We start from the raw sequence: 57,671 nt of genomic DNA on the forward strand, positions 1-57,671 counted from the left end.
GTACGGGCTTTCCGCTTACCAAGCACGGCATTGACCCCATCGACCTGTCGAATTATGTGTCGAAGACAGAGACGTGGACGCCCGCCCGCACCAACGGGCTTCGCACGATGTTCGGGGCCGAGGCCGAGCAGCACACGTTTTTGGTGATGCGTGTGAACGGCGCCATAACCCAGCAAGACTCCGTTGTCGTGGAGTACGTCCCCTACGCACTGGTTCGCAACGACGATGTGGCGCTCAACCCCTCGCTTCCGCGCCCAACTGACGGTACGACCACTCTCCCATGACGCTTGAGTAGACGCCTTCTCTAACGAGGACTGATCCGCATCCCCCTGTTTGTATTTGACTTGCCATGAACACGCTCCGCTCGTATCTAACGTTCGACTCTGCCGGATCGTGGAACCTGTGGCACAACCTGTTCGGGTTCGACGAGCAGGAAACGGCAGGCGATATTGTCTTTTTCTGGCTTTTTGAGCTGTTTATTGTAGGAAGCACCATGTCCTGGGCCTGGTATTGGGCGCAGTACATTCCACGCATTAGCGACATTGTGCTGCCGCTGGGCATCGCCAACTACCTCGATGTGTCGTTCATGTTTAACGGCACACTGCCATATGTCAACGCGGCGCTTATTTCGGGACTGGCTGTGCTGGGACTGCTGCGCGTGCATCGCTATGCGTACATGGCAGCGTTTCTGCTACTGCATCTTCAGTTTGCATCTCGCTACGTGCTCGGCGAGATTCCGCACAGCTCCAATGTGCTTGGCATGGCCGTGCTGGGCTTTGCCCTGGCGCTGATTGTCTTTCAGCGGGCCGCCCACCGGCGCAGGTTTGTGATCGGATACAACTACTTCTTTATCGGACTCGGCTACACGCTGGCGGGGTTCTGCAAGCTTATTGGCACCGGTATCTTCTGGTCGGATGGCCGCCACCTGTGGATGTGGATCCACGAGAAGGGCATCGATGCGTTTGCCAAGTTCGGGGTGCTGGAGTTCAACTGGCTGCAGGAGGCCGCGCTAAGCAGCTTCTCGGTGGCTACGCTCTTTCTTACGATTGGGCTGCTCTCGGAACTGGCTGCTGTGCTCATGTGGTGGCGCCCCTTGCGCACGCCGGTGGTCCTGGCTGTACTTGGGCTGCACGTTGGCATCTATCTGGTGATGGGAATCATGTTTAGCATCACGTTTGCCATTCTCGTTCTGCTTGCGCTGCCGTGGGCACGGTGGATCGACGCGGCCCTTCCGGATGCGTGGGCCCAGCGCATCCGCGAACGCGCCCATGCCGCTGCTCCTGCCAATGCGCGTGCAAGCCGTGCGCCTCAGGATGCCGGTGCCGAGCGCGCCTGAAACAGGTCGTACTTGAACGACACGCGCAGGTACTGCTCAAAGGCCTCTTGCATGGCAGGCGTAAGCTGAAACCGCGGATGGCCAAACATATCGCCTTTTACGTAGTGGTGCCAGGCGTACAGCAGCAGATCTTTGGGCGTGTTGCGCATGCGGCGAATGAAGTGATCCTTCTCCCACAGGTTGTCGCCATGAAAGTAGCGCAGGTACAGGTAGCTTTCTTCGCGCGGAAGAATGTGGTAGCGCTGCTCGCGCCAGTCGTTCACGTAGTCGGTGTCGCTGGTGCGGCGCAGATTGGGGTAGCGGATATCCGCATCGCGCCGATGCATAATGGTGGGCGGTACGCCATTCGGCAGCACACCAATGAACGGATGGTCGAAGAAGTCGGTGCTATCCACATGCATGAGCGTAGCCTGTAGCGTGCAGGCGTCGTACCCGTCGTTGAGCGCCGCCGCCTGGTGGGCCAGCCGGTCTGGATGCGACCAGTCATCGTCGTCCCACTGCGGCACCACATAATCACCGCTGGCCAGATCCAGGGCCTGGTTGCGCAGCGAGCCAATCCACATATCGGGCGTGCGCTCCACATATTCATAGACCACATCGCCCTCATCCCACTCAGCCACCAGGTCGTCAATCGGGTGCTCCAGGCCATTATCGAGCACCACCAGTTCCTTGTTCGGATACGTTTGCGCCCGGTAGCAATGCAGCGCGCGCTGCACGAGCGTGGGGCGATCTGCCGTTACCAGCAGACAGCTTACAAGTGGGTGGGCGGTAGAGGATGCATCAGGCACAGCCATGAGCACAAGGTACGCGTTAGACGAAAAAGCAGACAGCACGTACCGTGTTATATGGATGCCATAGCGCCCGGATTCCCCGTCAATCGGACTCGCACTACCGCTTTACCACCTCGATATTCACCGTATGTCCACAAGGCATAGGCCGCCTGTTCACGGCCCGCATTTCTATTTACCGCCATGTCAACTATCATACGTATTCGCGTTTCGTTTACTGATTGATGCCTGTTCCCTATGGCTCGCACGTACGACCAAATCGAAGTGGGCGACTCCTACTCCATTCAGCGGTTTATTTCGGCGGAGGATGTCGACACGTTTGCCGACATTACCGGAGACGATAACCCGGTGCATGTAGACCCTGACTATGCCAAAGAGCACTCGCGCTTCAGCAAGCCGGTGGTGCATGGGGTGTTTTTGCTTGGGCTTATCTCAAAAGTGCTGGGACGTGACTTTCCGGGCCACGGGAGCATTGCTGTCGGCATCTCATGCCGGTTTCTGCGCCCGGTGCCTGTTGGGTCGGAGGTTACCGTTGAGATCCAGGTAGCCAGCAAGAACGAGGAGCGCCAGCACGTCAAGGTGCGCACCTACATCTACCTGGATGGCAAGATGGCGCTCGGTGGCGAGGGCACCGTCATTCCGCCCTCCCCCGAAGACGTGGCCTGGGCCGAGGCGCACGAAAATGAACCTCACGAAGATGAGACCACGTAGTGGCTGGTCGGACGCAGGGGCATCCTCCATTCCATCGCACCGCACAGGGGCTCTGCCCAGTTCTTCTATCCGTTTGCATCCTACCGCGGTAGCTTAAGCATCTGCCCGGCTTCGATCGTCTCGTCAACGCCGACCTGATTCATGATGGCCAGGTCTTCGAGCGTCATGCTATCGGGCAGCGTGGACGAATCCACAAACGACCGGAACGGACCGCTCCGATCGGCTTCTTGCTGATAGAGACGCGTAGGCTGCCGGTTCAGCTTATCGGGTTGCGTGAGCGGAGCAAACCCTTCGATGGTGCGCACAAAAGCCGCGCGATAGGTGTCGTACTGGGCGCCGCTGGTCAGCGCCTGAAACATGAGGGGCGTGCCCTCATGCTCGAAAAAGTACGCCAGCACGCGCACCGTACTGCCATTCTGCTGCTGCCCCTCGACCAACGCACGCTGTGCCGTAACGCCGTTGAAGCGGCGCGTATCTTGCGAGACGACGGTAAGTCCCTGCTGGCTCACGAACGACTGCACCGCCGCTTCCGGCGTGTCTTCCTCCGCAAACGTGAGACCAATAAGCGCGTCCTCGTTGGGACTCACCATCACTACCTGCTGCGTCTGGTTGACCACCTGATACGACGTGGGCACCGGAAACTGAAAGCGCAGTTCAGGATGGTAGAACGTGTTGTTTTCGGTGAAGCCCTGTCGCGGGTCATTCCCGACCACGATGCCGTTGATGGCGCTTCGGTAGGCCGGTTCGTTGCGCTCTGTCATCGACGCACGGCTGCGCCACTCCTCCGCCATCTGGCGCACACGCACCTCGCGGTTTCCGGGATCAGGGTGCGACGACTGCCATGCAGGCAGCGCTTGCCCGCTCTGGTCGCGCTGTCGCTTCAACGCTGTAAAGAAGGCCGCCCCCTCGCTTGCTTCATATCCAGCCAGAGCCGAATACTCGACGCCCAGCGCATCGGACTCACGCTCGTGGTCGCGGCTGTAGCTGAGCGAGATGAGCTGTGCTGCAGTGCCGCCCAGGTTTAGAATCTGACTTCCTGCTTCGCCACCCAACACCGACTGCCCCACCACGGCTCCGCCCAGGAGCCCAATTTGGGTGAGCTGCTGCCGGGCGGCACGCTGCGAGGCATGGCGCGCGGCTACATGCCCGATTTCGTGGCCCAGCACCATAGCCAACTGCGCCTCGTTGTTGAGATGCGCCAGGAGCCCGCGCGATACGTAGATGTACCCAGCTGGCAGCGCAAACGCATTCACGATGGGACTGTCGAGCACGCGAAAGGTGAACTCGGTATCCCGAAACTGCTGTGGCGTGTCGGAGCGGCGCATGTGGCTCTCGGCCAGCACCCGGCGCGCGACCTCATCCACATAGGCGCTTACCTCTTCGTCATCGTAAACGCCGTATTGCTGCTGGATCTGCTGGTCGGCCTCGCGGCCCAGCTCAATCTCTTCCTCCCAGCTATATCCCAGCGCGCGGGTATTGCCCGTTACGGGGTTCATACCGCGCGTGCATCCACTGGCAATAAACACCAGCGCAAGCGCAAGGACCGGCATCCACGAATACAGACGTGCAGGATGCCTGCCCAACAAGCGTACAGAAAACGACATAAGACACAGGGGTTAGTACAAAAAGTGCAAAACGGAGCGAACAGCGCGCTATGCTGAAACGTCGGCGTGTGCAGGTGCAATGCGAACGCGGGCCGCGTCGTTCTTCGTATCCACCTGAAAAAGGCGGTGGTTCGCTTCGTCGAATGGCACCGTGGCAGCAAATGGCGCCGACCGCGTGGCCGTGATGAAGCTCTGCCCGATGTCGTTGGACTGCAAGAGCTGCATGAACACGTTGGTGCGCTCGGTGTCGAGTTTGCCGAAGGCGTCGTCGAGCAGCAGCAACGGGTGGCGCTCCAGCGTATCGCTCAGGTAGAAGTACTGGGCCAACTTCAGCGCCATCGCAAAGGTGCGGTGTTGCCCCTGCGAGGCATAGCGCCGCACCTCCAGGTCGTTCAGGCGGAAGACGAGTTCGTCGCGCTGCGGCCCGACGAGGGTGGTGCCGCGCTTGTACTCATGATCTTGCTTCTCAGCGAGCCGGGCGCGAAAGGCATCGGCAATAGCCTCGGCGTTGCCCTCTTCATCAGTCGACACATCGGCCAACGTATCATACGTAATGGTGGGCTCCTCGGCCACTGCCTCAATGCGCTCGTAGGCGTCTTGCAGGTAGTCGGTAAACGTGTGCAAGAACGTCTGGCGGCGCGCCACCACCTGGCTGCCCAACTGCACAAGCTTCTGCGTCCATGGCGCCAGCAGAGCCTCGGGCGGTGGCGCGGGCTTTTTGCGGTACTGCCGCAGCAGTTCGTTGCGCTGCTTGCGCGCGCGGCGGTACTTCATGAGCGTGTTCATGTACGCCGGATGCGCCTGACTCAAGATGTTGTTCAGGAACCGGCGGCGCTCGTCGGGGCCCTCGGCGGTGAGGGCGTGATCCTCGGGCGAGAACACGACCACCGGAAGCTGCCCCACAATGTCGGCCAGGCGGTCCAGCGGCGCATCATTTACAAACACCTGCTTGCCCTCGTGCGGCACGTACACCAGCTTCGCCGTCATCGGGCGGCTGCGTACGCCGCTGAACGTGCCTTCCAACTCAAAGTACGGCGCCTCTTGCCGCACTGCGTACGTGTCGTTCGAGGCCACAAAGCTTTTGGTGAGGCACAGGTAGTGGATGGCCTCCAGCGTGTTGGTTTTGCCCACACCGTTCGCCCCCACCAGCACGTTCACCTTGGGCGCAAATGCGACTTCGGTGTGCTTGTGGGCACGAAAGGAACGAATACGGAGCGAGTCGAGCGTCATGGGCGGACGAGAGCCGTGCAAGAAAACGAGACGTCTTAAACGACGCACGCAGCGTCCGGTTTTCGAGGAGATGCGGACGGCACGTCTTTCCTACACCATGGCAGGTTGCATCACTCAACTGGATTTTCAAGTGCCACTTTTGTACGTTTTCGTGCAATGTGTTCTCTTGAGGCGGCACTTCGCATCCACCAGCGAAGGCGCAATCCTACGCATTGCCCGATACTACGCTCTCCGGCCCGACGCAATCTCACCACCACGCCCACAACGAATGGGCGACGCATGGGGCGGCGTCAACTCCCGTCACTTTTTTCTTCATCGTCCTCTTTCTTGAGGGTGTCATCATCATCGTCATTATCTGGACCATTGGGATCCCTGTGCCCACCGTTGCCTCCTCCGTCCGCATATACGCATCCTCCCAGCGTGGTTGCTTTGTTATTCCAGATATCCATGATAACCCTCAAGGCATGAAATAATTGCTTTTTCTAATGTATGTATTATCAATGAACAAGCACTCATTGTTTCATGCACTGCGTCGTCTCTATGCCTATGCGCCGTTTTGGGGCATCCCCTTTATTGTGGGTGTCTGTCTTGCGGCATGCGTAGCAGCGCCTCTGTATGGACAGTCCCCCGATAGTGCCTCATGCGATAATTTATTGGAACGGAGCGATTCATTATCCACAAGGTCGTTCACCAGTGCGTGGTATGGCGATACCGATGCCATTGCGCCGCGATTGGATGCACGCTACGCTGTTCTCAAACGCGCAGAGCTGCAATGCAATGGGGACGCGAAGGCCGAAGCCATCGCGGAGAAGGCGTATGTGGAGGCGCAGCGGCGCGACTTTGCAGCGATGACCTCTACCTTCAGCACCTTCTTCGAACAATACGGGCAAACCCCTACCGATACGTCCACAATCACAAAAACGGGATTTAGAAGCGTCCACCACTACTACGCGTTTTTGCACTACCACACGGGCGACCTGGCCGAGGCGGCCCAAGGCTACATTCGAGCGCTTGAGGTCACCCCTGAAGAGAATATCACACAGCGCATCAATCTTACTGAAAGCCTGGCGCTGATGTACCAGCGGATGCGCGACCGCGATGCTGCGATGCGTGCCTATCAACGTGCCCTCAATTGGACCGAACAGCTGGATTCTGAAACCGACACGTATCGGCGGATGCGGGCTCTGCTTCTTTTCGGGCTCGCGGGCATGCAGGCCGAACTGGAGGCAGAAGACAACCCGGACGTCTGGCGGTCCGTTGCGGCCAATCTGCGCGAAAGTTTGGATCTTGTCTCCGACCCCGGCACGGTGTTTCAAGCCAACCGCTTGAGTGCCTTGGGAGAAGCACACGCCAATCTGGGTGATATCGACACGGCGCTTTCATTGAGCACAAAGGCTCTTGCCGAAGCCCGGGTGGCGGAATCGGATCGCACCCTGGCGTTTTTGCAGCATGTGCATGGCAGCATTTTAATGATGGATGGGCAGTTTGATGCGGCAGAGCCGTACCTGCGGCGCGCCGTTGAGGCCCAGCCCGAACGCCGCTACGAAGACCGCCGCCGCGTTTTACAACGCATCGGGATCCTGTACGAACGACGTGGCGATCTCTCTGCAGCAGCATCCTACTACCAGCAGGCCATTGAAACCGTTGAAGACTACCGCTCGGGACTCCGGGCCACCGAGTGGGCGGCGGCTGCGTTCGGCGGCTGGCAGACTGCGTATCGCGGACTGGCGCGTGTGCAACTGCTCCAAAATAATCCCGAAGACGCGCTGCAGACGTTGGAGCGCACCCGGGCGCGTCATCTTGCCGATCTGCGCCTGGAAGCCGACGTGGCTCACGCCATGGCCCCTGAGCAGCGCGTGCGTTACGACAGCCTTACCCAGGTGCTGCAGGCTGTGCGTTCTGAACGGAGCCGCACCGATAGTCCGGTGCGTGCCATTCAGCTCCGCCGCCGCGAAACTGAGGTGATCGCTACGCGCCAGGGGCTGCTCAACTTGCCCGAAGCGACGACCGCCCCACTCTCTACTATCCAAGACACCCTGGCGGCGCAAAACCGCGTGGCCGTGTCGTATATGCTCGATGAGGGTGAGGAGCGGTTTGGGCGTGCAGCACAATCCCACGCCTTCGTAATCACCCCCGACACCGTCCACGCCGTGCCGCTCGATATCGACGAATCGACCCTGAACGAGAAAATGGCTGCGGTCTCCCCCTGGCTTGCGAGCGGGCAGGAAGACGCGCGTCCATCCACCGGGGGCATCGGCAGCACCCAGGTCGACCTGCATGCGCTGCACGACGTGTATCAGGCCGTCATTGCCCCCGTGGCGCCCCACCTGCCCAAGGACGCCTCGCTCACCGTCATCCCCGACGGAGCGCTCTTTCGGCTTCCCATCGCCATGCTCGTTTCCGAGGCCCCGCAAAGCCGCTACGACTACGCATCGGCCCGTTTTCTGGTTGAAGACTATCCGCTGTCCAGGCAGCTCTCGCTGTCGTCCCTTACCGACGGATCCGAGACGCAGCGCCGCCCGCTCGACATTGCTGCGTTAGGGCGCTCCGAGTTCGGCGAGGTGATGCTCGGCTCGCTCCTGGCCGAGGCCGTACGCCCGCGCTCAATACAGGGAACTCGAGGACGCGTAGGCTACCACTTGCCGCCGCTGCCAGGGGTGGAACGCGAGCTTCGGAGCGTCGCTGATCTCTTCCGGAACGGACGCATGCTGCTCAACGACGAGGCTACACCCAAGGCACTGAATGACCTGATGGGCGAGGCCACCATTCTGCATCTGTCGTCCCATGCGCTCGCAAGCCCCCAATTGCCGCTCCAGAACGCGTTCGTGCTCTCGCCGTCCAATACCGCCGATAGCACCGACAGCGGATTGCTCTACCTGCATCAGCTTCAGGGGCAGTTCGCGTCGATTCCCCTCGTCAACCTCAGCGGCTGCGAAACTGCACAGGGGGCGTTTCATGAAGGCGAAGGCATGCGCAGCTTACAGTACGCCTTTCGTGCCGTTGGCGCGCGCGCCACGCTCTCTAACCTGTGGCCCATCGACGACGATGCCGCGGTCACGCTCAACGAATCCTTCTACGATCATGTGCGCAGAGGGATGCCCAAAGACGCCGCCCTGCAGCAGGCCCAGCTTCAATACCGGCGCATGCATCCCGACCAAAGCCCGTTCTTCTGGGCCGGTACGATGCTGCACGGCTCGCCCGCTCCGCTCGCAGTTTCAGGGCCGCCCCGCTGGTGGCGCTATGCCGGTGCGCTCGTCCTGTTCGGGATGATCACGCTCGGAGCATACGGGTGGCGACGCCGGACCGCATAGCTGTCTGCCGCCGTTAGTGCTGCATCGTTTGCTGTTTGGATTCATCGGCTCTGCCCTCCATGCCTGCTTCTTCCTCGCCCAACGCATCACCCTCTGATGAGGCGTCGCTCTCCGACGACCTAAAGACGCGCGCCACCGAGCAGCGCAACCCGCACTCGCAGCACATCGACACCGCCTCCACGCACGAGATTCTGGAGATCATCAGCACCGAGGACCACCGCGTGCCCATTGCCGTGCGGCGCGAGCTGCCGCGCATCGCTGAAGCCGTGGATGCCATTGTTGACGCCTTTGAGGCAGGCGGACGTCTCCTGTACGTGGGCGCAGGCACGAGCGGACGCCTCGGCGTGCTGGATGCGTCGGAGTGTCCGCCCACCTTTGGCACCGACCCCGAGCAGGTGCAGGGCCTCATTGCCGGGGGGCGCGAGGCCGTGTTTCGCTCGCAAGAAGGCGCCGAAGACCAGCCCGAGGACGGCGCGCAAGCGCTTCGCGAGATCAACTGCACGGCCCGCGATGTGGTCTGCGGCATCGCCGCCAGCGGACGCACGCCGTTCGTGGGTGGGGCACTGGACTATGCCCGCGAGTTGGGTGGCACCACCGTCTACGTAGCCTGCACCCCGCCCGACACCCTGAACGCCGAAGTTGACGTTGCCATCTGCCCTATCGTCGGGCCCGAAGTCATCATGGGCTCCACCCGCATGAAAAGCGGCACCGCGCAGAAGATGGTGCTGAACATGCTCACCACCGCCAGCATGATTCGGCGCGGCACCGTCTACGAAAACATGATGGTTGATTTGCAGCGCACCAGCACCAAGCTCGTGGAGCGCGCGCGCCGCACCCTCATGATGGCCGCCGACACCGACTACGCCACCGCCGAGCGCACCTTGCAGGATGCCAATGGGCACGTCAAAACCGCGCTGGTTATGCTCTTGGGCGAGGTCCCGCTCGACACCGCCACCCGCCTGCTTGACGCCTCCGACGGCTTCGCGCGCCCGGCCATCCAGGAAGCATTGGCTTTGCGGTAACCTGCTGATTTCTTTCGTTTCACGTGGAACAAAATCGGCCCTCAGCGCCGCCAAAGGCCGTTTTCGGTGAGTGGCCTGAGCTAACAAATGCCGCCTCTTTAGGAAGCGGTTTTTATGATGCAAGTAGGTGATAGCACGGCAGGCGTCTTCGTTTCGGAGGGCATTACACCTTCGCGTTGGGCAGGCGCAGGCTGTTTTTTTGGAGATGCGATACACACAGCCTGTTGCATCGCTGGATCGCCTAACAGAGGCGGCGGCCTCTCCGAACTCCCTATCTCGGCTGCACAGCACCCCAGCCCGAGGCGCCACCCATCGCATCTCCAACACCTTTTTTGCGGATGTGAACGAATCTCTCAATCCGCGTTCCGGTTGCTGTATCGCATGCATCATCCCACTGCTTCGCATACGCGCTGTCGGGCTCGCCTGGCATGCACGCGGGGCTGCTCCGCTTCCAATACGTCCTGTATCCTGTGGCTCTTTCCGATCTCGTTCGTCGCGTTGAAACTGCTCCTGTCCTTAGCGACCTGCGTCCGTGGGTGCGCACCGCCCAATCATCCGATGCGCTCAAGATAAAGCGCGCCGCCGGATCGTTCTCGGCCCTGCTGCTGCACGCGCTGCGTAGCGATCCGGGTCGCCCACTCTGCTGCGTGGTGCCCACCGAAGATCAGGCGGCCTACGTGCAGAGCGACCTGGAGCACCTCGCCGGCAGTGATCGCCGCATCGTGCGCTTTCCGGCCACGCACCGCACGCCCTACGACACCGGCGCCCTCCGCGACTCCAGCCCGCTCGTGGCCCGCGCCGATGTGATGCAGCAGCTCTCCGACCGCTTCGAGGGCGTCGTCGTCACCAGCGTCGAAGCCCTGAGCGAGCGCGTGCCGCCCGCCTCCGAGGTCGACCACGACACCCTCGCCATTGCGACCGGCGACGCGTGGGCGCTCGACGCGCTGGTGGAGCGCCTTGTGGACCAGGGCTTTACGCACACCGAGTTCGTAGAGCAGCCCGGCGACCTCGCACGGCGCGGCGGCATCCTCGATGTGTTTCCGTACTCGGGCGCGCACCCCATCCGCATCGAGTTCTTCGGCGATGAGATCGACAGCCTGCGCGAGTTCGATGTGCAGACGCAGCGCTCCGTAAGCCAGCGCTCGGAGGTTCGCCTGGTGCCCAACCTGGAGCGCGATGCCGCCGACCGCCAGGCCGTCGCGTTTCTGGAGCACCTGCCCCCTGACACGGTCCTCGCTACATTCGACGAAGACCGGCTCATTGAGGATGCCGAGGCCCTCTTCGACACCGCGGTCACGCGCTATCAACAGGCGCTCGACCGGGCCCAGGACGCCCCCGACGATGCGACGGACGAGGCCGATGCCGCCGACCTTCCGCATCCTGAAGACCGATTCCTAACCGCCGATGCCCTGCGCCAGCACCTGCAACAGCATCCTCGCCTGCTTTTTGGCACGTTCACGCACGGCACCGACCCTGCAGGCACCGAGACGCTCGACGCGGGCGGAGCGCCGCAGCCCTCGTTCAACAGCGAGATGGATGTGCTGCGCGATCGCCTGAAGCAGAACAGCGAGCGCGGACTCGACACCTTTATCTTATGCGACAGCCACGGCCAGGCCCGCCGCCTGCGCGACCTGCTCGAAACCGACATCGACCATGGACGCGCCCGCCTGCAGGTCGAGTCGCTGCACGAAGGGTTTGAGCACGAGGCTCTTGGCCTCGCTGTCTACACCGACCACCAGATCTTTAACCGCTACCACCGCCCCTCCACCAAGCGGCGCCAGCAGCGCACCGGCGGACTCAGTCTGCGCGACATCGAGAACCTGTCGCCCGGCGATTTTGTGGTGCACGTTGACCACGGCATTGGCACCTTTGCCGGGATGAAAAAGATTACCGTGCGCGGCAAACAGCAAGAGGCCGTGCGCCTCAACTTTGCCGATGGCGACGTGCTCTACGTCAACGTCAACGCCCTCTACAAGCTGAACAAGTACAGCGGGAAAGAAGGCCATCAGCCGCGCCTCACCAAGCTCGGATCGGGCCAGTGGGAGCGCACGAAGGAGCGCACCAAGTCGAAGGTCAAAGACATTGCGCGCGACCTGATCGAGCTCTACGCCAAGCGCAAAGCCTCGAACGGCTACGCGTTCTCCTCGGATACGGTGTGGCAGCAGGAGATGGAGGCCAGCTTCGAGTTCGAGGACACGCCCGACCAGGCGCAGGCCGCCGAAGAGGTGAAGCGCGACATGGAAGATCCCGTGCCCATGGATCGCCTCGTCTGCGGCGATGTGGGCTTTGGCAAGACCGAAGTCGCCGTGCGTGCGGCGTTCAAGGCGGCCCAAGACGGCAAGCAGGTGGCTATTCTCGTACCCACCACCATTCTGGCCCAGCAGCACTACGACACGTTCAAGAAGCGGCTGGGGCGCTACCCGGTCACCGTCGACATGATCTCGCGCTTTCGCACCAACGCCGAGCAGCGCGACATCCTGAAGCGCCTGAAGGCGGGCAGCCTCGACATTCTCATCGGCACGCACCGCCTCACCTCCGAGGACGTCGAATTCAACGACCTGGGGCTCTTCGTAATCGACGAGGAGCAGCGCTTTGGCGTCAAGACCAAGGAGGCGCTCCGCGAGGTGCGTGCCAGCGTCGACACACTCACCCTTACCGCCACGCCCATTCCGCGCACGCTGCAGTTCTCCATTTTGGGCGCGCGCGACCTGTCGATCATCGCTACTCCGCCGCCGAACCGGCAGCCTATCATCACCGAAATCCACACCTTCAACCAGGACCTCATCCGCGACGCCATTCTCTACGAGCAGAGTCGCGGTGGACAGGTCTTCTTTATCCACAATCGCGTCAAGACCATCAACGAAATTGCCGAGATGGTGCGCGGTATGGTGCCGGGCGTGCGCATCGGTGTCGGCCACGGCCAGATGAGCGGCCCAAAGCTGGAGCGCGTCATGACCAACTTTGTCGAGAACAAGTACGACGTGCTCATCAGCACCAGCATCATCGAGAACGGGCTCGACATCTCGAACGCCAACACCATGATTATCAACCGCGCCGACCACTTTGGAATGGCGGCGCTGCACCAGCTCCGCGGACGCGTGGGCCGCTCCGAGCGCAAGGCGTTCTGCTACCTGCTCGTGCCCAGCATCCACAGCATGACCGACGATGCCCGCCAGCGCCTGCAAGCGGTCGAGGAGTTCAGCGATCTGGGCAGCGGCTTCAGCCTCGCCATGCGCGACCTCGACATCCGCGGCGCAGGTGCGCTTCTGGGGGCCGAGCAGAGCGGATTTATCGGTGAGGTCGGCTACGAAACCTACCACAAGATCCTCGACGACGCCATCAAAGAGCTGCGCCAGGACGAGTTCAGCGATGTGCTCGATGACGAAGACATCGCGCCGCCCGCGCCCGACACCACCGTCGATGTGGAGGAAGACGCCTACATCCCCGACGACTACCTCGCCAACAACGTCGAGCGCCTCAACCTCTACCGCCGCATCAGCGACGCCCCCGACGAAGAGACCCTCACCGATCTCCGCGACGAAATGCGCGACCGCTTTGGCGAGCCCCCGTCGCCCGTCGAACACCTGCTCACCGCCGCCGAACTGCGCATCCGCGCGCAGGCGCTGCGCCTCCCCAAAGTCGTCTTCAAGAACGAGCGGCTCTTCCTCTACCTGCCCGCCAAGCCCGCCGACCCGTACTTCTACGAGCAGGTGTTCCAGCCGCTACTCGAACAGCTCGCGGACCTCGACCGCCGCTACGTGCTCAAAGACGACGCCAAAAAAGACATGGTCCGCGCCATCGTCCAAGACACCCCCACCCTGCTCGACGCCCTGGTCGTCATGGAAGAACTGCAACTCGACAAAGCCACCGTCCCCGCCGAAGCCGCCGCGTAACCGCGCGCTGTTTCGGTTTAGGGGGAACGCCCAGGTTCGCGCTGTCGGGCGCCACGCATCCCAGCTTCAGCGCTTCGTCTCTGTCCCAGCATCCGGCCTCGCAGGCGTAAGCTCTTGCCCTGCCGCAAAGACCGACGCGACCACGGGAAGTCGGGTAGTGGGAAGACTTTAAATGATAGCCTTCCTGATAAAAACCTTTCCTGGGTCGAACGGTCCCCCGTTCGACCTCCGTCAGTCGCGCCGGAGACGTCCGCGCCGGGCGGCGCTCCCAGCACCGAAAACGTTCGACAGAAGTTCTCCGGCTACTGGCACGTTCACTCCATCACTTATAATTGAACCACTGCTGCGAAACGGAAGCATAGACCGCCACGATAGGGCACAACCCAGCGTTACTTCTTTTACACAGCACCTCCAGTCATCCCGGCCCCCGAGCCAGGATCCACGCCTTCGGATGAACACACTGTTTAAGGTTCGCAACCGCATTGTCAAACTGAGACGTTCATCTTGCCGCTATGATGTCTCATCAAGGCCAGCAAGGTCATACTGGACAATAGCAGGGCGAGGGGCGATTTGAGTTGCATACAATGTCCTCGAACGATCTCCCAGCGCGATGCCCTGCACAGGTGCATCCAGTTCGTACACCCCAACCAGTTCACCTGTCCAGCTTAAGACATGAACCCGGGAGCCCGCACCGGAAAGCGTTTCGTTACGCGACTTCCCAGCATAGAGCGCGTAAATCCGAGACGAGTCAGCAGCAATGTCGAGGTAACCCGACCAGGTCTGATCTGTAGTCTGCATAGTAGGCTCACCACGGTAGGTAGCAACCTCAAACACAGGCTTTTTTTCACCTGGTCCCTCTACAATGTACTTCAAGTCACCCTCAGCATCATAGATCTCGACCCGATCTGCGTACCGAGTAGCCAATGCGAGAGAGGACCGGTCTGGCGATGTTGTCATGTATGCGTGATAAGCATGCTGGCGAACGGCCTCTGGCACCCCATCATGTTCAGGAAGTGAGGGGCCCGCAACATGGTGCAGCGTTCCTTGGTCGGGCGCGAGGTACGCCAGTCGTCCCTCTTCATTGAGGAATCCTGGGCTTACCACGAGTGAATCTCCTAACCAATGAGGAGCAGTCAGGGTAAACCCGATATCGAATGAGATTAGACTATCACCTAAGGCGTGCGCTCCCTCTACGTAGTCTGGTACATTGATTCGGGTCAGCCGCAAGCTTGTCATGTCGTATATCCACGCGTCGCCTGCGGCGTTGGTACCTACATCAAACGACCAGATGGACTGAAACTCCCCAGGACCCTCTCCTCGTCCTTCAATAGAGCTAACATAAGTGCCATCTTCTGCACGCAAAATATGAGCAAAAGGGTTTCCTGAAAAGTCCGCAACGAGCAGGTAGTCCCCTACGCGCTCTATGGCGTGGGGGCGTCCAAGCACGTCGGATTCAGAAAGGCGCTCTCCATCCAACTGAATGACATCATCCGTAGCGTAGCGAATCGCAGCCGTACGAGATGTACGGATCCCCTGTTCAGTAGAAGATTCTGATCTATTTTCTTGGCACCCGATGATCAGACTCAAACAGAGTAAAGCAAGAATTGGACGATGCAACTGGCGACTTTGAACTATCATACTCTTTGACCGAGTTGTTATAATTTTACTCAACATTAGAAGCAATCTAAAAAACAGAAGGGACAAGCAATTCATTGCTCGTCCCTTCTGCATGTAGTGTATTGGGCAAACAGTAGACTGCGAAATTACTCCTTAATTGGCTGCACTCCACTGCAGGAGCCCGAGTTAAACTCGTAACCTGGATAGTTCTCACCGTTCAGTCCACAGATCGCATTGGCGGGGCAGCACGACCCGTCTGCACAGGCTACATTTGGCCCCCAATTGCCGCTATTTGTAGCTGAGCCACTAAAGTCAAAAGAAAAAAAGGAGAGTAAGAGAACCATCACAGTCGCCACCGACCACCTGGTAATGCTTTGCTTTAAGTTCATAGCGATATCAGTTTTGTCTTGATTGGTGCATTCACACTTCTTTGCTATTCAATAATTCTTTTTTTTTCAACCATGCGTATTATTTCGTTACATGAGTGTTAACTTTTGACTGACTTGATGTCCTGTCAAAGCAAAAAGATCGACGCTGCGATCCTTCCACCTGGAGGCGTCAGGATGACCTTCGGGTGGAGGAAATGATCGGTGAAATGTTTAGATCGCCCAACACCCGCAGCCGTCTGTCTTGGCAGATCTACGGTCCCGAATCACCAATTTCGCACTCCGCATCCGAAAACGCCCCCTCAGATTGGCGCACAGCGCACGATCTCGCCCGAATCCAAGGCCCAGACCGAACAGTCCCCCGAACGGCATAATGACCATCCTCCGCCGCCTGAGCGAACCTCCTTCCGATTGCCCCCCCAGCTTGGAGGCTGAATACCTGAATAGCCGTTCACAATACTACAACTTTTGCGGCTTGCTATACTTGGCAGAGATCCGTTAGTTAGAACATGATTCAATCAGTTCTCTTTCGTGTTGTCGGTTCTGACAACAGAGATAATCGCCTTTCGTGTTTTTAGCATCTTCGCTCACATGTCCATGTTGACCCACACAAGAAATCTGCCTGCCGTTGGCCTCCTCCTGCTTGCCACTGCACTTTTCCTGACCGGCTGTGACCTGTTTGGCAGCGACGACGGATCTGCGGTGGATGTGGGCATTGTAGAATGGGAAACCGATGCATCCAACAATGCTTCTGCACAGACTTACAGTGCATCAGGAGAACCATACACCGAAGATTTTGAGCCTCTCACAGCCCCCGATACGGTACAGGTGGGGGAGTCATTTGAGGTGGAAGTCCGAACGGTTGCTGCTAATGGATGCTATGAAGCAGACCGCGTGGAGACGGAGCGAGACGCGCTTCTTATCGAAATCACGCCGTATGACCGCGATCCAACAGATGCCGAGACGGCGTGCCCCCATGTCATCGGATTGCTTAAGCGCACCCTCAATCTTCAGTTCGACACGCCCGGCGATGCGCTCATTCGCCTGAACGGGCAGCGCGTCATTGGTAACGACTTCTCGAACCGCGATGACACCGTCATCGAACACGACGTGGTCGTGGTGGAATAGCCTTCTATGCGCACCTCACACCCAATCCATACTATGTTGACTCACATTAGAACCTCACTTGCCGTTGGCCTCCTCCTGCTTGCCGCTTCATTTTCCCTGACCGGCTGTGACCTGTTTGGCAGCGACGATGGATCTGCGGTGGATGTCGGGGTCGTAGACTGGGAAGCTGAGCAGGCTTCGGTGGAAACGCCTGCATCATCAAAGCTGAATCTGGAGACCTTCGAGCCGCTCACAGCGCCCGACACTTTTCAAGCAAACACGACATTTGAGGTAGTCGTACGAACGATCACAGCAACCTCATGCTATGAGGCAGCGCGTACGGACATCGACACAGACGACGCCCGTGTCGTCGGAATCACGCCTTATGATCATGACCCGACTGCTTCAGACGTCGTCTGTCCTGATGCTATCAGCACGGTTGAGCGAACGCTCGACCTCCAATTCGATACACCCGGCGATGCACTCATTCGTCTGAACGGGCAGCGCGTCATTGGCAACGACTTCTCAAACCGCGATGACACCGTCCTCGAACACGACGTGACCGTGGTGGAGTAGCACCGCGCCAGTTCACTCACGGGGCCAGTGCTCGTCGATAAACGCCTGCACCGCCTGTCGATAGGCCGACTGATCGGTGCGCATGGCGTTGTGTCCACCCTGGATGTCCACAAACGTCTTGGGTTCGGAGGCGGCGGCGAAGAGCGTGCGCCCCAGGTCGTACGGCACGACCTCATCGTCGGGGCTGTGGATCATGAGCACGGGCGCGTTGACCTGCGCAATGCGGGCTGCATTGTCAAACTCGAAGCGGCTTAGCCAGCGCACAGGCAGAATCGGATAGGCCCGCGCGCCCACATCCGGCAGCGAGGTGAACGCCGATTCGAGGAGCAGTCCGCCCGGCGCGGTGCGCGCGGCCAGATAAGTGGCCGGGGCACTGCCAAGTGAGCGTCCGGCAATGAGAATCGATTCGGAGGCCACGCCTCGCTCCTCAGTCAGGTGCTGCCACGCGGCATCGGCATCACGGTAAAGTCCGTCTTCGGAGGGCGACCCGGTGCTTTGCCCGTAGCCGCGATAGCTCGCGAGTAGCACGTTCATGGTGTGCTCGTGGAAGAAGCGGGCGGTGTCGAGGCGTCCCGAAATGTTACCCGCATTGCCGTGAAAGAACACCACCGTGCCGCGCGCCTCCTCGTGCGGAATCCACCAGCTGTGGAGCGTCTCGCCATCGGCGGTTGAGATCGACACGTCTTCGTACGCCAGCCCATACGCATCTGGCGAAGCCAGCATTGGGGACGTTGAAAAGAACACCAGTCGGTGTTGAAACACGTACATCAGGGCGACAAGCGCTATGTACGCTCCGATCGGAATCAATGCGAGATAGAGCACAGTGCGCACAGCAGACGTGGGGGCAAGGACCAGGTACGAGGTGCCTGTCAAACGAGTACCGCGCTGTGTGGGGTTTCAAAGCGGGTTGCTAAGATCGCCACGTCAGTCGCTCTACTGGTGTGTCAGCCATGAATGTTGTAGTGCGGGCGAGCGTTTTCTCGCAGTCTGACCCATCAGATGTGTTTTTTCCGGCTCTGTGACGTCAGGTAGCCTTGTCCGAAATGATAATTAGGGCCGAAATAGATCTGACAGGTCTCCGAAGACCTGTCAGATCTCTACCGTCATAATCATGCGTGAGACAGCACCACTCCTTTTTCGCGATGACACAGACGGTGCATGTAATCCAGGAATGCATCGCTGGATGCGCAGCGGCTACTTCGCGGCCAGAATCTCCACTTTTTCGACCTGCGGCGGCTCGGTGAGGAGTTCGTCGGCGCGGGCAAAGAGCGCTTCGGCAATCTCGCCATCGAGGTGCGCCTGGCGACCGTCTTCGCCTGCAAACGTATCAAAAATGCCGAATGTCGATTCGTCGATCTGGAGCGCGTACCAGGCGATGGTTTTCTCTTCGGCCTGCGCAGCGGGGAGCGCCTCTTTCAAAAAGGTCTTGAGTTCGTCTTCTTTGCCGGGCTTCGCGTGCAGACGAGCCAGGAGCGATTTCTTTTCGGTAGCCATTGTTACGTGTCAGTTTGGATCAAGAAAATAGACACGGTTTCTACCTTATTGCGTGTTGTCACGTTCAATTTCATCTGTGACGAGCCTGCGATAGATGACCTATTTGGGCACCTGCTCGTTTGTATCTGCCGACAGTTACGAGCGCTGCACGACCAGCATGCACTTCTCCGCAAAGTAGCCCGGGTGCTGCGCGGCGTCCTGGAGCAGCGCGTGCAGCGGAATCTGACGAATGCGTACGCTGTCGTCCTGTGCCCGAAGCGCAGCAATCTCTTCGGAAAGATCACCGCCCTTCAGCGTGATGAGCCCCGGCGCCCAGTCGGTGGGGCCAGGGTCGGCGGGCAGTTCAGCGGCGGCGCGGGTGTGCCACTGCCACAGTTCGGCCAATGGCGCGGTCGCGCGCGAGACGGAGTAGTGGGCGGTGTCGGGCCAGTTGTCGGCGCGTCCATCCCACGCAAACAGGTTGTCGAGCCCCAGCCGCCGGGCCATGCTGCGTACGGCGCGCATCTTCTTGCCAACTGAATCGACCGCGATCACCTCGGTATCAGGGTAGGCAATGGCGAGCGGAATAGCCGGAAGGCCGCCGCCACTGCCCCAGTCTACGATGCGCGCTCCGGCGGGAAAGTCGCGCACCCGTAGCGCCAGCGTATGCACAATGTGCCGCTCGGTGATGGCATCGGTCGTGTCGGGGGAGATGAGGTTCAGCGTCTCGTTGTAGCGACGCAGCAGGTCTTCGTACGTCTCCAGTTGCGCGCGCTGATCGCCGGTTAGATCGTGGTACGGGTCGAATGCGTCGGTGGTGGGCATGACGTTATGCGAGGGTGGGGTCATGGGTCATGCGGGAAAGACGAAGAGAAAAAGAAAGGAGCCCATGCCATACGATCCGCGCCGCCACAACCGCCAGTCCATGCGGTTGCCCGATTACGATTATGGGCAACCCGGGACGTATTTCGTGACGATATGCACCGCCGACCGTGCCCACCTGTTCGGGCATATTTCGGAGGGCGTGATGCGTTGCAACGACATCGGCCAAATTGTCGAGGACGAATGGGAACGCACCCCGGAGGTCCGTTCCAACGTCAAATTGGATGCGTACGTGGTTATGCCCAATCATATGCATGCCATTGCCGTGATTACGCACCGGATGGTCCCCAGGGGCGAATCGCAATTCGCCCCTGGGGAACGAAAATTTGAATCGCCGTCGCATACCGTGGGGGCCATCGTCCGTGGATTCAAGGGGGCCGCCACGCGACGCATCAACGTGCATCGGGGCACGCCGGGCCAATCGGTCTGGCAACGCAATTACCATGTGCGGATCATACGGACGCAACGGGCCCTGCATCGCATCCGCCGGTACATCAAAAACAATCCGGCCCAATGGCATCGCGACCACGACCGGTAGGGGGATTACGCCCCCACCGCCGCATCCTCGGGCACGCCGTCGCCGGAGGGCAGGGGGCGGTCTTTGGGCAGCGGCTCGACGCCTTGCTGCTTGAGCAGCACCATGAGCACCGAGATGTCCGCCGCACGCACACCGCTCACCCGCGAGGCCTGACCCAGGTTGTCGGGCTCGACCTTGCTCAGCTTCTCGCGGGCCTCAATCGAGATGGTGTCGAGCGCGTGGTAGTCGAAATCGTCCGGGATCGGCCAGCGCTCCTTCTCCTCCATCTCTTCGACCATCTGCTGCTGGCGGTCGAGATAGCCCTCGTACTTCAGGTTAATCTCTACAAGCCGAGGCGCACGTAGCATCCCAGGCGCCTCGGTTACAAGCTTGCTCCACAGCCCCGCATGGCGAATCAGATCCTCCGTATCCACCTGTGGACGCTTACAGATCTGCAAGATCGGTCCGGCCTGGTCGATGGGCGTGGTGCCCACGGATTCGAGGTAGTCGTTGACCTGTTCGGGCTGTACGCTGGTGGATTCGAGGGCCCGGCGTGTTTCGTTGATGGCGCGCTCTTTGGCCTGCATGCGCTCGTACCGCTCGTTGGACGCGAGTCCGAGGCGATAGCCGAGTTCGGTGAGACGCTGGTCGGCGTTGTCCTGGCGGAGCAGGATGCGGTGCTCAGCACGCGAGGTGAACATGCGATACGGCTCGTCGGTGCCCTTCGCAACGAGGTCGTCGATGAGCACGCCGATGTACGCCTCCGACCGTTTCAGCACAATCGGGTCGTGCCCGTTTAGCGTGTGTACGGCGTTGATGCCCGCCATGAGGCCCTGCGCTGCCGCCTCCTCGTATCCGGTGGTGCCGTTGATCTGCCCGGCAAAGAAGAGGCCGTCAACGTACTTCGTCTCCAGGCTGTACTGAATCTGATACGGCGGGAAAAAGTCGTATTCGATGGCGTAGCCGGGGCGCAGCATGTGGGCGTTTTCCATGCCGGGAATGGTACGCAGCGCCTCGAACTGCACGTCTTCGGGCAGACTGGTGGAGAAGCCGTTCACGTACACCTCGTGGGTGGTGTACCCCTCGGGCTCGATAAATATCTGGTGACTGCTCTTCTCGGCAAAGCGGTCGATCTTGTCTTCGATGGAGGGACAGTAACGCGGCCCCTTCGCCTCGATGCGTCCGGCGAACATGGGGCTGCGGTCGAAGCCGGTGCGCAGCAGATCGTGCGTGTCGGGCGTGGTTTCGGTGAGCCAGCAGCTCAGTTGCTCATCGACGGAGGGCAGGGCATCCGTCATGAACGAGAACGCGGTGGCATCCGGATCGCCGGGCTGCTCCTGCATCACGCTGTAGTCGAGTGAGCGGCCGTCCACGCGGGGTGGGGTGCCGGTTTTGAGGCGTCCGCTCTCGAAGCCAAGCTCGTTCAGGCTGCCAGTAATGCCGCGCGAGGCCCGCTCGCCCATGCGTCCGCCCCCGAAGTTGGTCTCGCCGACGTGAATCACGCCGTTGGCAAAGGTGCCGGTCGTAAGCACCACGCGGGGCGCGTAGAACGTCTTGCCCAGGCTGGTGGTGACGCCCTCGATGCGCGATCCGTCGTCGGTCGTGGCCAGGTCGACCACCTGGTCGGCGCGCATGTAGAGATTGTCGATGGATTCGAGTTCCTCGCGGACAGCAGCAGCATAGGCGTCGCGTCCGCACTGCGCACGCGGTCCCCACACCGCCGGCCCTTTGCTGGTGTTGAGCATCCGGAATTGGAGTCCAGCGCGGTCGGTGACGCGGCCCATGAGTCCGCCCATCGCATCGATTTCACGGGCGATGTGCCCTTTGCCGATGCCGCCAATGGCCGGGTTGCACGACATCTGCCCGATGGTGTCGAGCTTCAGCGTGATGAGCAGCGTGCGTGCGCCCATGTTGGCCGCGGCCGCCGCCGCTTCAGAGCCCGCGTGGCCGCCACCCACGACGATAACATCGTAATTGAAGTAATCCTGCATAACTGGAGGGTTTGAGCAATCCGCTACAATGAGACAGTCACAGGAAACGACGGCACCCGGTAGGAAGATTCAAGCGCGCCGCTTGCGTTGCAATCTTAACGTCTGCCTGCTACTCTTCCGTACCTGTTAGGCCGAACGTGATCCTCTCCAGGCAGTCATCTCGGACAAGGCGCTCCTGGCGCCGCTGATCCGGGATCTTTTGTGGCTTTCCATGACAATCATTCGCCCACACTACCCAACCATTGACCTGTTTACATGGTGTCATCTTGAGCGGCGCGGCTCCGCCAAGGAGACGCGGAGTCGAAAGATCTCCCCCAAGGTTGGCAGGGCCTCTGTGCCGCCGTATCTGCTAAACACCAGGGAGATGGTTCGACTGCGCTCACCATGACAGGCTTCGTGGGAGGGTGATTACAGGGCAACCATCAAAATGAGGGTTGACACAGCACTACCTAATCTTCCAACTCGATGCCTTTTAGTTCACACCAGCTACGAAGCTTAGACTCTGTGCGGTCTGCTTCGAATTGGTACCACTCTTGGAGCAAGTCTTCTCGTTTCAGCAAATCCTTGAAGCGCGCGTAGGCTCCTGGGGCATTAAAAAACAGTGCTACCTGGGACATCTCCTCTGGAATATGTATCCGAACGAATGTACGGACTAACCGATACCCGAGGTTTAAATCATTCTTGTGCGGAATCTGAATGTAGTCGTCCGTACTGATAACGTTCTCGGGGGGCGTGTCGAACATATCATCATCGGCATACGGAGAGTCATAATAAAGCGTCTCTGTCTCCTTTGAGAGATAGGCCTCATTGATATACGGACGATCGCTGCTGACAAAGTCAAAAGCAAATGCTATGTCGTCGTATTTCACTTTTATCGCCATTGGATATTGAACGCAGCGCATGAAAATAAACGTGTCTTGCGGCCTGGAGGGATGTCAACCTTCGTGCCCTGAAACGGCGAAGCAGTGTTTTATGAGCTCAGGCTGTATCGCTCAGGAGGGCTTTCGTAGGTCACGACTCGATTTGTGCCGGAAACGACGGCACCTGCCGTGAGGTGTCTCGCGCGCCGCTCGCATCGTAAAACGAGAGCGTGCCCTCGTGGTCGCAAAGCCACACTTCCTCGGCCCCAGCCTCAAAATAGAGCGCCCGCTTCGCCTCCATCTCGGCCTCGGTGTTCGTGGGCGAGAGCACTTCGACACAGATTTCAGGGGCGATGGAGGCCGCGTAGTCGTCGTGCACCTGCTTCCAGCGCGCAGAAGAGAACCACGCGACATCGGCCACCTTAATGCCGTCCTCTGTTTCTACCGCTGCTTCAGTGACCACGCGCCCGTCGCTGGTGCAATTCATGAGCTGCGTTGCGATCGTACTCTGAAAAGCACCGTGTTTGAGATGCGTCGGACTCATCACAATCTGTCCGTAGGCGTTGGTTTCGATTTTGTACGGTAGGTCCTGCAGCGTGGGATCGTTGCACACGTCCTCCCACGTGCGTTCTGTTGTTGGTTGTGCTTCGCGGGTAGCCATTGGAGCGTCCGTATCGTTCAGGGGGATGCGAAAGCGTAGTTGGCCCGAGCAGGAATGGCGGCAATCGTGTAAGGCCTTTCGTTAGATCACGACTCGATTTGTGCCGGAAACGACGGCACCTGCCGTGAGCGGTCTCGCGCGCCGCTCGCGTCGTAAAACGAGAGCGTGCCCTCGGCGTCGCAGAGCCACACCTCCTTGGCCCCGGCCTCGAAATAGAGTGCCTGCTTCGCCTCCATCTCGGCCTCGGTGTTAGCAGGCGAGAGCACTTCAACGCAGATTTCAGGGGCGATGGGCGCGTCGTAAGCATCCTTGATTTTTCCCCATCGCTCCACCGAACACCAGATGGCATCGGCGACCTTCGTGCCCTCGGTGGTGCGGATGGCCAACTCAACCGAGACCTGTCCATCAGGCAGGTGATCTTCAAGCAAACGAGCAATTCGGTATGCGTACTTTCCATGCCAGGCATAGGTCGGACTCATCACGATTTGTCCGCGGGCGTTGGTTTCGATTTTATACGGCAGATCCTGCAAGCTGGGGTCGTTGCAAAGCTCGGCCCAGGTGCGGGGCGCCGTGCGTGATGCAGACGGCATAGCGCATGGCGTATCAGGATGAAGATTTCGTGGGATGCAAAGCTAACGAGCGGCCCCGTGCATGCGATCCGCATCCCGAACAGAACCCGCCTCCTTGCGTGTGAGGTCTCGCAAGCGGAGCACTGCAGCACGCACCGGACGCCCCTTGTCCGTTCGAGGCGCAGCGTGCATATCCGTTCCTGCTGTTGTCCTGCCCATTCCCCTGCACCTCCCCATGAACGATTCTTCCCAGCCCGACCGCTCCCCGCTTCTACACCATCTGCATGCCCTGTTGGAAGCCGCGCCCGGTACGCACACCGTTGTGTTTGTGGCCCAGAAGCAGCTTGGAAATGCACTGAGGCGAGCAGTTGGACGCTTAGGCCCAGTGCTTGGGCTGCGTTGCACAACAGTCGAGGACTATGCGAAGCGGTTGGCAAAGGCAGACTTACTCTATCTGGCCCTGTCGGGTACTAATCAACTGGATGTCGATCTACCAGATACTAAGCGACCATTACTGTCAGGCATCGACCAGATGCTCGCAGCATATGCAGTTGACCAACTGCCCGTCGAAACACGCAACCAGTTGTTACAAGGCAGCACCACGGCACGACTATCGGGGTCGCTTGCAAAAACATTTTCTGAGCTTCGCAAGCATGGCGTACAGCCCGAAGCATATCAGCAGGCCCTAAAGGCAGCCGACAAGTCTACTGCTCAGCAAGAGGCCCAGGCGAAAGCCTACCAATACTACGTGGGTGCTCTGACGGAAAATAAGTACTACGACGATGCCGATATACTTCAGCATGCTATCGCACTCGTGCAGGAGAATACCGTGCACGAACCGCGCCAGAGTCAGTACGCGATTCTGGACGACGTAGACGTGCCCGGCTACGCCCGTAAACTGGTTGAGGCGCTAACCGCAGCCAGTCCGCACCCGCTGCGTCGACTTGGACAAGAACACCCCACCAAGCAGGCCCCGGTGCTGAGCGCCGCGAAGGTCTTTCCAGATGCCCCCCTCCCCGCTCGTCCGAAAGTCGGACCCACCGCCCAGGCGGTGCATGCCTCAGAGCGCGGGGCCGCGGGCAACGGCACGGGCACGCTGTACCAGCCCGAGGCGCTCCGCTTTTGCACCACGGTAGGACGTGCCGAGGAGGTGCGCACCGTCTTTCGCGACATACAGCAACGCGGACTGAAGTTCGATCAGGTTGAGATTGCATTTACCGCAACTGATCCGTACCTCTCTATCATTGAGCAGCAGGCCCAGCGGCACGGTATTGGTATAACGCTAAGCACGGGACGCCACCTGCACGAGACTCGTCCGGGCCAGGCATTGCTCGAATACCTCGACTGGCTGGCAGGCCCCCAAGAGGCCGCGCCGTTCATTCATATGCTACGAGCGGGCCACCTTACGCTACGGCGTAACAAAGGACTTACGTGGTCGGATGCGAAGGTGGCCACTTGGCTGGCCGAGCATACCTACAAGCCCGGCGTGCCGAGCCTGTTAAATGGAGTAGAACGTCGCATCCAGCATGCTGAAGAGCAGGATTATACTAACGATGCGCAGATTGGGCAATGGAAGCATCTCTACAAATCGCTTTACAACCTGCTCGAGGATCTACCTTCAGGCTTGTCTGATGTCAGAACGATGGCAAAGCACTGCGAAACCTTCCTCACGCAGTACGGCCCCACCGACAAGCCCGGCGATCCCGCCAGCGCGGCGCTTACCTTCGACGAAAAGGCGCGCGGACGCATCCTACAGTATCTGAACAAACTGAAGCGGAGCGAGGGGGATGTATACAGGGATTCACCCATACGCCTCGCTGACTACATTCGTACGTGGGTGCGGGAGAAGTTTATTGATGCACGACACCCGCAGCCCGGCGAGGTGCACGTGGTGCCGCTTCAAACGGTGGGCTACGCCAACCGCCCGCACCTGTACGTGGTAGGCATGGATGCAGAGAGCCTCTCGGTTACGCTGAGCGACGATCCGCTCTTGAGCGATGCCGATCGCCGCCGCCTGAATGAGCACGAGCAGATTACCTTGCCCCTCACCGCCAACCGCCGCCAAGAGGAGGACTGGCGCGTGCGACAGGCGCTCTTGCGTCACCATGGCGACGCCACCTTCGTGATGCACCGCTTTGACCTGCGCAGCAGCGAGGAGCGCTTTCCCAGCACGCTCTACCTGCAACTGCGCACCGTGGTCCAGGCCGCGCTCGGGCACGCCCCTGAGCAGCATCACGCGCTTACCGTCTCTGATGCGCAAGACACCCTCGATGCGCTCGACGCCTGGGGCCTCACCGAACAGGCGCTGTCGGATGCAAAACGCGGCATCGAATCTGCTCCCGACTACCTGACGCGCACCGCTCCCCACATCCTGCATGGACGTGCTGCCGAGGAGGCCTGCGCCTCCGACGAGGTCACGGCCTACGATGGCCTGCTGCAGGACCCGCCGTATCCCAAACTCGACCTGCTCGATCCAGACACCGACACCATTGCCTCGGCCTCGCGCCTGGAGATGTTCGCCCGCACGCCGTATCTCTACTTCGTGAAGTACGTGCTGGAGGCCGAGCCGCTCGACGAACCCGCGCTCGACGACGAAGACTGGCTCGACCCGCTTACCCGTGGCACCATCTTGCACCGCACCTACGAGCTGTTCTTGAACCCAGAGGATGGCGGACTCGGGCGCATGCCCACGCTCGACGACGAACAGGTCCTGTGGGATGCATTTGAGACCGCCTTCGAGGAAGCCACCCAGCAGCGCGGTACGCCGCCGAACGAGCAAGTGGAGGCCGCCGCCCGCGAAGGGTTACGCGCTGATGTGAACGCCTTCCTCCGCGCCGACGCCGCACGCGGGACTGACCATCCCGATCTGGAGCCCAAACGCTTCGAGTGGAGCTTCGGCAACCGTCCACGCGACGAGCATCCCGAAGTCGAACTGGCCACCGAGCGCGGTACGCTGCGGCTGCGTGGCGCGGTGGATCGCATCGACCACTTGAACGGCGACGCGCTCATCTGGGATTACAAAACCGGCGGGATGCGCGACTACGACCCACTCGATGGGCTCCGCAACAAGCGCTGGTCGCTGCAGTGGATGCTCTACGCCCGCGCCGTCGAAGAAGCGCTGGGCCTGTCGGTATCGCGCTCGGGCTACTACTTTGCCACCGCCCGCCAGATGGGCCGCACGGTCGCGTATCCGCCCGATAGCACCGGCGACAGTCACCCGGATACGTACCGCGAGGACTTGCAGCGCATCCTGAACACGCTCTCCGAGATGGCACGCGAAGGCGTGTTTGCCCCCTCGGGCGATTCGCTGAAGCAGAGCGACTGGCGCTACAACTACACGCCACTCGTGTACGACCGCCGCACCCGCCGCGACGAGATCCAGGCCAAACCCTGGCCCGACAACCTGCCGCACCTGCACCATGATTGATGCACAGATAATCACGTAAGAGGTAGGGACACGGCGCGCCGTGTCCCTACGCACTTGATTTTATTGATCCTGGGTCCAACGGTCCCCCGTTGGACCATACCCCCGTACGCTCCTGCGTTCCAAAAAAGACTGCCCCCGCACACCTTTTCACCCAACCTCACCTCCCATGCCCACCACCACCTCCGACGCTGCCGCCCGCACCCGCATCGGTCCGTACGCGGGCGATGCGCTGCCCAGTCTTGATGGCTTCGACGCCGACTCCAACTTCCTGGTGCGCGCCTCGGCCGGAGCGGGCAAGACCACCTCGCTCGTGGCGCGCCTCGAAGCGCTCGTGCGCACCGGCGTGCCCATTGGCGACCTCACCGCCATCACGTTCACGCGCAAGGCCGCGGGCGAGATGAAGGAGCGCCTGTTTGAGCGCCTGCAGATGCTGCAGCACAAAGCGCCTGCGGGATCGGACGATGCGCGGCGACTACGCCGAGGGCTCGACGACCTGTCGCAGTGCTTTGTGGGCACCATCCACAGCTTCTGCGCGCGGCTCCTGCGCGAGTTTCCGCTGCAAGCCGGACTGCCGCCCGATTTCGACATGGAGCTGGATGGCCGCGAGATCGACGAGATGAAGCGCCGCGCCTGGCAGCAGTACGTGCGGCGCGTTCACAACGAGGCGCCCGAGCGCATCGACGCCGTGCAGGCCGTCGGCTACACGCCCGCCGACCTCTACGACCAGTTCACCGTGCTGAGCCGCTACCCCGACCTGCAGCCCTACACTGAAGACATCCCCGCGCCCGACCTCGACGAGGCCACCGCCACCGTGGCCGAGTTCGTGCGCGCCTGGGCGCCCTACCTGCCTACGCCCCTGCCCGATACCAGCGGACGCTGCTGCAACGCCCTATCTGCCATTGCCCAGGCGGAACAGATGCTTCGGGTGAATCCCCCCGAAACGCCTGCCGAACAGGCCGCCCTGCTTGCGCTCTTCGAGGGCCTCGCCAAGGACGACAATCGCAAAAACCGCGACGGACGCCGCGGCAAGATGACACCCAGCCATTGGAAGGAGAACAAGTCGCACGCCAAGGAGCTGCAAGACGAGCACCTGGCGCCCCTGGTCGACGACATAGTCGATCCGCTCATGACCCGATGGCACGCCCACGCACATCACGTGTGCACACAGTTTACGCATGGCGCCATCGAGCCGCTGCTGACCCTGCGCCGCGACCGCGGCCAGCTCTCGGCTAATGACCTCTTGCTCTACACCCGCAACCTGCTGCGCGACCACGCCGGGGTGCGGCGCACCCTGCACCAGCGCTACCCGCGTCTGCTCGTAGACGAGTTTCAGGATACCGATCCGCTGCAGGCCGAAATCCTCTTCTACCTCACCGGCACCGACCACGAAACCACCGACTGGCGTGCCACCAACCCCGCGCCCGGATCGCTCTTCGTGGTGGGCGACGACAAGCAGTCCATCTACCGCTTTCGCCGCGCCGACATGGCCATCTTCAACGATGTCGCCGACCTGATCGACGCCCAGCCTTACGGCGAAGCACTCACGCTCACGCGCAACTTCCGCTCCACCGCGCGGCTCTGTCACGCCTTCAACACCATGTTCGACGCGCCCTTCACCACCGACCGTGCCGAGGCCGACGCCGCCCCCACGCACAATCTGCCTGCCGATGCCGTGCAGGCCGAGTACACCGACTTCGACCCGCACCGCACCACCGATCCCGCCGATCCGGTGTGCTACCAGTCCACCATCGAATATAAGAAATACAACCGCTCCGAAGCCATCGCCGAAGCCGATGCCGAGCGCATCGCGCGGTACATTCACGAGGCCGCCACCGCCAACGAACCGCTTCAGCACGGCCCCAACGGCGCGCTCGTTCAGGGCGAGCCCGGCGACTTCATGATTCTCACGCGCGTCACCTCCCGCCTTTCCACCTACGCCGAAGCACTGGCCCGCTACAACATCCCGTACGTCGTGATGGGCGGCAAAGACGCCCACGAATCCCGCGAACTGCACGCACTCGTCCAGCTCCTCACCTGCGTCTTCCGCCCCGACGATCCCCTGGCCCACCTCGCCTACCTACAAGGCCCACTCGTCGGGTTTAGCGACGACGCCCTCTACCGCCTCAAACAGCACGGATTGGTCTTGGGGGATACACAGCAACCTGCCGCCTCCAGCGCCCCTACCGCGCTCCGCGAGCGACTTGCCACGGCCCAAACGCGCATTTCGGACGCGCACAATCTGCTTCACGAACAACGGCCCGCGCCAGCTATCGAAGCTCTCCTGGACGACAGCCACCTCTACGCCCGCGCCGCCGCCGATGCCACCGAAGGGTCCCTCAACGCCGGACGCCTGCAGCGCATCCTGGCCGAGGTGCAGGCCTTCGACGCCCGCGGCTTCTCCGCCTACGAGATCTGGCGCGAGCTGCAATACATCGCCGACGGGAACGCCGACATCGACGGCATGACGCTCGACACCGGCTCCGACAACGCGGTGCAGCTCTTGAACGTGCACAAAGCCAAAGGGCTGCAGGCCAACGTCGTCTTTCTGGCCGACCCGTACGGCGGATCGCGCAGCGGCGGCATCACCGAGCATGTGCGGCGGCAGGAGAACGAGATTGTGGTGCCCGTGCTGAATGCGTATCAGCACAACACCAGCGTTGCTGCGGCCCCCGAAGCCTGGCCCCAGTTTGAGGCGGTCGAGGCCGTGCTGGAGGATGCCGAAGCACACCGTCTGGAGTATGTGGCTGCCACACGGGCGAAGCAGATGCTGGTCGTATCCCGCTACCACCACAAAAACGACGGCTACAAGCCCGGCTACTGGCGTGCGGTGGATGCGTACTGCAGCGACCATGATGTGCCTGAACTCCCCCGCCCCAACAGCGCCCGCCCCAACGCTCCCACGCCACATGTACTGCACAATTTGCAGGAGCATCTGGACGAGCACCAGGCGCGCCGCACCGAACTGGCCCAGCACACGTATCGCACCGCCACCATCTCGGAGACCGCCCACAGCAGAGCCGTGCCCGCGGCCTCCGACAGCTACGAAAACACACTCGGCAACGCTCTGCACGCCCTCATCGAGCAGGTAGTGATGCAGCACCCCGCCCGGCCCGATTACAAGCCAGCGCACCTGCGCCAACTGCTCATTGAACACGAGGCCGCCCCCGCCCAACACGACGTGCTCCAGCGCATGCTCGATGCCCTGGTCGAGAGTCCGCTCTGGAACGCCCTTGCCGAGGCTGAAACTATCTACACCGAGCTCCCGCTCAGCCGTCTACTACCGGGCGATGCCGAACGCGATGCCGATACCGTGCAGCACGGCACCATCGACCTGGCCTACCGCACGGGCGATGCCTGGCACCTCGTCGACTACAAGAGCGACCGGATCGAGAACCCGACGCATCTCCGCGAACTGGCTCGTGCGTACGCGTCGCAGCTCCGGCTGTACGCCACCGCCTGGAACGAAGTGATGGGGACCCCGCCCGAATCCGCACGCCTCTGGTTTGCCGATGCACCGCGCATCGGGCTGGATGCCGGGCAGCCTGTGGAACTCGATGGATAACGTGCAGGGCCACGGCGCGCCGTGGTACGTGTTTAGCGACTTGTAGCCCGGGACTGGGAGCGCGCCGTGTCCCTACGAAATGGGTGTGGCAGGCCTTGCTCGTCGCAAGGCTCCGCCTTGTGACGCGTTCATTCAGGGGCTCTGCCCCGTCCGAAAACCGCCGGAGATGTAAGCGGTGCCGACAGTGGTCGGCACACGCTCCGGCTATGGGAGCACACCGGTGATGAGGGGCCGCGTACGACGGCTCATCTCGTAATTCTACGCGCCGTGTCCCTACGAGCAGGCCACGCCCGTGGTGGTGCACATCGCGTCGATGAACGAACGGATCGGCTCCGCCCCACGTAGGCGTGCATCGACCTCACCCTTGCGATAGACCAGCATCGTGGGCACCACCTCAATGTCTTGCGCACGCGCCAGGTCGGGATAATCGGCGACGTTGAGCGTGCCCACCACCGCCTCGTTTTTGAGATCGCGTGACAGGCGCTCTATGTCGTCGGTCAACCCCTGACAGGCGTAGCAGCGCGGCTCCCAGAACTCCAGGATCGCGTGCTCAGCCTCCAGAATAACGGATTCGAATGAGTCGTCGGTTACAGTGCGCGGGTGCGTTTCAGTCGACATAGGCAATTAAAAAGCGATACACAACTGGCGGTCATGAAGGGGACATGCAGTGTGTGTGATTGCGCGCAAAAACGCTACACACGAAATAGATATGCCGCAACGGACGACCAAGCATGTGTGGCACAACCCAATCCGGTTGCCGCATTGCGAGGAAGACATGCGCCGTTGTCGCGTTGGCTGCGGAGCTCCAACTCGTGACGTCACCGGTCAGTGGCACCACAGGCACACCTCTTTGGGGCCCCTTCCGCCCTGTGCCCCCCATGAAACCGGGGCCTGGGGAATGCATCAGTTGCGCTGCACAGCAGCTATTCGACAAGCAAAGATCGGAATTGTGCCGTGCTGTCTGGCTTCTCCCACGCTTCGTATAGCCGCACGAGGCGCTCCACACTGCGCTGCGTGGACGGATGCGTGAGGCTTTCCAGCTGCTGATGCGCTTTGAACGCATCACGGAGCAGCGGTTCTGCCTCGGCGTATTGCCCCCGCTCGCGGTACAGCACACCAAGCCGCTCAAGCAGTAGGGCGGTCTGCGTGTGGCTGTGCCCCATTTCACGTCGGTATACGGGTACAGCCTCGGCGTAGAGCGCCAGTGCGGCTGAGTCACGTCCGCGCGACTCCAGCAACTGCGCCAGTTTATTCTTGGCCTGTGCCACGGCGATATGCTGATCGTCATGGCGGGCCTGGCGCATTGCCAGAGCGCTACGATAAAGTGCTTCCGCTCGCTCCGTATCGGCCTGCTGATCGGCGACCTCTGCCAACTCAAGAAGCAACGATGCCACCTCGTCGAGATCCTCCAGCGACCGATGTGTAGCGAGGGCATCTTCCAGGAGCGGCTGCGCTGCTGCAGGATCCTCCAACTCCTGGTACATTGCGGCCGCGGCGCTCAACATCTCTGCACGAATCTCGGGCTGATTAGCCAACCGCTGCTGCAAGCGGTGCACGCCGTCGTCTAATCTGTCACGCATGGCCTGGTTGTCGGAAGGCGCTGCCTGCTGCCAGGCATTCCCAAACAAGGCAATCAAAAACGTCTTGACGTGTTCGGCCTTCATGGTTTCGATCTGGGCTCGATCGCGCTCCTGAGCGATACGCTGATTCTGCACCGTGAGCCCTACGATAGAACTTGCCATAACGAGTACAATGATGACCGCCATCGTTACGCCCCATCGATGCCGACTCATAAACTTGCGCGTCCGGTACCTCCACGTATCCGGATGCGCCGAGACGGGGCGTTCGTCAAGAGTGCTCTGAAGATCATCGGCTAACTGCTGCACCGACCCATAGCGACGCTCGGGCTCTTTGCGGAGCGCCTTCATCACAATGGTGTCAAGGTCGCCACGAAGGGCCTTCCGGCGCTGAGCGGCCGATGCCACGTTGCGGCCTGCCTCCTGCGTCACGGCGATGCTTGGGCGTGTTGGCACCTCCTCGCAGATGATGCGCTCTACCTCGCTGGGCGTCCGATTGTTGACCTGATAGGGACGGCCTCCCGTAAGCAGTTCGTAGAGCACCACCCCCAGCTGGTAGATGTCGGATGCAGTGGTGATTGCCTCGCCCCGTACCTGTTCTGGACTTGCGTAGCTTGGCGTCATGAGCAGCAGGCCCGTTCGCGTATGGGGTTCTGCCCCGTCCAGCATCCGATCCGGGTCCAACAGTTTGGCAATGCCAAAGTCGAGCAGCTTAACCCGTCCATCGTCGGTCACGAGGATGTTCGACGGCTTCAGGTCGCGATGCACCACAAGCTGCTGATGGGCATATTGCACCGCATCACACACATCGAGCATGCATGCGATGCGCTCGCGAATCGAAAGGTCATGGGCCGCGCAGTACGCGTCAATCGGCTGGCCCTCGACGACCTCCATCACGAAGTACGGCTGTCCGGCTTCCGAGACGCCCCCGTCGAGCAAGCGTGCAATGTGTGGATGCGTCAGCGTGGCCTGGATCTGTCGTTCAGCCCGAAAGCGGGCGCGAGTTTCCGACGACGGAACCGCCATCCAGAGTAGTTTGAGCGCAACCTCTTGTTCGAACTGCCCATCCGCGCGCCGGGCCCGAAACACACGGCCCATGCCGCCCTGCCCAAGAGGACCGATGATCTCGTACGGTCCAATGCGGTGCCCCAGCAGGTCGCCAGTTGCTCCTGGACGATGCAATGCTGTGCGCATCCCGTCAAGCATCCGGTCCATGGGCCCCTCGCTGGCATGAGCCTGTAGCAGAGAGTCCACTTCAGCACGCAGCTCTGCATCCCCGACGCAGGCCTCGTCAAGAAATGCATCGCGCTCATCTGGGTCCCGGTTCTGCGCCTCCTCAAAGACGTGTTTGATGGTTTGCCATCGCGATCCGTCCATATTGCTATCCCCCACGCTCGGTGCGCGCGCCATTTGAGAGTTCGCGGTTGAGCCAGGCCCGGGCCATTTTCCAATCGCGTCCCACCGTTGCTGGCGAAATGTCAAGCGCATCGGCGGTCTCCTGAATGGTGAGTCCGCCAAAGAACCGGCATTCCACGACACGGACCTGCCGCTCGTCAACCTCTTCAAGGCGTTCCAGAGCCTGATGCACAGAGAGAACGCCATCCAGATCGACCGTAGCGACCGCATCCCCCTGCTGCAGCGAAAGCACATCATTGTCGCCACCGCGCTTTTGGGCCTTGCGCTTAACCGCGTAATCGACGAGTACGTTGCGCATGATTCGCGATGCCATGGCAAAGAAATGCTGACGGTTTTGCCAGGACACCTGCTCCACCTTCACCAGCTCCAGGTACGCTTCATGCACCAGCGCCGTTGTTTGCAGCGTGTGATCATTGCGCTCGCCCCGCAGTCGCTGATGGGCAATGCGCTGCAACCCATCATACACGAGCGGAAATAGCTCATCAAGCGCCTCCGAGTCGCCGGATGTGTGGGCGCGCAGCAGTGCTGTGATATCTCCCGTACTCATGGATACAGCAACGCTTTGTTAGATGCCAATGGGATGCGAGGAGGTAGACAGAACTACGTTCGCAGAAAAATTCGCCGCGAGAAAGACAAGCTTGTTTAGTGCATGTTGCGGTGAAGTATACACATTGCACATACACTTTTGCGAATGGCTGGCAGACACAGGCCGAGAATCTGTATCTACACATGCCAATCAGTTCCAGAATCAGATCGTCTCCCTCTCCAGAAGTGCTCTTGTAGATAGTCAAAAAGACAGGCAGACGCAGTCTCTGACCGAAGAAGTGGGCAGGCATATATCGTCCTGAATGTTACGTTCCTGTGACTCGGCTAATTAGATGATCGGGGCCAGCCTGTTTTTTGGCTTTACCAGGTGAGGGCGGGACAGAGGCTTCCTTACGGAGGCTTCCTTACGGAGGCTTCCTTGCTGTGCTCTGAACTCTATAGAGCGGTCGCCCCGACCTGCCATCCACACTCGTGGACGGCGGACGATCCGACCATTCTTGAGCCTGGAACCTACGCCCACGGTCCTGCCGAGCTTCCTCACGATGCGTACTGTACCGACGACACTGAGTGCGTCCTTTTCATTGCGTTTGAGGAGCCCATTGATGCGATGCCCGCCGAGGAATAGGCTTTTGCGAGCCCGCGCAGGGATCGCAAAAATGGGGATGCCCAAAAGCACACACCAGTATTTCTTTATGCAGTGCACTGCGGCTGCATACTCCGTATTGCCGTTTTCACTACACCAATCACAAACCCAAGAGGAAAACAACCCATGACTGATCAATGGAAACTCGACGGTACCTACATGGAAGCGTGCACCTGCGAGACGCCCTGTCCTTGCACGATGCTGAACGATCCCACCGAAGGAACCTGCACTGCCGTGGTCGCCTGGCACATTGACCAGGGCCACTTCAACGGCGTCTCGCTCGACGATCTTAACGTCGTCGTGGCCCTCCATACGCCGGGCAATATGGCCGATGGCGACTGGAATGCCGCCGTCTACCTCGATGACCAGGCCAGTGCCGAACAGCAAGAGGCCCTGGGCACAATCTTCGGTGGTGACGCTGGAGGACACCCGGCGCATTTGGCCGAATTCATCAGTGATGTGCGCAGCGTAGCAGCCGTCCCTCTAACGTTCGAAACCAACGGCGAGAAAGGCCGACTCCGCATCGGAGAGACAGGGCAGATTGGCTGTGCTGATGCAGAACCAGTGGAAGGCCAGAATGGAGAAGCGCCCACCCTCACCAATCACCCGCTGGCAATCGCACCGGGCCACCCCGCCGTGATTGCCAAGACAAGCCGTGCGCATTTTGATGCGCATGGTATTGCGTTCGATGTCGCCGACCGGAGTGCTATCCTCTCGCCCTTTTCGTATGCCGGTGCCTGACGACGAAAAGGCCACAGTAACGTGCGCGTTGGTCGCAATAGGTGTCCAAAAGCAACGCAAGGAAATGACAGACCGAGCTTCCCTTCAAGCAGTTCTTCGGCACGATCGGCTGCTTATACTCGGCGGACTGGCCGTCCTGACGCTGCTCGCCTGGGGCTACATGGCAACCATGGCTGTCCGCATGAGCGACGCACCGACCGGGATGCTGGCCCCGACCTGGGGCGTCTCGGACTTTTTCTTCGCCTTCGGAATGTGGTCGGTCATGATGATGGGCATGATGCTCCCTTCGGCCTCGCCGATGATACTGACCTTCGCCGGAATCTGTCGGCAGCGCGATGCGGGAACTCCGGTCATGCACACGGCTCTTTTTGTAAGTGGATATCTGCTTGTTTGGGTGGGATACAGTGCGGGGGGCGCTCTTTTGCAATGGGCTTTTCACGCTCTCGCTCTGCTCACCCCAATGGGCGCAAGCACAAGTCCGTTGCTTGCCGGGGGACTGCTCATCATTGCCGGTATTTTTCAGTGGACTCCGCTCAAAGACGCCTGCCTTACGGGCTGCCGCACGCCGATGGGATTTCTGATGGCGGAGTGGCAACCCGGTGGGCGTGGAGCGCTCATGATGGGACTGCGCCACGGATGGAATTGCGTGCTCTGCTGTTGGGCAACGATGATGCTGATGTTTGTCCTCGGCGTGATGAACCTGCTCTGGATGGCCGTACTCACCGCGTTCTGCCTGATCGAGAAGATTGCTCCGGCAGGCGACCGGGTGGGCCGCACCGCAGGCGCGTTGCTCGTTGGGTGGGGCGTGTGGCTAATCACCAGCGGGATGCTCTGACCAGACCGGCCTTCACCAATGGGCTTTTGACCACTGTTTGCAGATGGTATTGCCGCTGGAAGCACGGTGTAGATGTGAGATCTCCGGGGGTCCACAGTGCCAACGACGTCTCACTGGGCTACAGCCAGGTCGTGTAGTTCATCCGTTGGACGATGCATTGTGCTTCACTTCCCAATACAGAACTGCGAGAAGATCTGGCCGAGCACATCTTCGTTGGTGACTTCGCCGGTGATGGCACCGAGCGCATGCAGCGCCTCGCGCAAGTCGAGCGTGAGCAGGTCGCTCGATACACCTTGCTCATAGGCGGTTTGCGCCCGTTCCAGCGCAGTCTGCGCCTCTTGCAGATGCTGACGATGGCGCTTGTTCATGACAACAGCCGAGGCTTCCGTGTCGCGCAAGTCGGCGTCGACCTGGTCGAGGAGTGCGGTGGTGAGGCGGTCGAGTTCGTCCGCATCGTCGAACGCGTCGAGTGCCGAAAACGAGAGCGTGCGCCCCACGTTGAGATCGGGCGTGCGTTCAGTGTCTACCGTGTCAGATTTGTTGGCAACAACAACGGTAGGTACCGACGGCTCTGCATCCGACAGTTCCTGTAAGAACGTGTGCTCGTCATCATCAAGTCCACGCTGCTGATCGTAGACGTAGAGCAGTACATCGGCCTCGCGGATGGAGGCTTCGGCGCGGCGCACGCCTTCGGCTTCGATCTGGTTGGAGGTGTCGCGCAGGCCCGCCGTATCCACAAAGCGAAAGAGGAGTCCGTCGAGTTCGGCTTCGGCCTCGATCTCGTCGCGCGTGGTGCCGGGCGTGGCGCTCACAATGGCGCGGTCGCGTCCGACAAGCGCGTTGAGCAGTGTCGATTTGCCCGCGTTGGGGCGTCCGCCAATGACCACGCGCACGCCGTCGCGCAGAAGCTCTCCGGTGCGGTAGGAGTCAAGCAAAGTGGAAACGAGCCGCTGTGCGGTGTCGAGCAGCGTGGTGAGGCGCTCGCGGTCGGCAAACTCGACATCTTCTTCGGAGAAGTCGATCTCCAGCTCCATGAGCGCGCAGAGGTCAAGCAGTTCCTCACGCAAGTTCGACAGACGGTCGGAGTAGCGGCCGCGCAGGTGCTGCATCGACACGCGGTGTGCCTGCTCGGAGGAGGCGTGGATGAGGTCGGCAACGGCTTCGGCCTGGGCCAGGTCGAGCTTGCCATTCAGGAAGGCGCGCTCGGTGAACTCGCCGGGCTCGGCCATGCGGGCACCAGCCTCAAGGAGCGCATCGAGCACAAGCTGCGGGGCCAGGTCGCCGCCGTGGCACGACACCTCGACGACATCCTCGCCCGTAGCAGAGCGTGGACCCTGAAAGACCGTAGTCACCACCTGGTCAAGCGCCTCGCCCTCGGCATCTACTACGTACCCGACATGGGCGGTGTGCGAGGCGACGCTGGTGAGGTCGTCCCCACGAAAGCGCTCATTGACCAGCGCATGGGCCTGCGGCCCCGACACGCGAATGATCGCGAGGGCCGCGCGTCCGCGAGCGGTAGCAATGGCGGCGATGGTGTCAGGATCGGCGGGCATAGGCAGAGCATGTGGACACGCCAGCTTACTTGCGTTGCCGGGCTTCTTTCTGAGCTTCTTCGGCTTTCTTGAGGAGACGAGCAAACCAGCCGTCGCTGTCGTCGCCGTTCTTGTTGGCCTCAAACCGGGTGTTGGGCTGCTGCTCCTTCTCCTTATCCAGCTGCCAGTAAATGTATTTCTGCTGCGCCGCCGTAACGACGTTGTAGAACAGGTAGTAGAGGCTCAGCGCCGAGGCGAATCGGTTAAAGATGAAGAAGATGAAGAACGGTAAGACCCACTGAAAGATCTTCGCCTGGGCCCCGGTGCTGCCGGTGCTGCTCATCTGGATGCGCATCGTAAAGATCATGGCGATCCCCATCAGCAGCGTGAAGCCAGCCACGTAGTCGCCGTAGAACGGGATGCTAAACGGAAGCTGTAAAATCGGGTCGGGGGCCGAAAGGTCGGCCGCCCACAGGAAACTCTCTTGCCGCAGCTGCACCGACTGCGGGATGTAAAGGTATAGCGCGATGATGATGGGGTACTGCAAAAACATAGGCAGACAGCCGCCAATCGGGTTCACGCCCGACTCGCGATAGAGCTTCATCATCTCCTCCTGCTGCTTCTCCATGTCGTCCTCGTACTTCTCCTTGATCTTATCCATCTCTGGCTTCAGATCTTTCATCTTCGCCATGGAGCGGTACGACGACTTGGTGAGTGGGTATACCACCATTTTGATGAAGATGGCCAGCAGGATGACAACCAGCCCGTAGTTGGGGAGCACTCCGCCCAGGTAGGTCAGTGCCGGAATGAAGATGAACGTGGCCAGGGGGCGTGTAATCCACTCGAAGATAGCCCAGCCGTAATTCACCATGCTGTAGAGCTCACGCTCGTACGAGACCAGGTTGTAGTAGTCGATTGGCCCCATGTAGAGGGAGAACGACTGCGTATCAACATCAGAGGTGGCCGGGGGCATGAAGAGGCGTGCCGTGGTGCCTTCGCCGCCACGTATGGTTTCGGAGACGCCTTCTTCACGGATGATCTCGGCCCCATCGACAGCCTCTGGACTGTCGGGCATGAGCACTGCGGTAAAGTACTTGCTGCGGTGTCCAATCCAGTTTATCGAGCCCGACAGGCGGTTTTCGGCGTATTCGGCGCTATCGTAAACAAGGCGCTCCAGCGTACCTCCTGAGAAGGCATACACGCCGGAATCAACTCGCTCCCCCTCGGGGTCGTCTTCGGTGAAGGGCACGCCTTGGTCCCACACCAGGTCGTAGCCATCGCGAGCCGCGTAGGAGCGCGGATTTTGCTGCGCAATCTGCAGGTTGAGGTCGTACGGCTCGGGCGTAAAGGTGTAAGTGTAGCTGAGCTCTCCCTGGGCGTCTTCTCCCAGCGTAGCGGTGAACGTGAGCGCGACCTCTTCGGAACCGTCTACGCGGAGGGTGTCGGGGGCGTCGGTCTCGAAGTAGAGCGCTCGCGTATCCACCAGATGGCTGGAGGGCGTCATGAACGACATACCCGGCACGCCACGCCCCGACGTATCCACCACCTGTACCGGCGTTTCGCGGTCAAACTGCTTGTAATCTGTCAGCGTGAAGCGCTCGATAACGCCGCCGCGCGTAGAGAACTCTGCGGTGTACTGATCGGCCACTACGGTGACTGTGCGCGCCGTGCCCGACTCGGCGCGAGCCGTGGCTGGGTCGCTTGGGGATTCGACCGGTTCAGGGTCGGAGGCAGAAGCTTCGCTATCGCCTGTGCTATCGGCTGCAGGCAGCGGCTCTGCTTCTGCCGCTGTCGTGCTGTCGGTAGACTGCTCGGTAGCAGCAGAATCTGCTTCGGGCGTCGGCTCAGACGGTTCGGGGCCGAACCAGACGAGCCACCCAAACATGATAAGCCCAAAGAGCAGCGTAGCAATGAGGATATTGCGCTGGTCTTCGGAAGACGGTTGGTTGCGCAGCGTAGACAAGGCGACCAGGGGTGATGGATACGAAAAACAATGACGACGATACCAGTTCGTTACGAACCGGTGGCACCGCCGTGGCGTGGGGAGCCGTCAGTCGGCGGAAGACGAGGCGGGCAGGGCATGTGCTGTGGCGCGGAGCACCCGGGGCACATCAAGAGGGATGCGCGTACGCGCTTGCTCGGGGCGTCCGCGGAAGAGCAGCATCGCAATGAGCGGCGGGGCATCCGCAGGCAAGGCCTCGCGCAGCGTGTGCTGATGAAGGCGATAGGCTTCGCGCAGGTACCGGCGGGTCTGGGTGCGCTGCACATTGGTGGCGTATGTGCGCCCCGGAGCAAAGCCCACCTGAAGCGGCACGTCGTAGCCAACTTCCTCGCGCGATGCCCACCGGTATACCAAGCGCACCGTGCCACGGGCTACTGTGTGCACATCATCGCGCGAACGATCAAACAGCGACGCAATAAGGCGCCGCCGCTTCAACCGATGCGTGCGTGGAAACGTATAGCGACGGTCGGAAGCAGGCGGCGACATAGGCACTCAGCACAACGAAACAACGTGCGGGCCCGCTACACAGGCTTGCCCGAGGACTTATCGCTCACCGTCAGGTTCTTACGCCCTTTTTTGCGGCGGCGCTTCAGAATCTTACGTCCGTTCTTGGTTTTCATCCGCTTGCGGAAGCCGTGCTTGTTCTTCCGCTTCTTGCGACTGGGTTGGTACGTGCGTTTTGGCATAACAGAAGCCGTGGGTAGATGATCGCATACAACGATAGGCGACAGATTACAACGGCACACCCCATAAGTTGTTTGGCTTATGCCGTGCGAAGAGATCGCCAAAACGCCATGCTCCCCCGATATCTGCTGGGAACGGTACCCTACCATTTTGCATTATACGTGCTGCTTGTGCATACTGCACCGCACACAAGAAAACATGGGTCCTTAGCTCAGTTGGTTTAGAGCGCCTGCCTTACAAGCAGGAGGTCCTTGGTTCGAATCCAAGAGGACCCACAGGGCACTTCTCTCTACACAGCATTTCCCTAAGTCTCTACCGAACAGCCCCTTGGCAGAGCGCGAACATGGCGTAGGTAGAACAACACGCTGCCCCTGCCCGGTGTGCGTTCGTTCTGTGTAGATGGCTGTGGGCACTGATGAATGAGGAATCTAAGCCTCGCACCCTGGATGCAAGCCGGTGGGTCCTGATAGGCTTCTGTGAAGGATACATCGCTCCGCATATCCGCCACGATCCCTTGGTTGCGACTGTTTTGTGCAATCAATGGCCCCTCCACTGGACCTCCACACTGCTACTATGTATATTAGGCGGTCCGTCGCATTATGGTAACGGTTCCTAAAGCAGCAGTGCGCGCCGGAGCACAAGCGGCGATGCTTCGCCCTGCAAGCGGCTGCGCTCTCTCTACGCTCTTGTTGGCATGGCCTCCCGACACAACCCCGACCGGCTCCGTGCAGTGCAGCGCTACACCGTGCTCGATGCAGAAGCTCAACCTGCTCTTGACCGCATTGTGCGGCTGGCACAGCATAGCAGCAGTGCTCCGGTGGCAACGCTTACCCTGGTTGGAGCCAAGCGTGTCTCGCTCCTGGCGCACATCGGACTCACGGAAGCCACAGCATCTGCCTACCGCACGCAGGCGTTTGCTCCTCTGGTGGTCGACCGCAACGACCTGGTGATTATCCCCAACCTGACAGCCGATGACCGCCTTGCCGGCCACCCGCTGGTCACCGAGTCGCCGCATCTGCGCTTCTACGCAGGCGTGCCCCTCACAAGTCCCAAGGGGCATGTGCTGGGCGCACTGAGCCTGCTCGGTACCACGCCTGGCACGCTCTCTGATGCCAATGCCACCATGCTGCGCGACCTGGCTGCGCTGGCCGAGCACGAGATGGCGCATCATGTGCTGCCCCACGCACACGCTACCATCCTCGAAAGCATCAGCGACGCATTTTTTGCGGTGGATACGCAGTGGTGCTTCACCTATCTGAACGACCGTGCCGAGCAGCTACTCAATCGCCCCCGCGAAGACCTGCTCGGACGCAACGTGTGGGACGAATTTCCCGAGGCTGTCGACCTGGAGTTCTATACGGCGTATCACAATGCCATCGAGACGCAGGAGAGTGTTCATTTTGAGGCGTACTTCCCACCGCTCGGCACGTGGTTTCAGGTCAATGCGTATCCGTTCGAGGGCGGCCTGTCGGTCTACTTCGACGACATCACCGAACAGCGTGAGCTTGAAGACACGCTGCGCCGCCAACAAGCCGAGGCGCGCCTGCTCTTCGACGCCAATCCGCTGCCTATGTGGGTCTACGACCCCGACACGCTGCGCTTTCTGGATGTAAACGAGGCTGCCCAGCGCGTCTATGGATACAGCGAGACCGACTTCCAGGCTATGACGATCCTCGACATTCGTCCCAAAGACGAGATCAACCGCCTCTACAACTACCTGGACACCGACCGCCCGGACCTGCGCTCAGCCCCTGGCGTGTGGACGCATCAGCGCGCCGACGGCTCTACGCTGAAGGTAGAAATTACGTCGTCGACAGTTGAATTTGAGGGATGCGACGCGGTTCTCGTTACCGTAAACGACGTAACGGGACAGCATGAGGCTCAGCAAGCCCTTCGCGAGCGCGAGTCGCTCATCACCTCCATCAACGAAAACATTGCCGAAGGGCTCTACCGTGCCTCAACGGAAGACGGACTCGTCTACGTGAACGATGCGTTTGTGCAGCTCTTTGGATACGAGAGTGCCGAGGAGATGCGGAGCCTCTCTGACCTTACAGTGCTCTATGCGGATCCAGAAGAGCGCTTTGCATTCGTTGACCAGGCCCACAACCAGGGCTATCTGCGCAACCAGGAAATCAAATTTCGGCGCGCCGACGGCTCCACGTTCTGGGGGCTTCTTAGCGCCAGCGTGACGCACAACGACGACGGTACAGTGCAATACCGCGACGGGTCGGTGCTAAACATCGATGCTCGCAAGGCTGCTGAGCAGAAGCTTCGCCGCCGCGAGGAATACCTAACCGTTACCCTCAACTCCATTGGCGATGCCGTCATTGCAACCGACCCCGAAGGCCGCGTTACCGAGATGAACAGCGTGGCCGAAACGCTTACCGGCTGGCCTGCCGAGGATGCTCTCGGACGTCCGCTGCCGGTTGTGTTTCCGATTCATAATGCACACACTGGCGCGCCGGTCGAGAGTCCGGTAGACAAGGTGCTTCGCGAGGGTCAGATTGTCGGGCTCGCCAATCATACTGTGCTCACCGCGCGCGATGGCGCCACGTATCAGATTGCCGACAGCGCCGCCCCCATCCGTGCTGACGACGACGGTCCGCTGCTGGGCGTGGTGCTTGTCTTCCGCAATGTGACAGCAGAATACAAACGACAAGCCGAAATAGAGGCTGAACGCCGTCGCCTGAAGCTGGCACTGCGTGGGGGCGATCTGGGGCTGTGGGACTGGAACCTGGACACCGGCTATGTGCACTACAATGACCGCTGGGCAGAGATGCTGGGCTACGATCCCAACGATATTGCTCCAACCGCCGATGCCTTCCGCGACCGCGTGCACCCCGATGATCGCCCGCGCGTCTTCGATGCCATTGATGCCCACCTTGCTGGCGAGACCGACTTTGTAGATCTGGAGATTCGGATGCGTGCCCGCGACGGCTCCTGGCGATGGGTGCTGGACCGGGGCCAGATTGTGGAGCGGCATTCCGATGGCTCGGCCAAACGCATTGTTGGCACCCACCTTGACATCACCGAGCGCAAGGAGCGTGAAAAAGCACTCCATCATGCCAATGTAATGATGGAGCAGGCCCAGGCTGTCGCCGAAATGGGCAGTGGGGTGTGGGACCTTGAACACAGTACGGTCCACCTTTCCCCCGAAGCGCAGCGCCTGCTCGGGCTCGATACCGACACATGCAGCATTGATGCGTTCCTTGACTTGGTGCACCCTGATGACCGCGCGCAGCTCATACAAGGCGCCGAGCAGCTTGAATCGGGCGAGGATGCTCACAGCGAATACCGCCTGCACCCAAAAAATACAGACAACATTCGGTGGATTCGAGGTCGCTCGCGGGTTACCCAGTTCAACGACAACGGCGAGCCCACACGCATCTTGGGCATTTTACTCGATATCACAAAGCAAAAACATACAACTCAGGCTCTGTCGCGCCAGAAGCGCTTGCTGGATACAATTATCGACAGCCTGCCTGGCATTTTCTACCTATTCGACGAGAAGGGCCAGTTTCTGCGGTGGAATGAGAACTTCGAATCGGTCACAGGCTACTCGTCCGACGAACTGGCCGCATTGGATCCAGTCGACTTGTTTGAAGGGCACGACCGCATTCACGTTACAAAGCGTACCGAACATGTGCTGAAACATGGCCATGCCAGCACTTCAGCAACGCTGCTGTCGAAGTCGGGCACTCGTACGCCCTACTTGTTCACCGGCAGCCGTTTGCATATCGATGGCACGCGCTGCGTGGTGGGCATGGGCATCGACATCACCAGCCGAAAGCAAGCCCAGGCTGCTCTTCAGGAGCGTGAACAGCGCGTCGAGGCGTTCTATGATGCGATGAGCGACCTCACCCAGGCCGAAACAGCCACCATGCTGGCCGAACGCGTCTGCACGCTCATCACCGATACGCTTCAGTATCCCATCTGTGCAATTCGGTACGACCGAAACGGCCAGCTTGTACCTGTGGCGATATCGCCCGGCTCCGAAGCCATCATGGGAGGGGCGCGGCCGTCGTACTCCGTTAACGGCCTTGGCGCAGTGGTGCGCGCCTACCGCCACCAGACCACCATCCGCTACAGCGGCACCAACCCCCAGCATTCGATTCAGTCACCCGGCAACGTGCGGTCGGCGGTGTACGTACCGATTGGCACGCATGGCACGATCTCGGTTGCGAGCCCCTCGCCCGATGGGGTCGCCTCGTTCGACACGAAGCTCCTTGAGATCCTGTCTCATAACATGGCGAGCATCCTCGACCGCATTGAGCGCGAAGCAGACTTGCGCGCGGCTCGCGACGAGGCTGAAGAGATGAATCGCCTAAAGTCGGCGTTCCTTGCGAACATGAGCCACGAAATCCGCACGCCACTTACTTCTATCATCGGCTTCTCAGAGATTCTGCGCGACGAGGCCGACGACTCAACCGAGCGGTTCGCTAACCTGATTCATACCAGCAGTCAGCGCCTCATGGAGACCCTCAAGTCGGTGCTCGACCTGTCGAAGCTCGAAGCCGGAGCGATGGATCTCTCTCCCAAACCCGTACAGGTGGATGCGGAGGTGCAGAGCACAGTGGACCTGTTTCAGCCGCGTGCCTCGGCGCAAGATGTCACCCTCACAACGCATGGCGTGGATGCTAAATGCCGTGCCGTGCTCGATAAGAGCGCCCTCGACCGCGTGCTCAGCAACATGATCAGCAACGCGATCAAGTTTACCCCCAGCGGCGGATCGGTTGATGTGTACTTGCACCCAACGCCCGACGCTATCGAAATCGCGGTGGCCGACACGGGCGTTGGGATCGACGAGGCGTTCCTGCCGGATCTGTTTGAGGCGTTCACGCAAGAGTCCACGGGCAACACGCGCGCCTTCGAGGGCAGCGGGCTCGGCCTGGCCATCACCAAACGCCTGGTGGACCTGATGGGTGGTACCATCTCCGTCGAGAGCACGAAAGGCGAGGGCACCACGTTTACCGTGCGCCTGCCGCGCGAATCATCGGCACGGCCTGAAGGCGCCAGCATCGCGTAGTTCCCTACCGCACCGGGGACAGCCCCGATGCATCAACACGGGCTTTGCATGTTTCTATGTTCTCGCATTCCCAGTTGAGCGAGGTCCAGGCGGTGCCTTCGATCCCTTCCAGTTCGAAGCCGCCGTCGATGCTTGAAAGTGCAAACAGGAAGCGATTGGCCTCTTCGGCCTCAGTCATGCCAAAGTAGTTGACCTTGACGCCGTTGTGGCCTGCCCAGCTTAGCGTCTCCCACGCACAGCCTGCGTTACAGGTCAACGCAAAGCCGTCGTCGGTCGGTTCGACAACGATATCAAACTCAGCAAGCGATGACTGCGCAGCGGCCTGGGGCGTGATTGCACACGCGGCAACCATGAGAAGCGCGCCGATAGCGATGGAGCGGGCTGTGGATAGAATCATGATAAAGTGGGCTTCAATTGCAGAAATTAAGATTATGATGAGTGGCGGGACCCAATTTTATCCTGGCATGACTGTCATCACGGGAACGGAGCAAGCGCAGAAGACAGTCCTGATTTGAAGGCACGCCGGAAGCTGCGTACGGGCGATTGAGCCTCTTCAGTGCACATCGGTTCAATGGGACGCCTACCGGCGTGGGGCCCTTTTGTCTTGATACAAAAGGGACTTCAACTTCTTCAAGGCCAATCCCGTGATACGAGCGGCCCTATCATTCCGTGGGAAATCAACGGTCGATTGGAAAACGAGGGGTTCCAGAGGCAACTTATCAGAGGAGTCGCACAGGACGAAATCAGGCAGGACAGACAAGAAAAGCGCGTTTCTACCACGTCCACCTGATATGCACGTAGTATATGCGTTCATCAAATTGAAGTCAAGGGCACTTTCTGGCGTCCCAATCCGGTCTGGAACGCGATGCACTTAAAAACGCCATGTACTTCAAAGAACGAAAGATCACTCTTCGGTCAGCACCACAAAGTCGCCTTTGCCGGTGTGAGTGTTGGCGTTGAAGGTGTCGGGATCGGATACGGCGTCGAAGTAGACCGTGAGTTGGCGGGTGCCGGGGCGGTAGTGCACAAGGGATTCGGGCGTGCCGGTGCGCTCGGCGATGTGGAAGCGTCCGGTGAGGTGAACAACCAGCGCGTTCGGCTGGCGCAGCAGGTGCTCGGCGATGGTGTAGGCCATCGTGGCATCCCACAGCATCTGCGCATCGAGCAGGCGGGTCAGGCCGCTACCGTGTCCGGGTGGCATGGTGGCGTCTGTGGTGTCGGAGCCTGGTGTATCCGCGTCGGTCGTGTCGGCGGGGGCGTGGTTGCTGCCGTGCATTCCTCCACTCATCTGAGCCATGAAGCGGCTTCGGTACGCCTGGCTGGGTTCGGGGTAGGGGCGCGGGGCCAGCCAGCGGTCGGCGTGGGGCGGCAGATCGTCGAGGACGGCGCGTCCGCGGTCGGCCACACGGTTTACATAGCGGCGCGGCGCGTTGGCGGCCAGCACGGGGGCATTATGGGCCCGGGCGGTGTCGACCAACGAATGGTAGTCGCGCTCGTAGGTACTCCACGGGCGGCTGGCCCGCAGAAAGTGATCTTGGGAGATGTATCCGCTCAGGTATTCGTTGAGCACGGGCTGTACATCGCGCTCAAACATTTCGAGCGAGAGCGCCGCAGGCCGATCGGTCGCTAACGCGCGCTGCCAGAGCGTGTCTTGCAGGGCATGGATAGGGGCGTGGCCGTGCACCTCGCCCAGGAGCACAACATCAACGGTGTCGAGGCTGGATACAATGTCGCTGAGGGCAGCACGCTCTCCGTCTGCGGTGTAGACCTGGTAGGTCGTGTCGGCGACTGTGGAGGCTGCGAACGCTGATCTCGATGTCGCCGCCGCTTCGTATCCCCCTAACCCTGTTGCGGACAGCAGCAGAAGCGCTGCGAAAACGAGGGGCTGAACAGCACGACGAAGCATGACGACTGGGCGTGGGTTTCAAGGCATCTGAAGTGCAGGGGTGGTGCCCATCATGAAGGAGATCTTTCGGCTCCTGCCGACGGGCATCGGCATTCGCTCAAGATGACAGGGTTGGGTAGTTACGCGTCGTCGGTGTCGAGATCGCTCAGGTCTACGTTTTCGTCGATGAGGTGCGCCAGCAGTTCGGGGTGTTCGTCGGCCAGGCGATCGACCAGGGGCAGGAGGCGCTGCACGGCGTCGTTATCGTGGGCGTTGTTATAGTGGAGGCGCAGCTGGTTTTCTGCTTCGTCGAGCGGATCGACAGGCAGCTCGGCACGCCTCATTTCGATGCCGTACGCCTTAGCCATGCGGATGAGCTCGAACTCATCTTCGTGGGTGGCCAGGATGATGGTGGTGCCGGTTTTGCCCGCGCGAGCGGTACGTCCGGAGCGGTGGATGAGGTACTCGCGGTCTTGCGGCACGTCGTAGATGAACACGTGGCTGAGCGCCGACACGTCGATGCCGCGGGCGGCTACGTCGGTTGCCACGAGCATGCGAAGCTCGCCGCTGCGGAGCCGGTCGATGGCTTCCTCGCGCTTGCGCTGCGACAGATCGCCCGACATTTCGTCGATGTTGTACCCGGCGTTGCCCAAGAACTTGCGCAGGTACGTGACCTCGCGCTTCGTGTTGGCAAAGATGAGGGCAGACTCGGGCTCCTCCATTTCGATGAGCTGGCGCAGCGTGCGGTCTTTCTCCATCGGCTGCGTGAGGTAGTAGCGGTATGCAATCTCGTCGACGCTGACGTGGCCGGAGCTGAGCGAGAGGAAGTCGGGATCGCTCAGGAACTCGCGTGCTACCGAGCGCACCTTTGGCGGCATGGTGGCGCTGAACATGCACGACTGGCGATCGCGGCTGAGGTAGTCGCGAATCTCCTTCATGTCCGGGTAGAAGCCCATTGAGAGCATCTCGTCGGCTTCGTCCAGGATGAAGAGGCGCACCGTCTTCGCCTTGAAGTTCTTGCGCTTCAGGTGGTCAAGGATGCGCCCTGGCGTGCCAATGATAACCTGGGCGCCGCCCTTCAGCGCATCGATCTGCGGACCGTAGCCCACGCCGCCGTAGATGAGTGCGGCTTCGAGGTCGTTTGTCTCGGGCGTGGCAATTTTCATGCGCTCGAACTCCTCATGCACCTGACGAGCCAGCTCGCGGGTGGGCGTGAGAATGAGCGCCTGGGCCTCTTTCTTCGAAGAGTCGAGGCGGTCGAAGAGGGGAAGCAAAAATGCGCCGGTCTTGCCCGATCCGGTGCGCGACTGCACAATGAGATCGCGCCCGGCAATAAGATACGGAAGCGCCTTGCGCTGCACCTCCATGAGGTCGTCCCACCCGGCCGCGCGCATGGCCTGCTCCACCTGGTCGGGCAGTTCCGGGGCGGTAATCTCGTCGAGAGGATCTTCGGGCTCTTGCAACTCCCCGACCTCCTCCTGTCGCTTCTTGCGCTGCCCCTTCGAAGTCAGGTCGATGACGTTAGTGAACGAGGCGCTGGACGAATCCGCCATTATACAGCCAGGAATGATATCAGCAAAACGAAAAAGACAGCCGGGTGTGCTGTCGGGTGCAGTACGTAGGCATACGCGCAAACGATCCACACCGGGCCGCCGGATTGAGCCGCGTTTGAGGGATGTTCAAACCCCGTCACATGCCTTCAACCAACGGAGCCCCGGCGTGGTTACATAGCCAGACCGCCGTCGACCTTGAGCACATGGCCGGTGATGTACGACGCTGCGGGCGAGGCCAAGAACAGCACGGCCTGCGCAATGTCTTCAGGCTCCGCCGGACGGCCCAGCGGCACCGCGTCGAGCATGGCCTGGCGGGCGTCGTCGTTCATGGCGTCGGTCATGTCGGTGGCTACGTAGCCGGGAGCCACCACATTCGCGCGCACGCCGCGTCCGCTCAGCTCCTTAGCAAAGCTCTTCGTAAAGCCGATGATGCCGGCTTTCGAGGCCGCGTAGTTCGTCTGCCCGGCATTGCCCATCACGCCCACGACCGACGAGATGTTAATCACCGCTCCACTGCGCTGGCGCATAAACGGACGATAGGCGGCCTTGCAGAAGTTGAACACGCCCTTCAGATTGGTGTCGAGCACCGCGTCCCAATCATCGGCATCCAGGCGCAGCATGAGCCCATCGCGTGTGATGCCCGCGTTGTTCACGAGCACATCGAGACGCCCCCACGCATCGGTTACCGCCGACACGGCATCTTCAGCCGCCTCGGGCTTGGCCACATCGCCCTGAATGGCGATGGCTTCGACGTCGCGCGCGCCCAGTTCAGCCACAATTTCGTCGGCGGTTTCGGCAGAGGAGCGATACGTGAAGGCCACGCGGGCTCCTGCATCGGCAAACGCTTCGACGATAGCGCGACCAATGCCCCGCGTGCCGCCGGTTACAAGAACAGTGGTGTCGGTCAGGTCAAAATCCATATGGTGGGTTTCGTGCTACGTGATTATAAAATAGGAGGATACGGAGGGGAATCGCTACGCCGAAGCAGCGAGCTCATCTATGAAGGCGGCGCAGTCGTCGGCGGTATCTACGCCTTGTCGTTCGGCATCGCGGCCCAGCGTGCGTTTTACCAAGCCTTGCAGCACCGAGCCCGCTCCGATCTCCACGAAGCGGGTCGCGCCATCGGCATCCATGGCGCGCAAGAGCTGCGCCCAGCGCACCGGCGACTGCAACTGGTCGAGCAGCCGCTGCCGGATTTCGTCGGGGTCGGCGGTGGGCTTCGCGGTTACGTTCAGGTAGACCGGGCACTGCGGTTTGCTAATCGTGACGGCCTCCAGCGCACTGGCAAGGCCCTCGCGGGCGTAGTCCATCAGTGGCGAGTGAAAGGCCCCACTCACCGACAGCGGGATGGTGCGGGCATCGAGCCGTTCACTGGCTCGTTCGACCGCCTCCACATCCCCCGAGATAACAATCTGGCCAGGGGCGTTGAAGTTGGCGGGCTGCACCACGCCGTTGCCCGCTTCGGTGGCTGCGGTGCAGGCGGCCTCCACGTCCTCGTCGTCGGCCCCGAGCACGGCGGCCATGGTACCCGGACGCTGCTTTCCGGCCTCGGCCATGAGTTCGCCCCGGCGGCGCACCAGGCGCAGTCCGTCTTCGAACGAAAGCGCTCCCGCAGCGGCCAGTGCGCTGTACTCGCCCAGGCTGTGTCCGGCTACCATCGAGGGCGCCACGTCGTGCGCATCGAGCACCGCCATTGCGGCCAGGCTGTGGGTGTAGAGCGCGGGCTGCGTCACCTCAGTGGCGGTGAGGGCCGCCTTGGGATCGTCGACATCGGCGGTGCCAAACATGAGGGCGCGCAGGTCGAAGCCCAGCACCTCGTTAGCAGCGTCAATGCGAGCGGCGGCTTCGTCGTAGGCGTCGTAGAGCGACTGCCCCATGCCCACGTACTGAGCACCTTGTCCAGGAAAGAGATAGGCGGTTGCGGCCATAGCCAATGCGTTGGTAAGTGGTCGAAATGTGCGATTAGTCGGCGTATTCAGAGCCGTCGTAGGCCCAGGTGAGGTACGACGCGCCCCAGGTGAGTCCGCCGCCGAAGGTGGTCAGCACCAGGTTATGACCGGGGCGCAGTTCGTGTTGCCAGTCGTAGAGGCAAAGCGGCACGGTCGCGGCGGTGGTGTTGCCGTACCGATCAATGTTCATCATCACCTTGTCGGAGGAGAGCCCCATGCGGTTGGCCGTCGCATCGATGATGCGCCGGTTGGCCTGATGCGGTACGAGGTAGTCCACATCGTTGCCGGAGAGGTCGTTACGCTCCATAATGTCGGTGCAGACATCAGACATGCCGGTAACGGCGTGGCGAAAGACGGGGCGTCCGTCTTGCTTGAGGTAGTGGTCGCCTGCATCGACCGTTTCGTGGGAGGCAGGGCGCAGGCTGCCTCCGGCGGGAAGCTTGAGCAGATCGGAATGGGTGCCATCGGCGTGGTGGACGGCGTCTTGCAGGCCGTAGGTATCGCTGGGCTCCAGCAGTACCGCCCCAGCGGCATCACCAAACAGGATGCACGTGCTGCGGTCCGAATAGTCAGTAATGGAGCTCATGGTGTCGGCTCCAATGACGAGCACGCGCTCAGCGCGTCCGCTCTCAATGAAGCTGGCGCCATTCGTCAATGCGAATAGAAACCCGCTGCATGCCGCCGACAGGTCGAATCCCCAGGCCGAACGGGCCCCAATCTGATCTTGTACCAGACACGCCGTAGCCGGAAAGAGCATGTCGGGCGTTACCGTGGCCACGATGATGATGTCGATCGTGGCCGGGTCAATGTCGTGCGTGTCGATGAGCTCTTGGGCCGCCTGCGTGGCCATGTAGGCGGTAGCTTTGCCATCGTCGTCGAGGATGCGGCGCTCTTTGATGCCGGTGCGCGACTGAATCCACTCGTCCGACGTTTCGACCATCTGCTCCAGGTCGGTGTTGGTGAGGCGGCGCTCTGGAAGAAAGTGGCCCACTGCAGTGATGGCTGCCTGCGGTTGCGTCGAGGAAAGTGTAGACATACGGAGCGGAGCCGAAAACGAGAGTTCAACGGAATCGGGTAGGCTACGGTGCGCGGGGCACTTCGTTCGCACACCGAGGGCACAGAAGCCGAGCATAGGAGTGCGCGCCCTCTACCTGGGCTCGTGTCGAGCACGGGCTACAGGGATCTGCATTCTTCCCGTACTATTCGGCTGCAAAGGCATCTTCGAGTACGGGAACGAGGTTGCGCGTGGCAAGGTCGGCCACGGAGTGGATGCCTTGCTCAACGGCTCGTGCCGAAGAGCGCCCGTGCCCAATGAACACCGACCCATTTACGCCAATGAGCGGGGCGCCCCCACGGTTCTCGTGGTCGAACCCCTTCTGCACGTTACCAAGCACCCCGGCGACCAACTGCTGTTCTTCATTGGAGAGTCCCTGGCGCTGCATTTCTTGCTTGGTCATCGTGGAGAGCACAGTGGTCATCGACTCGCCAAACTTGAGTAGCACGTTCCCCATGAATCCATCGCAGATGAGCACATCGGCGGCATGATGCAAAAGGTCGCCCCCTTCCACATTGCCAATGAAGTTGAGTGCGTCGTCGCCATCGAGCAGCGGGTAGGCCACCTTCACCTGCTCATTGCCCTTGCCAGGCTCTTCGCCAATGTTGATGAGTCCCACCGAAGGCTCGTCGATCTGCATGACGTGGCGTGCGTAGATCGTACCCATGCGCGCAAACTGATGCAGATGCGCCGGCTTGCAGTCGACATTGGTTCCAACGTCAATGACAATCGAGAAGTCGCCCTGCAGAGTCGGAAAGAAGCTGACGATAGAGGGCCGCTCCAATCCTGAAATGCGTCCCAAGATAAACATGGAAGCGGCCATGACAGCGCCCGTGTTGCCCGCACTGATAAACGCATCGGCCTGGCCGGTACGATGTGCCTGCAGCCCTAAGTGCACCGACGACTGCCGTTTGGTTTTGACGGCAGAGGCCGGAGCGTCCTCCATAGCAATCACGTCAGGCGCGTGATGTACCGCCAGCGGCACGTTGGCAGGAACGTCGTGCGCCTGCAATGCCGCTTGCACCCGGTCTTCGGGTCCGTACAGCGTGAGTTGGAGATCGGACTCGGGGCGCTGCAGCGCGCGCAGGGCGCCTTCGACCACAGCATCGGGGGCGTGGTCCCCTCCCATAGCATCAACAGCAACGTGGGTAGGCATGTACAACCGGCGGGTTTGTCAGGAGGCTCGCGACAAAGTGTAAGGAAATGCACGGACAAGGCCTAACGCAGACGCTCGGCCCCGCTTGGGCTCTGGCGTTTCCCTTTTTACATAAGCGGTTTTGTGTGAACAGCCTTAAGTAAACAGCCTGCACATTAAAATGCACGTCTTGCCCTTCACCATTCACGGTAAAGCACAAAACGTGCATCAGAAAGGGGATGATGTGCAGCAGACGGGCAACAGCACATTTTGGTTAGGCCGACGTGCTGAGCATGCTGTGCAGAGGCCGAGGCGCGGGTGCGGACCCACGCGAAGCGGCGCTACCCGAGCAACTCTTCGGTTGGCTCGACGACCTGCCGCCCGCGGTAGTGTCCGCAAAACTTGCAGGCCCGGTGCATCACTTTAGGGTTCCCGCAGTTGTTGCACTCCATCAGTTGTGGAGCCTTCAAACTATTGTAGTAGCGGGAGCGGCGCTTGCGCGAGCGCGATTTGGAGTGGCGGCGCTTTGGGACAGCCATGGCGTCAGCGTACGGTAATGGGTTTGTAGGTGCGAATGTGCCAATGCAAGCGTTCGCAAAAGCCCAGGCAATGGCCCGAGCAGCACGTGAGTCGAAGCGATGCATATTTTTGCATAGCAACGCTTGCATTATCCCTGAACTAATTGGGGGCGTGGGTTGCAGATTCCATGTCGCTTCGCATTTTGCCCAGAATTAGCATTGCAGACAGCAGGAGAGCCCTGCGTTATGCGGTGCAGGTGTTATGCGGTGCAGGTGTTATGCGGTGCAGGCGCTTACGTGTCGCCGTTCTTGAGCTTTTTTAGTTTCTCCCAACGCGGATCGATATCATCTTCGACTTCTGCCTCAACCTCGTCATCGTCGAACTCGCCAAACTGCATCGGGATGTCTTCGTCTTCAGCACCCGGTGCTACAACCCGCTGCGGAATGGACAGCTTGAGCGTGTCGTGTACGATGTCGGTGATTTCAACCTCTGTATCGGTAGGATGCATCGGGCGCACTTCATCGTAGGCGTCGTCGTCTGCGCCGACCAGGTGCTCAGGCCCAAAAAGCACAACATAGGTGCCTTCCACGTCGCCCCAGAACGTGCGTAACGTGCGGTCGCAGGTAAGGTGCGCCTGTGCGGTCATCGTCATGGTGGCAAGGATGCGGTCGCGCTGGCACTGCAGGTGCATGTGCACCTGAATATCGCGGAACGCATCGGGCTCCAGGTCAACCGCATCCGGATCAGGAGCGAGCGTAGCCTCGTGCACGCCAGAGCGAAACGGGGTGATGTCAAGCGTAAGCATGCAAAACGCGATGCCAGCGAGAAAGTATACGCGAGGGGTGTAACTGTGGGAGCCTGTGGTATCTTTCGCAAAAGTGTCGTGTTCCTCTGGGTGCCCCCATGCTGACTGGTCTGCACGGGCTTATTGACCCGCTCACGGTCCACTCACTCCGTACAGCGGATTCGCTGCACGGGTACCACATACGCAGATGCCCAGCAGCCAACAAGCTTTGCACATTTTGTGCTTGACGTTACTCTATGCAGTCGTTATCATTTGAATTCCTTGCTGTCTACAGATGGCGGTCTGGTCAGTAGACCAACCCAAGTGCACGGTCTTTTACTCTGCTCTATTTGGCAGCGTGCACAGTACACATGCCAAGTGTAGCCGCTGCATGCATGTGCTGCCCGCAGTTATGAAACATGCTTGAGGTGGCGCGCATTGCCTTCTGCGCTTTTAGCGGCAGGATTGCCGTTCCTGTGTGCCAGTGTGTATTAGCACCTGCGTAGCAGCACCCCTGCAGGCACCCTGTGGTAGCCCTGCAACACAGTCGTAGAGGGAGCTTGAACACATGCACATGTTACGTTTTCGCCCACACAGGCCTGTTTAGCGTATCGGCTACCGTTAACAATAGACCTGACGATCTGAACCGCTTTTTTGCGTTTTGTGCACGTCCAGCACATCGCCCGCGCGCGATGTGCATAGAATGTGGATAACTCCCGCCTTACGCAGGACTGCGGTGCCTATGACATCTGTTATCCACATTCTCAAAGTCCCCTAATAGAGGATTCTCTCATATATTTTCCACAAGTCCATTAAAATCAGCATATTGAACAATGTTGATAACATGTGGAAAAGATGTGGATAACTCGTAGGTCTTGCAAAGATACCACGGCACAGCCTGGTCCACGGAGCAAAAAATGTGGATAACTTGGTGAAAATGCAGCCGCATGCGGGATTGCCCTTTGCGCCTGCTGTCGTAGTCATGCCAACACCGATGCACACGCCCTGCCGCGCGCATCCCTTTACTTGGCCCGTTGCATCGGTGCGGGCCACCAATCACAACACTGGGTATGGAGCGATCTGCAGAAGACGTCTGGGAGGCCTGCCTCGACCACATCCGGGAGCACGTCAATCGGCAAAGCTTTAAGACGTGGTTTGAGCCGCTCTCGGCCCAGTCGATTGAAGAAGAGGAGAACCTGCGCAAGCTCACTATTCAACTGCCCAGCCGGTTTTACTACGAATGGCTGGAGGAGCACTACTATTCGCTTCTCCGCAAAACCGTAACGCAGGTACTGGGTGAAGACGGACGCCTGTTTTACGACATTGTCGTTGAGCCTGATGCCTCTGAAGGGGCTGAATCATCGGCAGGGGCTCGATCTGCACGCCCCAATGAGGGCGACGGGGCTGGTGCCTCTTCTAACGCCGGAGCCATTGGTTCTGCCGCATCGCCGCCCCAGCAAGGAAGCAGCGCATCGGCAGGCTCGGCCAATTTTTCAGAGCAGGACAGTCCCTCGGAATCCGCCCCCGATGAGGAGGACGACACAGTACGCAATCCGTTTGCAATTCCGGGGATTCAGAAGGCCACAATCGACAGTCAGCTCAATAGCAACTACACGTTCGACCGCTTCATTCAGGGCGACTGTAACCGCCTGGCACGCAGTGCCTCATGGGCCATTGCTCAGGAGCCGGGCGGTACCAGCTTCAACCCGTTCCTGGTATACGGGGGCGTGGGCCTCGGCAAAACGCACCTCATCCAATCTATTGGCAACCAGGCCAAAGAGACCGGCACCGCAGATACGGTGCTCTACGTATCGAGCGAGCGGTTTACAACCGAGTTTGTGCAATCGATTCAGCGCAACCGCATCAGCGAGTTCTCGATGTTCTACCGCCAGATCGACCTGCTCATCGTTGACGATGTGCAGTTCTTCAGCGGCAAAGAGAAGACCCAGGAAGAGTTCTTCCACATCTTCAACGCGCTGCACCAGAGCGGCAAGCAGATCGTGCTTTCTGCGGATCGCCCCCCGCGCGAGATTGATGGCATCGAGGAACGACTGCTGTCGCGGTTCCAATGGGGCCTTTCGGCGGATGTGCAGGCCCCCGGCCTCGAAACACGGATTGCCATCTTACAGCGCAAAGCCGAAGACGACCAGATCGACCTCGACCAGGAGGTCATCGAGTTTATTGCGCACAACATCAAAAGCAACATCCGCGAGCTCGAAGGCGCGCTTATTCGCCTGCTGGCCCATGCGAGCCTGCACCAGCGCGAC

The 57,671-nt window shown here is 60.5% G+C and carries 43 protein-coding genes, 1 tRNA gene and 1 pseudogene (2 of these 45 running past the window's edge); 17 read left to right on the forward strand and 28 right to left on the reverse strand.

The window, feature by feature from the left end:
* Positions 1-284, forward strand: the 3' portion of a protein-coding gene (locus tag CRI93_RS03230; RefSeq protein WP_098061179.1) for a hypothetical protein. It extends 223 nt beyond the left edge of the window; the window shows 284 of its 507 coding nt (coding positions 224-507); its start codon lies off the left edge, out of view; its stop codon occupies positions 282-284.
* Between the two features lie 65 nt (positions 285-349).
* Positions 350-1,336 (forward strand): hypothetical protein, encoded by a 987-nt coding sequence (locus CRI93_RS03235; protein WP_176521654.1) that lies wholly within the window; start codon positions 350-352, stop codon positions 1,334-1,336.
* Here the strand turns inward: CRI93_RS03235 and CRI93_RS03240 are convergent.
* Positions 1,309-2,130 (reverse strand): glycosyltransferase family A protein, encoded by an 822-nt coding sequence (locus tag CRI93_RS03240; protein WP_098061180.1) that lies wholly within the window; start codon positions 2,128-2,130, stop codon positions 1,309-1,311. The genes CRI93_RS03235 and CRI93_RS03240 overlap by 28 nt on opposite strands.
* A gap of 231 nt (positions 2,131-2,361) precedes the next feature.
* On the opposite strand from CRI93_RS03240, the gene CRI93_RS03245 reads away from it, so the two are divergent.
* Complete coding sequence (locus CRI93_RS03245) at positions 2,362-2,835, forward strand: MaoC family dehydratase (protein ID WP_098061181.1); 474 nt, start codon at positions 2,362-2,364, stop codon at positions 2,833-2,835.
* Between the two features lie 80 nt (positions 2,836-2,915).
* Here CRI93_RS03245 and CRI93_RS03250 read toward each other — a convergent pair whose 3' ends face one another.
* From CRI93_RS03250 to CRI93_RS15285, 3 genes are all read right to left on the reverse strand, one after another.
* On the reverse strand, positions 2,916-4,439 hold the full coding sequence (locus tag CRI93_RS03250; RefSeq protein WP_245850284.1) for a M48 family metalloprotease: 1,524 nt from the start codon (positions 4,437-4,439) through the stop codon (positions 2,916-2,918).
* 48 nt (positions 4,440-4,487) lie between these two features.
* Positions 4,488-5,669, reverse strand: coding sequence for a DNA replication/repair protein RecF (recF, locus tag CRI93_RS03255; protein ID WP_098061183.1), 1,182 nt, complete (start codon positions 5,667-5,669; stop codon positions 4,488-4,490).
* A gap of 290 nt (positions 5,670-5,959) precedes the next feature.
* Complete coding sequence (locus CRI93_RS15285) at positions 5,960-6,118, reverse strand: hypothetical protein (RefSeq protein WP_176521655.1); 159 nt, start codon at positions 6,116-6,118, stop codon at positions 5,960-5,962.
* A gap of 282 nt (positions 6,119-6,400) precedes the next feature.
* Here CRI93_RS15285 and CRI93_RS03265 point away from each other — a divergent pair, with 282 nt between their 5' ends.
* The 3 genes from CRI93_RS03265 (at position 6,401) to mfd (ending at position 13,895) form a co-directional block, all read left to right on the forward strand.
* Positions 6,401-8,980 carry a CHAT domain-containing protein gene (locus CRI93_RS03265; RefSeq protein ID WP_176521656.1) on the forward strand — a complete coding sequence of 860 codons (2,580 nt, stop codon included), beginning with the start codon at positions 6,401-6,403 and terminating at the stop codon, positions 8,978-8,980.
* Positions 8,981-9,039: 59 nt separating this feature from the next.
* Positions 9,040-10,002, forward strand: a complete 963-nt coding sequence (gene murQ / locus CRI93_RS03270) for an N-acetylmuramic acid 6-phosphate etherase (protein ID WP_098061186.1) — start codon at positions 9,040-9,042, stop codon at positions 10,000-10,002.
* A gap of 470 nt (positions 10,003-10,472) precedes the next feature.
* Positions 10,473-13,895 carry a transcription-repair coupling factor gene (gene mfd, locus CRI93_RS03275; RefSeq protein WP_245850287.1) on the forward strand — a complete coding sequence of 1,141 codons (3,423 nt, stop codon included), beginning with the start codon at positions 10,473-10,475 and terminating at the stop codon, positions 13,893-13,895.
* A 510-nt stretch (positions 13,896-14,405) separates the two neighbouring features.
* Here the strand turns inward: mfd and CRI93_RS03280 are convergent.
* The gene (locus CRI93_RS03280; RefSeq protein WP_176521657.1) at positions 14,406-15,482 is read right to left on the reverse strand and encodes a BF3164 family lipoprotein; all 1,077 of its coding nucleotides are present in this window, start codon (positions 15,480-15,482) and stop codon (positions 14,406-14,408) included.
* 1,013 nt (positions 15,483-16,495) lie between these two features.
* On the opposite strand from CRI93_RS03280, the gene CRI93_RS03285 reads away from it, so the two are divergent.
* Positions 16,496-17,026, forward strand: a complete 531-nt coding sequence (locus CRI93_RS03285; RefSeq protein WP_141491542.1) for a hypothetical protein — start codon at positions 16,496-16,498, stop codon at positions 17,024-17,026.
* A 33-nt stretch (positions 17,027-17,059) separates the two neighbouring features.
* Positions 17,060-17,581 carry a hypothetical protein gene (locus tag CRI93_RS03290; RefSeq protein ID WP_141491543.1) on the forward strand — a complete coding sequence of 174 codons (522 nt, stop codon included), beginning with the start codon at positions 17,060-17,062 and terminating at the stop codon, positions 17,579-17,581.
* Between the two features lie 12 nt (positions 17,582-17,593).
* Here the strand turns inward: CRI93_RS03290 and CRI93_RS03295 are convergent, their stop codons facing one another.
* The 3 genes from CRI93_RS03295 to CRI93_RS03305 form a co-directional block, all read right to left on the reverse strand.
* Positions 17,594-18,412, reverse strand: a complete 819-nt coding sequence (locus CRI93_RS03295) for an alpha/beta hydrolase (protein ID WP_098061306.1) — start codon at positions 18,410-18,412, stop codon at positions 17,594-17,596.
* A gap of 363 nt (positions 18,413-18,775) precedes the next feature.
* Positions 18,776-19,075 carry a putative quinol monooxygenase gene (locus tag CRI93_RS03300; protein WP_098061191.1) on the reverse strand — a complete coding sequence of 100 codons (300 nt, stop codon included), beginning with the start codon at positions 19,073-19,075 and terminating at the stop codon, positions 18,776-18,778.
* A 135-nt stretch (positions 19,076-19,210) separates the two neighbouring features.
* Positions 19,211-19,879 (reverse strand): 16S rRNA (guanine(527)-N(7))-methyltransferase RsmG, encoded by a 669-nt coding sequence (locus CRI93_RS03305; RefSeq protein WP_098061192.1) that lies wholly within the window; start codon positions 19,877-19,879, stop codon positions 19,211-19,213.
* 64 nt (positions 19,880-19,943) lie between these two features.
* Here CRI93_RS03305 and CRI93_RS03310 point away from each other — a divergent pair, with 64 nt between their 5' ends.
* Positions 19,944-20,474, forward strand: coding sequence for a transposase (locus CRI93_RS03310; RefSeq protein WP_098061307.1), 531 nt, complete (start codon positions 19,944-19,946; stop codon positions 20,472-20,474).
* A 5-nt stretch (positions 20,475-20,479) separates the two neighbouring features.
* Here CRI93_RS03310 and mnmG read toward each other — a convergent pair whose 3' ends face one another.
* From mnmG to CRI93_RS03330, 4 genes are all read right to left on the reverse strand, one after another.
* The gene (mnmG, locus tag CRI93_RS03315; protein ID WP_098061193.1) at positions 20,480-22,444 is read right to left on the reverse strand and encodes a tRNA uridine-5-carboxymethylaminomethyl(34) synthesis enzyme MnmG; all 1,965 of its coding nucleotides are present in this window, start codon (positions 22,442-22,444) and stop codon (positions 20,480-20,482) included.
* 449 nt (positions 22,445-22,893) lie between these two features.
* Positions 22,894-23,313, reverse strand: a complete 420-nt coding sequence (locus CRI93_RS03320) for a hypothetical protein (protein ID WP_141491544.1) — start codon at positions 23,311-23,313, stop codon at positions 22,894-22,896.
* Between the two features lie 142 nt (positions 23,314-23,455).
* Positions 23,456-23,965 carry a Uma2 family endonuclease gene (locus tag CRI93_RS03325; RefSeq protein WP_098061195.1) on the reverse strand — a complete coding sequence of 170 codons (510 nt, stop codon included), beginning with the start codon at positions 23,963-23,965 and terminating at the stop codon, positions 23,456-23,458.
* Positions 23,966-24,051: 86 nt separating this feature from the next.
* The gene (locus tag CRI93_RS03330) at positions 24,052-24,555 is read right to left on the reverse strand and encodes a Uma2 family endonuclease (RefSeq protein ID WP_098061196.1); all 504 of its coding nucleotides are present in this window, start codon (positions 24,553-24,555) and stop codon (positions 24,052-24,054) included.
* Between the two features lie 214 nt (positions 24,556-24,769).
* Here CRI93_RS03330 and CRI93_RS03335 point away from each other — a divergent pair, with 214 nt between their 5' ends.
* Together CRI93_RS03335 and CRI93_RS03340 are read left to right on the forward strand one after the other, a co-directional pair.
* Entirely contained in the window at positions 24,770-27,961 is a 3,192-nt protein-coding gene (locus CRI93_RS03335) for a PD-(D/E)XK nuclease family protein (RefSeq protein ID WP_176521658.1), read from the forward strand.
* A 166-nt stretch (positions 27,962-28,127) separates the two neighbouring features.
* Complete coding sequence (locus CRI93_RS03340) at positions 28,128-31,523, forward strand: UvrD-helicase domain-containing protein (RefSeq protein ID WP_098061198.1); 3,396 nt, start codon at positions 28,128-28,130, stop codon at positions 31,521-31,523.
* Between the two features lie 273 nt (positions 31,524-31,796).
* Here CRI93_RS03340 and CRI93_RS03345 read toward each other — a convergent pair whose 3' ends face one another.
* The 3 genes from CRI93_RS03345 to CRI93_RS03355 all read right to left on the reverse strand — a co-directional run bounded on the left by CRI93_RS03345 (position 31,797) and on the right by CRI93_RS03355 (position 35,063).
* A complete protein-coding gene (locus tag CRI93_RS03345; RefSeq protein ID WP_098061199.1) occupies positions 31,797-32,141 on the reverse strand; it encodes a thioredoxin family protein in 345 nt (114 codons plus the stop codon).
* A gap of 305 nt (positions 32,142-32,446) precedes the next feature.
* The gene (locus CRI93_RS03350; RefSeq protein WP_176521659.1) at positions 32,447-34,510 is read right to left on the reverse strand and encodes a serine/threonine-protein kinase; all 2,064 of its coding nucleotides are present in this window, start codon (positions 34,508-34,510) and stop codon (positions 32,447-32,449) included.
* Positions 34,482-35,063 (reverse strand): sigma-70 family RNA polymerase sigma factor, encoded by a 582-nt coding sequence (locus CRI93_RS03355; RefSeq protein WP_098061201.1) that lies wholly within the window; start codon positions 35,061-35,063, stop codon positions 34,482-34,484. The genes CRI93_RS03350 and CRI93_RS03355 overlap by 29 nt, the downstream gene beginning before the upstream one ends.
* 483 nt (positions 35,064-35,546) lie before the next feature.
* On the opposite strand from CRI93_RS03355, the pseudogene CRI93_RS15660 reads away from it, so the two are divergent.
* From CRI93_RS15660 to CRI93_RS03370, 3 genes and pseudogenes are all read left to right on the forward strand, one after another.
* A pseudogene (locus tag CRI93_RS15660) lies at positions 35,547-35,687 on the forward strand (cupin domain-containing protein); the annotation flags it as partial.
* Between the two features lie 177 nt (positions 35,688-35,864).
* Positions 35,865-36,446 carry a DUF1326 domain-containing protein gene (locus tag CRI93_RS03365; RefSeq protein WP_281252677.1) on the forward strand — a complete coding sequence of 194 codons (582 nt, stop codon included), beginning with the start codon at positions 35,865-35,867 and terminating at the stop codon, positions 36,444-36,446.
* Between the two features lie 64 nt (positions 36,447-36,510).
* A complete protein-coding gene (locus tag CRI93_RS03370) occupies positions 36,511-37,281 on the forward strand; it encodes a DUF2182 domain-containing protein (protein WP_098061308.1) in 771 nt (256 codons plus the stop codon).
* Between the two features lie 164 nt (positions 37,282-37,445).
* Here the strand turns inward: CRI93_RS03370 and mnmE are convergent, their stop codons facing one another.
* From mnmE to rpmH, 4 genes are all read right to left on the reverse strand, one after another.
* Positions 37,446-38,834 (reverse strand): tRNA uridine-5-carboxymethylaminomethyl(34) synthesis GTPase MnmE, encoded by a 1,389-nt coding sequence (mnmE, locus tag CRI93_RS03375; protein ID WP_098061204.1) that lies wholly within the window; start codon positions 38,832-38,834, stop codon positions 37,446-37,448.
* A gap of 25 nt (positions 38,835-38,859) precedes the next feature.
* Positions 38,860-40,776, reverse strand: coding sequence for a membrane protein insertase YidC (gene yidC / locus CRI93_RS03380; protein WP_245850289.1), 1,917 nt, complete (start codon positions 40,774-40,776; stop codon positions 38,860-38,862).
* Positions 40,777-40,863: 87 nt separating this feature from the next.
* Positions 40,864-41,301, reverse strand: a complete 438-nt coding sequence (locus CRI93_RS03385) for a ribonuclease P protein component (protein WP_098061205.1) — start codon at positions 41,299-41,301, stop codon at positions 40,864-40,866.
* A 35-nt stretch (positions 41,302-41,336) separates the two neighbouring features.
* Positions 41,337-41,501 (reverse strand): 50S ribosomal protein L34, encoded by a 165-nt coding sequence (gene rpmH, locus CRI93_RS03390; protein ID WP_098061206.1) that lies wholly within the window; start codon positions 41,499-41,501, stop codon positions 41,337-41,339.
* A gap of 198 nt (positions 41,502-41,699) precedes the next feature.
* Between rpmH and CRI93_RS03395 the strand changes: the two genes are divergently transcribed.
* Both CRI93_RS03395 and CRI93_RS03400 read left to right on the forward strand, forming a co-directional pair.
* A tRNA-Val gene (locus CRI93_RS03395) sits at positions 41,700-41,774 on the forward strand.
* Positions 41,775-42,193: 419 nt separating this feature from the next.
* Complete coding sequence (locus tag CRI93_RS03400; protein WP_098061207.1) at positions 42,194-46,525, forward strand: PAS domain S-box protein; 4,332 nt, start codon at positions 42,194-42,196, stop codon at positions 46,523-46,525.
* 4 nt (positions 46,526-46,529) lie between these two features.
* On the opposite strand, the gene CRI93_RS03405 is transcribed toward CRI93_RS03400, so the two are convergent.
* The 9 genes from CRI93_RS03405 to CRI93_RS03445 form a co-directional block, all read right to left on the reverse strand.
* Positions 46,530-46,922, reverse strand: a complete 393-nt coding sequence (locus CRI93_RS03405; RefSeq protein WP_141491545.1) for a hypothetical protein — start codon at positions 46,920-46,922, stop codon at positions 46,530-46,532.
* Positions 46,923-47,429: 507 nt separating this feature from the next.
* Positions 47,430-48,431, reverse strand: a complete 1,002-nt coding sequence (locus CRI93_RS03410) for a ChaN family lipoprotein (RefSeq protein WP_098061209.1) — start codon at positions 48,429-48,431, stop codon at positions 47,430-47,432.
* A 119-nt stretch (positions 48,432-48,550) separates the two neighbouring features.
* Entirely contained in the window at positions 48,551-49,963 is a 1,413-nt protein-coding gene (locus CRI93_RS03415; protein ID WP_245850290.1) for a DEAD/DEAH box helicase, read from the reverse strand.
* Positions 49,964-50,133: 170 nt separating this feature from the next.
* Positions 50,134-50,883, reverse strand: coding sequence for a 3-oxoacyl-[acyl-carrier-protein] reductase (gene fabG / locus CRI93_RS03420; RefSeq protein ID WP_098061210.1), 750 nt, complete (start codon positions 50,881-50,883; stop codon positions 50,134-50,136).
* Between the two features lie 54 nt (positions 50,884-50,937).
* A complete protein-coding gene (fabD, locus tag CRI93_RS03425; protein WP_098061211.1) occupies positions 50,938-51,891 on the reverse strand; it encodes an ACP S-malonyltransferase in 954 nt (317 codons plus the stop codon).
* Positions 51,892-51,925: 34 nt separating this feature from the next.
* Positions 51,926-52,948, reverse strand: coding sequence for a beta-ketoacyl-ACP synthase III (locus CRI93_RS03430; protein ID WP_098061212.1), 1,023 nt, complete (start codon positions 52,946-52,948; stop codon positions 51,926-51,928).
* A gap of 163 nt (positions 52,949-53,111) precedes the next feature.
* The gene (gene plsX / locus CRI93_RS03435) at positions 53,112-54,122 is read right to left on the reverse strand and encodes a phosphate acyltransferase PlsX (RefSeq protein WP_098061213.1); all 1,011 of its coding nucleotides are present in this window, start codon (positions 54,120-54,122) and stop codon (positions 53,112-53,114) included.
* A gap of 320 nt (positions 54,123-54,442) precedes the next feature.
* Positions 54,443-54,640 carry a 50S ribosomal protein L32 gene (gene rpmF, locus CRI93_RS03440; protein ID WP_098061214.1) on the reverse strand — a complete coding sequence of 66 codons (198 nt, stop codon included), beginning with the start codon at positions 54,638-54,640 and terminating at the stop codon, positions 54,443-54,445.
* Between the two features lie 272 nt (positions 54,641-54,912).
* Positions 54,913-55,425, reverse strand: coding sequence for a YceD family protein (locus CRI93_RS03445; protein WP_098061215.1), 513 nt, complete (start codon positions 55,423-55,425; stop codon positions 54,913-54,915).
* A gap of 1,049 nt (positions 55,426-56,474) precedes the next feature.
* On the opposite strand from CRI93_RS03445, the gene dnaA reads away from it, so the two are divergent.
* Positions 56,475-57,671: the 5' portion of a chromosomal replication initiator protein DnaA gene (dnaA, locus tag CRI93_RS03450; protein ID WP_098061216.1), read on the forward strand. 354 nt of this gene lie beyond the right edge of the window; only the first 1,197 of its 1,551 coding nucleotides appear in the window; the start codon lies at positions 56,475-56,477; its stop codon lies beyond the right edge, outside the window.

The organism is Longimonas halophila, assembly GCF_002554705.1.
Taxonomy (GTDB): Bacteria; Bacteroidota; Rhodothermia; order Rhodothermales; family Salinibacteraceae; genus Longimonas; species Longimonas halophila.

Bases quoted from the DNA above. Each gene is read 5' to 3' on its own strand.
- CRI93_RS03235 (WP_176521654.1), top strand. From the start codon at position 350: ATGAACACGCTCCGCTCGTATCTAACGTTCGACTCTGCCGGATCGTGG.
- CRI93_RS03240 (WP_098061180.1), bottom strand. From the start codon at position 2,130: ATGGCTGTGCCTGATGCATCCTCTACCGCCCACCCACTTGTAAGCTGT.
- CRI93_RS03245 (WP_098061181.1), top strand. From the start codon at position 2,362: ATGGCTCGCACGTACGACCAAATCGAAGTGGGCGACTCCTACTCCATT.
- CRI93_RS03250 (WP_245850284.1), bottom strand. From the start codon at position 4,439: ATGTCGTTTTCTGTACGCTTGTTGGGCAGGCATCCTGCACGTCTGTAT.
- recF (WP_098061183.1), bottom strand. From the start codon at position 5,669: ATGACGCTCGACTCGCTCCGTATTCGTTCCTTTCGTGCCCACAAGCAC.
- CRI93_RS15285 (WP_176521655.1), bottom strand. From the start codon at position 6,118: ATGGATATCTGGAATAACAAAGCAACCACGCTGGGAGGATGCGTATAT.
- murQ (WP_098061186.1), top strand. From the start codon at position 9,040: ATGCCTGCTTCTTCCTCGCCCAACGCATCACCCTCTGATGAGGCGTCG.
- CRI93_RS03285 (WP_141491542.1), top strand. From the start codon at position 16,496: ATGTTGACCCACACAAGAAATCTGCCTGCCGTTGGCCTCCTCCTGCTT.
- CRI93_RS03290 (WP_141491543.1), top strand. From the start codon at position 17,060: ATGTTGACTCACATTAGAACCTCACTTGCCGTTGGCCTCCTCCTGCTT.
- CRI93_RS03300 (WP_098061191.1), bottom strand. From the start codon at position 19,075: ATGGCTACCGAAAAGAAATCGCTCCTGGCTCGTCTGCACGCGAAGCCC.
- CRI93_RS03305 (WP_098061192.1), bottom strand. From the start codon at position 19,879: ATGCCCACCACCGACGCATTCGACCCGTACCACGATCTAACCGGCGAT.
- CRI93_RS03310 (WP_098061307.1), top strand. From the start codon at position 19,944: ATGCCATACGATCCGCGCCGCCACAACCGCCAGTCCATGCGGTTGCCC.
- mnmG (WP_098061193.1), bottom strand. From the start codon at position 22,444: ATGCAGGATTACTTCAATTACGATGTTATCGTCGTGGGTGGCGGCCAC.
- CRI93_RS03325 (WP_098061195.1), bottom strand. From the start codon at position 23,965: ATGGCTACCCGCGAAGCACAACCAACAACAGAACGCACGTGGGAGGAC.
- CRI93_RS03330 (WP_098061196.1), bottom strand. From the start codon at position 24,555: ATGCCGTCTGCATCACGCACGGCGCCCCGCACCTGGGCCGAGCTTTGC.
- CRI93_RS03335 (WP_176521658.1), top strand. From the start codon at position 24,770: ATGAACGATTCTTCCCAGCCCGACCGCTCCCCGCTTCTACACCATCTG.
- CRI93_RS03340 (WP_098061198.1), top strand. From the start codon at position 28,128: ATGCCCACCACCACCTCCGACGCTGCCGCCCGCACCCGCATCGGTCCG.
- CRI93_RS03345 (WP_098061199.1), bottom strand. From the start codon at position 32,141: ATGTCGACTGAAACGCACCCGCGCACTGTAACCGACGACTCATTCGAA.
- CRI93_RS03350 (WP_176521659.1), bottom strand. From the start codon at position 34,510: ATGGCGCGCGCACCGAGCGTGGGGGATAGCAATATGGACGGATCGCGA.
- CRI93_RS03355 (WP_098061201.1), bottom strand. From the start codon at position 35,063: ATGAGTACGGGAGATATCACAGCACTGCTGCGCGCCCACACATCCGGC.
- CRI93_RS03365 (WP_281252677.1), top strand. From the start codon at position 35,865: ATGGAAGCGTGCACCTGCGAGACGCCCTGTCCTTGCACGATGCTGAAC.
- CRI93_RS03370 (WP_098061308.1), top strand. From the start codon at position 36,511: ATGACAGACCGAGCTTCCCTTCAAGCAGTTCTTCGGCACGATCGGCTG.
- mnmE (WP_098061204.1), bottom strand. From the start codon at position 38,834: ATGCCCGCCGATCCTGACACCATCGCCGCCATTGCTACCGCTCGCGGA.
- CRI93_RS03385 (WP_098061205.1), bottom strand. From the start codon at position 41,301: ATGTCGCCGCCTGCTTCCGACCGTCGCTATACGTTTCCACGCACGCAT.
- rpmH (WP_098061206.1), bottom strand. From the start codon at position 41,501: ATGCCAAAACGCACGTACCAACCCAGTCGCAAGAAGCGGAAGAACAAG.
- CRI93_RS03400 (WP_098061207.1), top strand. From the start codon at position 42,194: ATGGCCTCCCGACACAACCCCGACCGGCTCCGTGCAGTGCAGCGCTAC.
- CRI93_RS03405 (WP_141491545.1), bottom strand. From the start codon at position 46,922: ATGATTCTATCCACAGCCCGCTCCATCGCTATCGGCGCGCTTCTCATG.
- CRI93_RS03410 (WP_098061209.1), bottom strand. From the start codon at position 48,431: ATGCTTCGTCGTGCTGTTCAGCCCCTCGTTTTCGCAGCGCTTCTGCTG.
- CRI93_RS03415 (WP_245850290.1), bottom strand. From the start codon at position 49,963: ATGGCGGATTCGTCCAGCGCCTCGTTCACTAACGTCATCGACCTGACT.
- fabG (WP_098061210.1), bottom strand. From the start codon at position 50,883: ATGGATTTTGACCTGACCGACACCACTGTTCTTGTAACCGGCGGCACG.
- fabD (WP_098061211.1), bottom strand. From the start codon at position 51,891: ATGGCCGCAACCGCCTATCTCTTTCCTGGACAAGGTGCTCAGTACGTG.
- CRI93_RS03430 (WP_098061212.1), bottom strand. From the start codon at position 52,948: ATGTCTACACTTTCCTCGACGCAACCGCAGGCAGCCATCACTGCAGTG.
- plsX (WP_098061213.1), bottom strand. From the start codon at position 54,122: ATGCCTACCCACGTTGCTGTTGATGCTATGGGAGGGGACCACGCCCCC.
- rpmF (WP_098061214.1), bottom strand. From the start codon at position 54,640: ATGGCTGTCCCAAAGCGCCGCCACTCCAAATCGCGCTCGCGCAAGCGC.
- CRI93_RS03445 (WP_098061215.1), bottom strand. From the start codon at position 55,425: ATGCTTACGCTTGACATCACCCCGTTTCGCTCTGGCGTGCACGAGGCT.